Below are 57520 nucleotides of genomic sequence, written 5' to 3' on the forward strand. Positions count from 1 at the left end.
AAAGAAAGTACACTCGACGTCGTAGAAGAGAGCAGATCCGTTTTTCGCCGCCCGCCTCACCGCGTGAAGGCCGCATTTTTACAGGAGTTCCCATGTCCGATTCCATCGAAGGCACCGTCGCCGCGGCGACCGGCCTGCAAAACTGGAACATGATGCAGGAAAAAGACAACCTGCTGCTGCGCAAGGTCCTGGACGGCCAGGCCAACACCATCCTCAGCCTGGTCAACTCGGTGCCCTCGGTCCCGCAACTGGCAAACGGCGGCATGGTGGGCACGCTGCTGCACACGACCGCCTGACGAAAGCTTTTCTCCGTGGATTGGGGCCTGGGTTTCCAGGCCCTTTTTCGTGGGTGGTTGGGGTGGCTCGATCATTGCACAGACTGCTTTCGGCCAGGAACAGTCAGATGTACTGGACATGGTGGCGAGGATTGATGCCAACCTTCGTCCGCGTTAATCGCAACCAAATCAGACCACCATGATCAAGGGAACTTCGGACATGATGTAAACAACCCACCCATTTTTTCGTAGCAGGCCCATTCCAGCTCCATCTGGCAGACGTCTGTTTACAGGTAGTGTTATCCACACCTGGTATATTTGAACGAACCAGCAGATGCCGGCTTACAGGCAGACCCTACGGATACTGCAGCTCCAGCACAATATCAGCCTTCTAGTACAACTAACCGTCGCGCCCTTAAATACAGAGCAACTTAATGAACACACTCACAAAACTTGAATTACCGAAGCGTTGGGAATTGCTGGAACAAAGAGCGCAGGCAGCCGGGCTTGACGCTGGTCTCTTTGTTGAGCGAGTCGATAGTGCGGCAGATCGCATCGATTACCTTCTGCAACGCGTGAAAACCGGCGGTGGAGGTCTATTTGAAGTGTTCTATGGCCTGTCCGGCAGTGGCAAGACAACTTTTCTCAAAACACTCCCCAAACAGTTTCAGCAGATTCGAGTCTCGTCTTTTCCGAAGGACATGGACTTAAGCACGCTTCCAACGTTCATTCACGATACGTACGTTCCGGGGGACACGAGTGCCCGAGTCATCTTGATCGAGCGCCGAGACAATCCATCGCAGCGAGATATACAGAACCTTAGTGAAACCTTCGCGGAACTGCTCGAGGTATTTCGTGATCCCAAAGGGGCTGCACTTGTCCTCTGGCCCGTTACTCGTGAGCCTTCTGCACATAAAATCGCGGAGGAGGCTTGGACGACCGGACGCGATTCCATGGCCGACACTCGCTCTAGAGGTTTCTATAACTTCACCGGACTCCCAAAAGAGCGCTTCTATGCAGTCGCAGACACCACCACCCGAAATTTAACCGGAGACGGCCTCGAAACCTTTGGCGTCACGCCTGAAGTAGCGAACGATCTATTGGCTGAAGCTCAAACTATTGCAGATTTCTTCAACGCCGTCGATCTCTATGCCGAAATGCAGCGAGAAAAAACCTGGTCGATTCTCAAGACAAAGGTACGGGCTCGCCTTTGGGTTGTACTGCCGGGCGACGTTCCTTCTGCAATCCGCTCTACCGTTTTGTCACTAACTCAGGGTTCGCGAAATAGAGTAGACATTGAGTTGGTGGCAGAGTTTATTGATCAGCCTGACGAGAAGGCACCCATATATGTTGCCGATTGGAAGGCAAGACGTTCCGCGATGGCACACATTCTTAGGGCAATTGACTTGCGGCTATTCGAATTACCGCCGAATGTCTCCCTCGCGGCCGTCCGCGCATATGGTGAGGCCTCCGTCAAGGAAAAGCTTAAACAGCCCGCAGCCAAACTTGAAGATGCTAAGACTGCTATGCGCAATAGCAAACTTTACAAAGAGATTGAAGCGGAACTTGGTATTAACAAAACACCGTTCGCTGGCGCTAGTCGGGACGTAGAGGAAACGTCAAATGAGTATCGTCGGATACAAGCAGTTGCATCCAAAGGCGACAAGTCTTTGAATAAAGCTATCGGACTTCTGCTTTCTGAGTGCCTGAAAGAAGATGCCCCGACAGTCAAGGTTGTGAGCGAAAAGCAATCACTTCCGAACTGCGACCTGAAGCCTGATGTTTGTCTGCACATTAATGACCTAGACTACATCTGCATCGAACCAACATGGCGTTCGACGGATAAGGGCATTCCAGGAGAACTGGACGGCGGGCAAAACACCCTGGCTGCTTCACATATGAAGAAATATCTTCTGGACAAGGCAATGCAGTACATCAAGGCTCTTGGCATTTGAGCAAACTTCGATGCGTAATCGTAAGCCCCCTCTGAGTAGACACCAGCCAGTAGAGTTTCGAAATCTCCCGGAGGATTGCCGTGCGTTATATCAATAACCCAGCATCCACTACCGTCAGCCCGACGCTCCCGCACCCCGACGGGGCCTGTTGGAGGGGCGGGAAGCCGTAGGCCGAGGGCGCACGCGACCTGCGTCCGAGCCGCACCGACCAGGCCCCGTCGGGGTGCGGGGGCGGCGGGCGGGTTAAAAACCCAAATCAAGCAGCGGCACGACGCCGCCCGGAACCCTGATCCTGCTGCCCCGCCCGCAAATAATGCTGCGCCAGTACCGCGCACACCATCAGCTGGATCTGGTGGAAGATCATCAGCGGCAGCAGCACCGGCCCGATGGCGCCCGCGCTGAACAGCACGCCGGCCATCGGCACGCCGGTGGCCATGCTCTTCTTCGAGCCGCAGAATACGATCGTGATCTCGTCCGCCCGGTTGAAGCCCATGCGCCGCGCCGACCACGTATTGAGCACCAGCACCAGCGCCAGCAGCCCGCAGCAGGCCACCACCAGCCAGGCCAGCGACACCGTATCCACCGTCTGCCACAGCCCGCCGATCACCGACTCGCTGAAGGCCGTGTAGACCACCAGCAGGATCGAGCTCTGGTCCACGCTGGTGACGAGCTTGCGGTGACCGTCCATCCAGCGGCCGATCACCGGCCGCATCAGGTGGCCGGCGACGAAAGGCAGGAAGATCTGCACGCTGATGCGGCCGATCGCCTGCAGCAGCGAACTGCCGCCCAGGGCGGACGTGTCCGCGCCCAGAAACAACTGCAGCAGCAGGGGAGTGATGACGATGCCGACGATGCTGGAAGCAGAGGCCGCGCAGACCGCCGCGGGCACGTTGCCGCGCGCGATGGATGTGAAGGCGATGGCCGACTGGACCGTGCCGGGCAGCACCGTCAGGTAGACGATGCCCACGTAGAGCGGCTCGCCCAGCAGCGGCAGAAGAACCGGCCGAAGCACCCACCCCAGGATGGGGAAAATCACGAATGTCCAGATGAAGATCACGCCGTGCAGCCGCCAGTGCGTGGCGCCTGCGATGATGGCCTCGCGGGATAGCTTGGCCCCATGCAGGAAGAACAGCAACGCGATGGCTGCAGCCGTGAGCCGTTCAAAGAACACCGCGCCCTGGCCGTGGGCCGGCAAGACCGTGGCGGCCGTGACGACCGCGATCAGGATCAGGGTGAAACGATCGAACAGCAGACGTAATTTCGACATCATGAAAGTGGGCGCTCCGGCGGTCCGGGGCTCTCGCAGAGAAGGTTAAACTGGCTGGGAAGCCATGTTTGGCGGTAAACAGCTATGAAACATTCTCGAACGGACATGCAAAGCGGCATCCAGGGCGCCGCGGACACCGTCCGGGCCAGCGGCAACCCCGGCAAAAGCCCAGGCAATGCCGCCGTTCCGGGCCGGCGCGGCGGCCTGCGCCGCCTGCCCCGGCCCGTCTACGGCCACATCGACAGCCAGTCGAACATCCTCATCCCGCGCCATCACAAGCACACCTGGGCGCAGCTGTCCTACGCCACCCAGGGCTACCTGCAGGTCTGGACGCCGGACGCCCGCTTCGTTGCCCTGGCGCAGCGCGCGGTCTGGATCCCGGCCGGGGTCACGCACCAGGTGCGGCAATCGTCGCACACCGTCATCCGCAGCCTGTACCTGGACGCCGACGCCCTGGGCCTGGACTGGCCCGCCTGCCGGGTGCTGGCCGTCAGTCCCCTGCTGCACGAACTGATCCGGCGCTTCAGCACCCTGCCCATCGAATACGACCCCGACGGGCCGGACGGCCGCCTCGCCCGGGTGCTGGTGGACCAGCTGGCCGTCAGCCCGGACGCCGGACTGATCCTGCCCTGGCCCACCGACCCGCGCCTGCAATCCGTCTGCCACCAGCTGCAGAGCCATCCCGACAGCGCCCTGGACCTGGGCGCGTTCAGCCGCCGCCTGGGCGTGTCGGACAAGACCCTGACGCGCCTGTTCCAGCGGCAGACGGGGCTGGGATTCCGCCTGTGGCGCCAGCGCGCCCGGCTGGTGCACGCCCTGCCGCTGCTGGAACGCGGCGAGCGCATCACCGACGTGGCGCTGGCCTGCGGCTACGACAGCCTGTCGTCCTTCATCGCGGCCTTTCGCGCGCACACCGGCGTCACGCCCCGGGCGTTCGCCGCCGGCGCGCGGGAAGACGACCCGCCCCTACCCGGCTGAACCGCCGGAACACAGCGACCGGGCAGGATGAGAACCGCCCGGAAGCACGCCCGGCGCAGCCTCAGGCCGACGCATCCAGCTCCCGGATCCGGCCGCGCATCCACCACAGCAGGCCCAGCCCCGGCAGGGCGATCGCCACGGTCAGGACGAAGAAGACCGGCCAGCCGAACGCGGCCACCAGCACTGGCGTCAGCGGCCCGGCCAGATAGGTGCGGCCCACGGCCGAGAGCGCCGACAGCAGCGCGAACTGCGTCGCGGAGAACTGCGCCTGGCACAGGGCCATGAGCAGCGCCACGAAAGCCGCCGTGCCCAGGCCGCCGCACAGGTTTTCGACCGCCACCACCACCGCCATGGAATACAGGTGCGGCGGCGTCACGGCCAGCAGCCAGTAGCCGAGGTTCGAGACCGCCTGCAGCAGGCCGAAGGCCATCAGGGCGCGGTACAGGCCCAGGCGCGTCATCAGCGCGCCGCCGGCCAGCGCGCCGACGATGGTGGCGACCAGGCCGAAGACCTTGTTGACCATGCCGACCTCGGTGACGTCGAAGCCGGCGCCCCGGATCAGGAAGGTGGTGGACAGCGCGCCCGCGAACGCGTCGCCCAGCTTGTAGAGCACGATGAGCAGCAGGATGGCCCAGGCCCCACGCCGGCCGAAGAATTCCTTCAGCGGCTCGGCCACGGCTTCGCGCAGGGTGCGCGGCGGCAGGGCGGCGCGCTCGGGCTCCGGCGCCCACAGGGTCGCCAGGGACGCCAGCGCCATCAATCCGCCCATCAGCATGTACATGGCGCCCCAGCCCAGCCACTGGTCGGCCAGGATCAGCGCCAGGCCGCCGGACACCACCATCGCCAGCCGGTAGCCCATGACCTTCAGCGCCGCGCCCGCGGCGCGCTCGTCCTGGCGCAGCACGTCGGTGCTGTAGGCGTCGAAGGCGATGTCCTGGGTCGCGGACAGGAAGGCCACCCAGACCGCCAGCAGGGCCAGCACCCGCAGTTCCGAGCCGGGGTCGAACAGGCCCATGGCGGCGATCGAGGCCGCCAGCAGCCACTGCGTCAGGAAGACCCAGCCGCGCCGCCGCCCCAGCCAGGGAGGCGCGTAGCGGTCCACCAGCGGCGCCCAGAGGAATTTCAGCGTGTAGGCCGTGCCCGCCAGCGTCAGGAAGCCGATGCTCTGCAGCGAGACCTGCGCCACCGTGGCCCAAGCCTGCAGCGTGCCGGAGGTCAGCGCCAGCGGCAAGCCGCTGGCAAAGCCCAGGACCAGCAGGGGGGCGACGCGCCGGCCGCCGTAGACCCGCCAGCCTTGCGTCGGAGCCCCGGCGCCGGCCACGCCCGTATCCGCGCCCCGCGCCTGCGTCATGCGCGCCCGCCGTCGGGCGATTTGAAGCGGTAGACCGCGAGCTGGCTGCGCCAGCCGCGCAGCCAATGGATTTCCCGCTCGCCGCGGAACGTCGCCAGGTGCGTCACCCGCAGCCCCAGCCGCGCCGCCAGGTCCTGGAAGTCCCGCAGGGTGCACAGGTGGATGTTGGGCGTGTCGTACCACTGGTAGGGCATCTGCTCGTTGACCGGCATGCGCCCGCGCAGGATCGACCAGCCGTGCGGCCAGTAGCCGAAATTGGGGAAGGACACGATGCCGTAATGGGCCACCCGCGCCATTTCCCGCAGGATGTGTTCCGTGTGGTGCATGGACTGCAGGGTCTGCGACAGCACCACCGTGTCGAACTGGCGGTCGTCGAACAGCGCCAGGCCTTCTTCGAGGTTCTGCTGGATCACGCGCACCCCGCGCCGCACCGCCGCGATCATGCGCTCGTCGTCGAGTTCGACCCCGGCGCCGCGCACCTGGCGGGTGCGCTGCAGGTAGTCGAGCAGCCGGCCGTCGCCGCACCCGAGGTCCAGCACGCGGCTGCCCGGCTCGATCCATTCGGCGATCCGCAGCAGGTCGATCCGCAGCGGCGAATCCTTTTCCGCGGCCCCGTCCGGGGCGGCCGATTGCGGCACCGCCGCCTGCAGCGTCGTCATGCCCGCACCTCCGAGGCCGACATCCCCGAGGCCGAAATTTCGGATGCCGACATCACCGATGCCGATGCTCCCGGTGCAGGCGTTCCCGCCGCCAGCACCCCCGTCACGCGGCGGCGCTCGCCCAGGCCCAGGCGGGCGGCGATGCCGTCGTAGTAACCCTGCACCACCGCGTGGTAGCGCCGGTCGCCCAGCAGGAAGGCGTCGTGGCCGTGCGGCGCGTCGATCTCGGCGTAGGTGACTTCGCGCTGGTTCTTCAGCAGGGCGCGGACGATCTCGCGCGAATGCTCGGGGGCGAAGCGCCAGTCGGTGGTGAAGGACACCAGCAGGAAGCGCGCCTGCGCGGCCGCCAGGGCGCGCGCCAGATCGCCGCCGTGCGCGCGCGCCGGATCGAAATAATCCAGGGCGCGGGTCAGCAGCAGGTAGGTGTTGGCGTCGAAATAGCGGGAGAACTTTTCCCCCTGGTGGCGCAGGTAGGACTCGACCTCGAATTCGACGTCGTAGTTGTAGCGGTAGTCGCCCGTGGGGCCGGGCGCGCGCTGCGCGCGGCCGAACTTCGAGGCCATGACCTCGTCGGACTGATAGGTGATGTGGCCCACCATGCGCGCCACCGACAGGCCATTGGCCGGCACCACGCCGTGGGCGTGGTAATCCCCGCCGCGGAAATCCGGATCGGTCAGGATGGCGCGGCGGGCAACTTCGTTGAAGGCGATGTTCTGCGCCGACAGGCGCGCCGTGCTGGCGATCACGATGCAGTCGCCCACCCGTTCCGGGCAGGTGATCGCCCAGCTGAGGGCCTGCATGCCGCCCAGCGAGCCGCCCATCACGGCGGCGAAGCGCTCGATGCCGAAATGGTCGGCCACGCGTGCCTGGGCATGCACCCAGTCTTCGACCGTCAGCAGCGGGAACGACGCCCCCCAGGGGCGGCCGGTGGCGGGATCGATCGTGGCCGGCCCCGTGGAGCCGAAACACGAGCCGAGGTTGTTGATGCCGATGACGAAGAACCGGTCGGTGTCCACCGCCTTGCCGGGGCCGACCATGTTGTCCCACCAGCCGATCCGGTCGGGGCGCTCGGCGTCCATCCCGGCCACGTGGTGCGAGGCGTTCAGGGCGTGGCAGATCAGCACCGCGTTGCTGCGCGCGGCGTTCAACCGGCCGTAGGTTTCCACCGCCAGGGTGTAGGACGGCAGCACCTGGCCGCTGGACAGCGTGAGGGGATCGGAGAAATGCAGGAACTGCGGGGAGACGAAGCCCACGCTGCCTTCCGGCACGGTACGCGGGTCGATGGCGGGGGCGGCCGGCTCGCAGGCGGGCACGGGGGAAACGGCAGTCGTGGTCATGGGACCTCTTTAGCTGGATTTATGGAGCGCCCGCAAGCGGATCAGGCAAATCGGCGCCAATTCGTGTTTCATTCTAGCACCGCGGCCTGCCACGCTGGCAAGCCTGGTCAGCCCTGTCATGCCCGCCGGATCATGTCCGATTGATCATGCCCGACTGATCATGTCCGCCGGATCATGCCCGGCCACCGGTGCCGCGCCAGCGGCGGCGCCGGGCCGCCTGGGACCGCCGTACTCCGCGCCGGGCGGCGTCCGGGGCGTGTTCCCGCACCACGGACCGGCCGGCATCGACCTCAAACCAGCCTCAAACCAGCCTCAAACCGAGCCCGGAAGGGCCTCAAAGCCGCATTGAATCCGCCTCAACAGATTCCAAACCGACCCCAAAACACCCCAAAACCGACCCCAAAACGCGCCCAAAACAGCCTCAAGCCAGGCCAGACTTAAGGCACATCAACGTTTTCCACATTCCCTATTCGACAAACGCGACGATGGTGATACATTTGCTCACGATAACTTTCATTAGGGCATATAAGAAACAAGGGGGGGGCGCGTCACATGAAGCGGCTGACCGAGCGGGAACACGAGTGCCTGTACTGGGCGGCACAGGGCAAGACCAGTTGGGAAATCGGGCGCATCCTGGGCATCAGCGAGCGAACCGCCAACTTCCACATCGCCAACACCTGCGACAAGCTGGACGTGCGCACCCGCCAGGCCGCCATCACCGCGGCAATGCGCCAGGACCTGCTGAGACCGCCCCGTCCGGCCAGCGCAGCGACAGCCAGAAATCATCCACCGGCGCGCGCGCATGGTCATCGGGGCCGGCAATCACCACGGCCTCCAGCCATTCGGTCGTCGTCACCCTGACCTGCGCTTCGACCCGCACGGGGCCTTGCGGCCCCCGCCCCTCGAATGAAAACCGCCGCTCCGGATCGGCGTCCGGGCCGGGCGGCTCCGCGCCGGCGTTGCGGTACAGGGCCTCGACCGCCCAGCGGGCCAGGCGCCGCCGGGCCGGCTCGTCGGCGGCCCAATCGGGCGGCAGGGGCGCCGCCCCCAGCGCGAACAGCACGCCGCCGGCCTGCGCCGAGCGCATCGTCAGATCCAGCGTCCGGCCCTCGAAGGCCACCGGACGCGTCTGCGCCTGCGGCGTATCCGGCAGGACCCCGGCCGCGCCGTCCTGACCGAAAGCCACCGGCCGCCAGTCGAAGGTGGGCGAACAGGCGGCCAGCAAGGCCGCGCAGCAACCGACCACCGCCAGAATCCTGAACACGAGCCCCCCCCCTCGCCGATCGCCCGGTCCCGCGCCGGGCCCCATCGGCCGCATTGTACGTCGCGCGCTCCGGCCCCGCGGCGCGCCATCGAGCCGGCGCGGGCCGCCGCACCGGGACAGGGCAGCGATTCCAGGCGGGATGCCGTACCGGGGCAGGCCTGCGATTCCAGGCGCACCTCCGGACCGGGCCGTCCGGCGATGCAGCTAAAATCCTCCTATTCAGACCAACCCGGTACCCATTCATCATGAGCCTGGCCTCGGAACGGCGCGCCCACCTGGCGGCGCAACCAGAACTGTTGCGCGCCATCCGGCGCGGAATCGAAAAAGAAGGCCTGCGGGTGGACGCATCGGGGAACCTGGCCATGACGCCGCACCCGTCCGCGCTGGGATCGGCACTGACCAACCCCCGCATCACCACCGACTATTCCGAATCCCTGCTGGAACTCATCACCCGCCCCCTGCCCGATGCCGAGTCGCTGATCGGCGAGCTGACCGACATCCACAGCTTCGTCGCCCTGCGCAATCCCGGCGAGCCGATCTGGAACCAGTCCATGCCGGCGCACCTGCCGCCGGAAGCCGACATCCCCGTCGCCTGGTACGGCACGTCCAACACCGGCATGCTCAAGCACGTCTACCGCCTGGGCCTGGCCTGGCGCTACGGCAAGGTCATGCAATGCATCGCCGGCGTGCACTACAACTTCTCGCTGCCCGAGGCCGCCTGGGACCTGCTGGCCGATGGCGACACGCCGCAGGACCGCCGCAACACCGGCTACATGGCCCTGATCCGCAATTTCACGCGCCACGCCTGGCTGCTGATGTATCTGTTCGGGGCCTCGCCCGCCGTGTCGCGCAGTTTCCTGCAGCGCGCCGGCTACGAGACGCGGCTCACGCGGCTCAGCCCGGACACCTACTGCATGCCCTGGGCCACCAGCCTGCGCATGAGCGACCTGGGCTACAAGAGCCCGATCCAGTCCGACCTGCAGCTCTGCTACAACGACCTGGACACCTTCACCGCCCGCATCCACCGCGCCGTCACCACCCCCTGGCCCGCCTACGAGGCCATCGGCACCCACCGCGACGACCGGCGCATCCAGCTCAACACCAACACCCTGCAGATCGAGAACGAATACTATTCCAGCATCCGGCCCAAGCAGACCACGGGCCGCTGCGAACGGCCCAACACCGTGCTGCGCCAGCGCGGCATCCAGTACATCGAGGTGCGCTGCATGGACATCGATCCCTGGGCGCCCGCCGGCATCGCGGTCCAGACCAGCCGCTTCCTGGACGCCTTCCTGCTGTACTGCGCGGTCGAGGAAAGCCCGCTGTTCCCGCCGCCCGGCTTCTGCCAGGAAAGCCAGGACAACTTCGCCCTGGTCGCCCGCGAAGGCCGCCGCCCCGACCTGCTGCTGCAGCGCGACGGCTGTGCCACCAGCCTGCGCGACTGGGCCGAAGAGGCGCTGGACCGCATCGAGCCCTATGCCCGGCTGCTGGATGCGCATTCCGGCGACGGCGGCCACGCCGCCGCCCTGGACCCGCAGCGCGCCAAGGCGCGCGACCCGGACGCCACGCCCTCGGCCCGCCTGCTGGCCGCGCTGCGCGAGGGCGGCCGGGAATTCCACGACTGGACCCTGGCGCAAAGCCAGAGCCATTGGGAATTCCTGCGCGCGCGCGGCCTGCCGGACGACACCCTGGCGGCCTACGACGCGGCCGCCCGGAAATCCATCGCCGACCAGGCCGCCATCGAGGCCGCCGATACGATCTCGTTCGAGGACTACGTGGCGCGCTTCCACGCGGCGCTGGGGCCGGCGCCGGTGTGCTGAGGGGGATTTATGGGCAGTGCCCGTGCCGGGCGGCGCGGCGCGATCACCCGCACTGTGCGGAAGAATGCCGGGCTCATTGCGGCTCCTCCGTGCGCGGCGCCACCGGAACCAAGGCACAGCCGGGCCAGGTGGCCCTCAATGCCTCGCCGAGCATCGAGACCAGACGGATGATGTCGTCACCGGCGGCGTCGTGCAGGGCCTCGGCGACGATCAGCGCACGGCGCGTGTCCGGACGGATGGCGGATGCGCCGCTCTGGCGGTTCGTCCATCGGCGCGCATGCGCGCAACCCGAGGCATGCCGGTCGCTCAAGCGTGTTTTGAACCACTGTGCACCACGCGCTTGCGGCCGTCTTGAACAAAACACCGATTCCGTACTGGTCGTGCGTATGGCGGCCGAACGAATGCGCCGTGTCGGCCGTCGCGGCCTCTATGCCTTTCATGCCGCAGCGGGTGACTTGGAATTGTCCTGGCTTTACCCGGTACCCGGACTCATGCGTGGCGCGCCCGACAGGAATCGAACCTGTATCAGAAGCTTCGGAGACTTCCATTCTATCCATTGAACTACAGGCGCGCAGTGCGCCGGCGGGGAGCCGGCGGGTCCGCCCGGCCAGGGCCCCAAGGAGCCGACGCGAGCGCCCGTGCCATTGCGGCACGGGGACGCCATTGTATCGTGTTTGCGCGTCCGCTGCTGGCCCGGCGGCAACGCACGGCCACACCGGCCGCGAATCGCCCGCGCCCCGGCGCGGTCCCTGCCCGCACGCGGCTTGCTCATACCTGCCGGCTCGCACCATGCAGCCGCACAGGCCAGTCGCTATAATCTTCGGTTGAAGCCTGTAACACGAACGATTATCAGGATCCCATCATGAGCCTCCCCGAACACGCCCACGGACACGAAAGCGCCATCAAGACCCCGCGTCAGCTGCTGATCACCGTCATCCTGGCCTTTCTGATCCCGATCGCGATCATCATCCTGCTGGTCAATCTGGTCGGCACGTCCATCCGCACGGGCGCCGGCTCGGACAGCCAGTCGGAAGAGGCCATCGCGCGGCGCATCCAGCCCGTGGCGGGGTTCAAGCTGGTCGACGCCGACGCGCCCAAGGTCTTCAAGACCGGCGAGCAGGTCTTCCAGTCCACCTGTTCGGCCTGCCACGGCACGGGGGTGGCGGGGGCGCCGAAATTCGGCGACAAGGACGCCTGGGCCAAGTACATCAAGCAGGGCTACGAAGACCTGGTGAAGAACGCCATCCACGGCATCGGCGCCATGCCCCCGAAGGGCGGCAACGCCTCGCTGGACGACTTCGAGGTCGCGCGCGCCGTGGTCTACATGACCAACCATTCGGGCGCCAGCTTCGACGAGCCCAAGGAGCCGGCCGCCGGCGACGCCGCCCAGGCCGAAGCCGCCCCCGCCGCCAAGGCCGAAGCGGCGCCCGCCGCGCCGGCCGCCCCGGCGGAAGCTCCCAAGGCCGCCGAAGCCAAGCCGGCCGAGGCCCAGCCCGCGCCCAAGGCAGAAGCCCAAGCCGATGCCGGCAACGCCGTCGGCAAGAAGCTCTACGAGTCGGTCTGCATCACCTGCCACTCGATCGGCCTGGCCGGCGCGCCCAAGTTCGGCGACAAGGCCTCCTGGGAACCCTTCGTCAAGACGGGCCTGGACACCATGCTGAAGAACGCCATCTCCGGCGTGGGCGCCATGCCCCCGCGCGGCGGCTCGCAAGCCTCCGACGAAGAGCTCAAGGCCGCCATCGAATACATGGTGAACGCCGCGAAGTAAACGTCCCCCGGACGTTCGGCGCCCAGCGCCACCGGCCGCCTCCAGGGCGGCTCCGCGCCCCGGCCGCAGCGCCGGGGTTTTTCATGTTCCAGCCGGCGCGGCGCTCCGGCCCGATCGACCGCACCTACCGCGCCCCGGCTTTCCCCATACCGCAGGCATCACGGGATCGAAACACGCGCACATGCGCGAGTTGCGCGTTCAGCATGAAGGCCGGCCCTGCAGGATTCTTTACGCGTTCGAGCCGGCCGGATGATTCTTCCGCAGCACCGGGCCTGTCGCAGCACCCGTATCTTTGCCGCTCCGATCTCGGTATATCCACTATGTTTTCAAACAATCGTTTGATTTAGAATGGGGCACCACCCGGCGGATCAGCCGGGGTCCGTCCGCCCGCACCGGCGCCGACGGGCGGCGTCACGGCCGCCCCGGCCGGCGGGGCGGCCTCATCCTCACGCGGGAGACACATCCTCATGCCCCACCCCATCGTCACGGCGCTGCACCAATCCATGACGCTGCCCGTCATGGCGGCGCCCATGTTCATCGTCTCGAATCCGGAACTGGTGATCGCCCAGTGCGCCAGCGGCATCATCGGCTCGATGCCGGCGCTCAACGCGCGGCCCCAGGAAAAGCTGGGCGAATGGCTGACGCAGATCGAGACCAGCCTGGCGGCCCTGCGCGCCGCCGATCCGGACCGGCCGATCCCGCCCTACGCCATCAACCACATCATCCACCAGTCCAACGACCGGCTGCAGCACGACCTGGAGGTCTGCGCCGAGCACCGCGTGCCGCTGATCATCACCAGCCTGCGCGCGCCCAACCAGGTGGTGGACGCGATCCACGGCTGGGGCGGCAAGGTCTTCCACGACGTGACCACGCTGCGCCACGCGCAGAAGGCGCTGGACGCGGGCGTCGACGGCCTGATCCTGGTGTGCGCGGGGGCCGGCGGCCACGCGGGCACGCTGTCGCCCTTCGCGCTGCTGGGCGAAGTCCGGCGCATCTTCGACGGCCCGGTCTGCTTGTCGGGCGCCATCAGCCGGGGCCAGGACGTGCTGGCCGCGCGCGCCATGGGCGCGGATTTCGCCTATGTCGGCACGCGCTTCATCGCCAGCGCCGAAGCCAACGCCCAGCCCGAATACAAGCAGATGATCGTCGACACGGCCGCCGCCGACATCGTCTACACCCCCTATTTCACCGGCATCCCGGGCAACTACCTGAAACCCTGCGTGCGCAACATCGGCCTGGATCCCGACAATCTGCCGGCCGCCCACAGCACGAACTTCGGCAGCGACAGCAAGAAGGCCTGGCGCGACATCTGGGGCGCCGGCCAGGGCGTGGGCAACATCGACAGCGTGCTGCCCACCGCGGACATCGTCGCCCGCCTGCGCGACGAATACCGCGAGGCCGCCCAGGCGCTGCGCGACGGCTTCGTCGAGGAGGTGCGCGCATGATCCGCGCCGAGCGCCGGGACGCCGTCCTGGAAATCCTCATCGACCGGCCGGAGCGGCGCAACGCCCTGACCGACGCCATGTACCGCGACATCGAGCGCGCCCTGCGCGAGGCCGACGCGGATGCCGCCTGCGCCGCCGTGATCCTGCACGGCGCGGGCGGGCACTTCACCGCCGGCAACGATCTGGCGGAATTCCAGATGCCGCAGGACAGCCGCGACGTGGGCTCGATCGCGTTCCTGCACGCGCTGGCGTCGGTGGACGTACCGGTGATCGCCGCCGTCCAGGGCCAGGCGGTGGGCGTGGGCGTCACGCTGCTGCAGCACTGCGATTTCGTCTACGCCGCCCCCGACGCGGTGTTCCGCCTGCCTTTCGTGTCCCTGGGCCTGTGCCCGGAAGGCGCCTCCAGCTACCTGCTGCCCCGGCTCGCGGGCGACCGCAGGGCCGCCCAGTGGCTGCTGGGCGCCGACCCCTTCGGCGCCGGGGACGCCCTGGCCGGCCGGCTGCTGACCGCCGTGGCGGACGACCCGCTGGCGCAGGCGCGCGCCTGCGCCCAGGCGCTGGCCGCCCAGCCGGTCCAGGCCGTGCGCGCCAGCAAGCGCCTGCTGCGCGAGCCCCTGCGCGCCGAGGTCCACCGCGTCCTGGACGCCGAGGCGGCCGTGTTCTTCGAGCGCCTGAAATCGCCCGAGGCCCAGGCGGCCTTCCAGAAGTTCTTCGCACGGAAGGGATGAGCCCGGACACACAATAGTCCCCTGCGGACTATTGTGTGCCTGGCGAATCGGAGCGGCCTGCAGGCCGCGACGTGGAGGGATGCCCCAATCCCGGACGACCCTCTGCGAACCATCATGTGCCGAACGAATCGGGGCGGCCCGCAGGCCGCCCCGTTGTTTTTCGGCAGCGGTTTCGGGCGCTGTTCTCTTATTAGGGTTTTCCCCTATCTTTATCCTAGGGTTTACCCTATACTGACTCCTGTTGAAATCTGAAGCTTCTGAAACAGGAGTCAGTCATGTACGCCACGCAAACCCCGAATCTGCTGTCCGACGCCCTCGAACGCGCCTACAGCCGCTCCCTCCTCGACGCCACGCAGCAGCCGCTGCAACTGGGCAAGGCCATCCGCAGCCTGGGCCGCCTGATCGGCCGCGGCGCCGCCGCCACCGGCCGCTTCCTGGCCAACGTCATCAACGCCCAGGCCGAGGCCCGCGCGCGCGACATGCGCTACAGCCGCACCCCCTGGTAATCAGCGCTTCTTAAGCAAAGCCTTCAGCCGGTCCAGCGTCCGGTCCGGGTCGGTGTCGCCGACCGGACGGGGCGCTTCGGCCTGCAGCCCCATCTCCGCGATGAAGCGCGAGGGCTCGCAGATCACGTCCTCGCGCCCGCGCCGCCGCTTGCGGCACCAGCTGATGCGCAGCGTGCGCTGCGCGCGCGTGATGCCCACGTACATCAGGCGCCGCTCTTCCTCGATGCGGCGCGCCCGGGCCGCGACGGCGGCCTCGCTGACGTCCCCCTCGTCATCGCCGCCCCGGTGCGGCAGCAGCCCTTCCTCGACCCCGATCAGGTAGACGTGGGGGTATTCCAGCCCCTTGGACGCATGCAGCGTGGACAGCTTGACCGCGTCGGGCTCCTCGTCGTCGGCGCGCTCCAGCATGGTGACCAGGGCAACGTGCTGCACCAGCTCCAGCAGGGTCATGTCGTCCTCGTCCGCCTTGCGCTTGAGCCATTCCAGCAGTTCCAGCACATTGGCCCAGCGGGACTGCGCCTGGCGTTCGTCCAGCGTGTCGTACAGGTGGCGCTCGTAGTTCATCGCCGCCAGCAGGTCGTCCAGCACCCGCGCGGCATCGTCGCCGCGCAGGCCATCGACGCCGGTGGCCGCCCCCGCCGCCGGCACGGCATCCGCGTCAAAGGCCGGCGGGTCTGCGTCAAAGGCCGGCGGATCCGGATCGAAGGCCAGCAGGTCGCCCTGGACCGCCGCGCCCGGCAGGGGCGGCACCGCGCCGCCGCGCCGCGCCGCGCGCGCCTGGAAATGGTCCACCAGCCGGACGAAGTCGCGCACGGCCTCGCGCTGGCGAGGCGCCGGCAGGACGGCCTCGGACACGTCGGCGGCCACCGCGTACAGCGACACGCCGCGCCGGGCGGCCTCGGCTCCCAGGGCCTGCAGGGTGCCCTGGCCGATGCCGCGCCGGGGCGTGGTCGCCGCGCGGATGAAGGCGGGGTCCTCGTCCTCGTTGGCGATCAGCCGCAGCCAGGCCAGCACGTCGCGGATCTCGGCCTTGTCGAAGAAGCTCTGCCCGCCCGAGACCGTGTAGGGGATCCGCAGCGTGCGCAGGGCCTGCTCCATCACGCGGGCCTGGTGGTTGCCCCGGTACAGCACGGCGAAGTCCTTCCACTGCGCCTGGCGCTCGAAGCGCGCCGCCGACAGGCGCATGGCGATGGATTCGGCCTCGGCCAGGTCGGAATCCATGGGCGTGACCACGATGGGTTCGCCCGCCCCCAGGTCCGACCACAGGGTCTTGTCGAAGGTCTTGGGATTGTGGCCGATCACCCGGTTGGCCGCCTCCAGGATGGTCTGGACGGAACGGTAGTTCTGCTCCAGCTTGATCAGCCGCAGCGAGGGATAGTCGCGCGCCAGCTGGGCGAGGTTTTCCACCGTGGCGCCGCGCCAGGCGTAGATGGCCTGGTCGTCGTCGCCCACCGCCGTGAACATGGCCCGGTCGCCGCACAGCATGCGCACCAGCTGGTACTGGCAGGCGTTGGTGTCCTGGTATTCGTCCACCAGCAGGTACTGGACCCGCGCCTGCCAGCGCGCGCGCAGGGCCTCGTCGGCCGCCAGCATCCGCGCGGGCAGGCGGATCAGATCGTCGAAATCCACCGACTGGTAGGCCCGCAGGGTCGCCTCGTAGCTGCGGTAGACGCGCACGGCCTCGGCCTCGTCGGGTCCCTGGGCCACCCGCGCCGCGCCGTCCGGGTCCAGCAGGGCGTTCTTCCACAGGGAGATCGTCTGCTGCACGGCCCGCAGGCGGGCGCGGTCGGTCGTGGCCAGCAGTTCCTGGACGATGCCCTGGGCGTCGGTCGCGTCCAGGATCGAGAAGCCGCGCTTCAGGCCCGCGCCGGCGTATTCCTCGCGCAGGAAGCGCAGCCCCAGGGAATGGAAGGTGCCCACCGTCAGTCCGCGCAGCAGCCGCGGATCCACCAGGGTGCGGACCCGCTCGTTCATTTCGCGCGCCGCCTTGTTGGTGAAGGTCAGCGCCACCACGTGGCGGGCCTGGTAGCCGCATTCGCGCAGCAGATAGGCCATTTTCTGGGTGATGACGCGGGTCTTGCCGCTGCCCGCGCCGGCCAGCACCAGGCAGGGGCCGTCCAGGTAGAGCACGGCCTCGCGCTGGCGGGCGTTCAGGCCCTGCGGCAGGGTGGATCCCGGCGGGAGGGCGGCGGACGCGCGCAGCGCGGCCTCGGCCGGCGCGTGCATGCGGGGCGGAACCGGGGCCACGGCCTCAGATCTCCTGGGGATCGATCTCGATCCCCCAGTGCTGGACGGCGCCCCGGGCCAGTTCGTCCAGGCCGGGCAGCAGCGCCCGCAGCAGCCGGTGCAGCGCGCCGCGCCCGTCCGACTCGAACAGCAGCTGGGCGCGCTCGACGCGCGCCACGCGCACGATGCGCAGCGGCACCGGATCGTGGATCCGCACGCCGGCGGCCTCGGGCAGGGCGCGCGCCCGGGCGCGCGCGACCGCCAGGAAATCCAGCGCGTCGCGCACCTGGACCGCCTGCGCCGTCAGCAGCGCCTGGCTGGAAAACGGCGGCAGTCCGAGGTCCCGGCGCTCTTCCAGGGCGTGGGCGGCGAAGCGCGCGTAGTCGTGGCGCAGCAGCGCCTGGTAGACCGTCTGCTCCGGGTAGTCGGTCTGCACGATCACCTGGGCGCCGCCCTCGCGCCGGCCGGCGCGCCCGGCCACCTGCATCAGCTGCGCGAACAGCCGCTCCGGCGCGCGAAAGTCCTGGGAAAACAGCATGGCGTCTGCGTTCAGCACGCCCACCAGCCCCAGGCGCGCGAAATCATGCCCCTTGGACACCATCTGCGTGCCGACCAGGATGTCGGCCTCGCCGGCATGCGCCCGGGCGAACAGGGCCTCGGCGCTGCCCTTGAGGCGGGTGGCGTCGGCATCGATGCGCAGGACGCGCGCGCCGGGAAAGCGCTGCGCGAGGAATTCCTCGACCCGCTGCGTGCCCCGCCCCATGGGCTGGATGTCGGGGTCGCCGCAGTCGGGGCAGGCGCGCGGCACCGGCATGGCGTCGCCGCAGTGGTGGCATTGCAGCACGTGCCGCCCGCCCAGGCGGTGCAGCACCATGTGCGCCGTGCAGCGCCGGCACTGGCTGACCCAGGCGCAGGACGGACAGCGCAGCACCGGCGCGTAACCGCGCCGGTTGATGAACACCAGGCTCTGCCCGCCCCGCGCCAGCCGGTCTTCCAGCGCGTCCAGCAGCTGGGGCGTGAAGCCCTGCTCCAGCCGGGCGCGGCGCGTGTCCACCAGGCGGATTTCCGGCAGCGGCTGGGCCTGCGCGCGCTCCGGCAGCGACAGCAGCCGGTAGTCGCCTTCCTGCGCGTGGCGCCAGGTCTCCAGGGACGGCGTGGCCGAGCCCAGCACCACCGGGACGCCCAGGTCGTGGCCGCGCCACACCGCCAGGTCGCGCGCCGAATAGCGCAGGCCGTCCTGCTGCTTGTAGGACGCATCGTGCTCCTCGTCGACCACGATCAGGCCCAGGCGCGGCAGGGGAGTGAACAGAGCCAGGCGCGTGCCCAGCAGGATGTCGGCCTGGCCGCGCGAGGCCCCCAGCCAGGCGCGCAGGCGGTCGCCCTCGGACAGGCGGCTGTGGATCACCGCCAGCCGGTCGCCCAGGCGGGCGCGCACGCTCTGTTCCAGCTGCGGGGTGAGATTGATTTCCGGCACCAGCAGCAGCGCCTGCCGCCCCGCCGCGATCACCTGCTGCGCCAGGCGCAGGTAGAGTTCGGTCTTGCCGCTGCCCGTCACGCCATGCAGCAGCGCCACGCCGGCGCCGGCCGCCAGCAGTTCCCGCAAGCCGGCCAGGGCGCGGGTCTGGGCCTCGGTCAGGGCCGGGCCCGCGTCGTCCCGTACCGGATCGGCAGCCTGAGGCGCTGCGGCGTCCGCGCCAGCGGCCGTTTCGGCCGCATCCGCCGCATCGGCGGGCACGGCCTGGGCGGCGCCCTTGCGCTTGCGGGCGGCGCGCGAGGCTCCGGGGCGCCGGTCGGCGCGGCACACCGGCCCGCCCGCCGAACGCGCACCGGTGTAGGCGGCGGGCCGGCGCAGGGACGGCGGCAGCACCGGCAGCAGCACTTCGCCCAGCGGCCGGTGGTAGTAGTGGGCGGCGAATTCGGCCAGGCGCAGCCAGTCGGCCGGCATGGGCGGCAGGTCGTCCAGTACCGCCTCGATCGGCCGCACCCGGTCGGCCGCCACGCCGGGCGCCTCGCGCACGGCCCAGACCATGCCCACCATGGCGCGGCGGCCGAAGATCACCCGCACGCGCACCCCGGGCGCCACCGGCCGGTCGTGGGAATAATCGAACAGGCCGGGCAGGGGCACGTCCAGCGCCACGGCCAGGTAGACGGTTTCACCCGTCCCGGCGGGCGCCCCGGAGGGCTGCACGGCGGCCGTAACGGTGGCCGGGACCGCGGCGCCGGGACCGCCCGCCTGCCCGGAGCCCCGTCCGGAACCCGCATCCGTCGGGCGTTTCACGGCCACGGCCAGACCGCCGCCGCGCCGTCGCGCCCGGCCTGTGGATAACTTTGTGGAGAATCGCAGCACAATGGGGTCAACACCAAGCCGCCCAAATGGTCAAGTCTCTTTAAGATCTGTAGCAAAGACTAATTAATTCTTTGAAAACAATGGTTTACAGCGCATAGCAAGAATCGGTCTGCAATGATGCTCGTAAACCCTGATGCTGGATTTTTTTGTGCATAAGCACAAAACCTGGAATCCGCCGCAGGCCGCGTCAGGCGGGATTTTCGCCTTCAAACAGGCCGCGGCGCCCCGCTTTCGGGACGCCGCGCGGCGCAAAACCCCGGCTCCCGGGAGCCCGGCGCGGGCCGCGGAAAGAACACGGACGCGGCGAGGGCCCAAGACGACGGAAGCACTCCGGACGGAAGCATCCGGACCGCGCCTTTGGCGTGCCTGCCTCGCAGCCTGCCTGCCAGCCGGACCCGGCGGGCACGAAGAAATCCGCGGGGACTCTCGCGCGTCCCGCCTCAGCCCTCATGATACGCGCGGCTGGCGGCGTGGACCTCGTCCACCAGGACGGACACGGCCTCCGGCGGCGTGTATTGGGAAATCCCGTGGCCCAGGTTGAAGACGTGGCCGCCGGCCCCGACCGTGCCGAAATCGGCCAGCACCCGCCGGACCTCGGTGCGGATCGCCGCATCGCCGCCGAACAGGGTCATGGGGTCCAGGTTGCCCTGCAGGGCGACCCGGTCGCCCACCCGGCGCCGGGCGGCGGCCAGGTTGGCCGTCCAGTCCAGCCCCACGGCGTCGCAGCCGCTGGCGGCGATGTCCTCGATCCATTGCCCCCCGCCCTTGGTGAAGACGATGACGGGCACGCGCCGGCCCTCGTGCTCGCGGATCAGGCCATCGAGCACCTGGCGGGTGTAGGCCAGGGAAAACTGCTGGAACAGGCCGTCGGCCAGCACTCCGCCCCAGCTGTCGAACACCATCACGGCCTGGGCGCCCGCCTGGATCTGGGCGTTCAGATAGGCCTGCACGGCCTGGGCGTTGACCGACAGGATGCGGTGCAGCAGATCGGGCCGGCCGTACAGCAGCGTCTTGATCCGGCGGTAGTCGGAACTGCCCGCGCCTTCCACCATGTAGCAGGCCAGGGTCCAGGGGCTGCCGGAGAACCCGATCAGCGGCACCGCGCCGGCCAGTTCGCGGCGGATCAGCGACACCGCGTCGAACACGTAGCGCAGCCGGTCCAGGTCGGGGACCCGCAGGGCCTCGATGGCGGCCTCGTCGCTCAGGGGGCGCTCGAAGCGCGGCCCTTCGCCCGCGACGAACTGCAGGCCCAGCCCCATGGCGTCGGGCACCGTAAGGATGTCGGAAAACAGGATGGCCGCGTCCAGGTCGAAGCGCCGCAGCGGCTGCAGCGTGACCTCGCAGGCGTATTCCGGATTCTGGGCCAGCCCCATGAAGGATCCGGCCTGCGCCCGGGTCTGGTTGTATTCGGGCAGGTAGCGCCCGGCCTGGCGCATCATCCACAGCGGGGTGTAGGCCACGGGCTGGCGCAGCAGGGCGCGCAGGAAGGTGTCGTTTTTCAGTTCGGGCACAGCGGATCCTAGAAGAGCGGCACGGGATCCGATGAAAGTCCACCACGGATCCGGGAAATCGTCCGTGCGGGGACGCTGCGGGGATTTTACCCGGCCCGGGCGGGCATGCAGTCTCAGCAGCCCGATTCCGGGCCCGAGGTGGGTCCGGGCTGCTTGCCGGGGGGCTCGGCGCAGCCCGCGCGCCCGTCGGTGCGCGGCCCGGCCAGGGCCGGCCAGGCGTGTCCCAGGTAGACCGCGTAGGCGCCCGCCCAGACCGCGCCGGCCGCCAGGATCAGCACGCCGGACCACGGCGCCAGCGCCGGCAGGCCGGCGGCGGCGCGCGCCAGGGCGGCCGCAACCAGGGCGCAGGCCGCCGCGGGCAGCCACGGCCTGCGGTCGAGCCAGCGCCCCGAATGGATGCGCCCCGCCAGGTTCATGATGGCGAAGATCGACAGCCCCATCGCCCCCGCCGTCAGCAGGTGACGGGCCGCCGACACCGGCCAGGCGTCCAGCAGCCAGGCCAGCCCCATGGCGCCGTAGCCCAGGGCGATGAACCAGAAGCAGGCGTACAGCATCAGCGCCCAGCGCGTGAACAGCGGCCGCCCGACGTGCCAGTCGTTCAGCACGTTGAGCACCGCCGCGCTGGCGGCCAGCGCCGTCCAGCCGACCACGGGGCCGTCGCCCAGGCCCGCCTGCGCCGCGCCGCACAGCCCGATGGCGAAGATCGCCAGGTAGCGGCGCGGCGGCCGGGCCAGGTAGCTGTCCGTCGGCGGCGGCGCGCCCGGGCGGCCGGCCTCGATGTAGCCGTTGAGCACGCTCATGGAGACCCGGCTGCCCGCGAGCAGGATCAGGATCATCGTCAGGTCGATGGCGCCGTGGATCCAGACGAGCCCGTCGCCGCCCAGGGCGAGCGCGGCGAAGAAGCCGGCCTGGGCGAGCAGCAGGCCGCCCAGGACCCAGGCGAAGCCGAGGTGCGCACGGCGCGGGTCGCGCCACAGCGCCGGCGCCAGGCGCCCCAGCAGGAGCGCCGTGAACAGCAGATTGGGCGCTCCCGCCAGGACGGCGGCCGCGGCGGGCGGCAGCCACTGGCCCAGCACATAGGCCGCCCGGGCCGCCAGCCACAGGAGCGCCAGCGCCGCCAGCGGACGGGGCGCGATGGGGGCGGCGCCGGTGAATTCGGGAATCGCCGTCAGCAGGAACCCCGCCGCGGCCGCCATGCCGAAGCCGAACACCAGCTCGTGCGCATGCCACAGCAGCACGCCGCCCGGCGGCTGCCAGCCCGACGGTCCGGCGCCGCTCAGGAGCAGCAGCCAGACGCCCAGGAAGCCGGCGGCGCTCGCGGCCGTCAGCACGAAGAACGGCCGGAAGCCGCAGAACCACAGGGGGTGGGAATCGGGCTTCATGCCCCGGCCTCCAGGACGGGAGGCCGGGCCGGAGGCACTGGGGGCCGGGCCGGCGCCAGCCCGAAGCATTCCCGCACCGGCGGAACATCCATCAGCTCGGCCGTGGTCCGGTGGATCCAGGCCTCGTCGCGCGCGCTGCGGGGCCGGTCGACGGCGAATTCGTGCAGCACGCGCCCCGGTCCGCTGCCCATCACGGCGATGCGGTCGGCCAGCCGCACGGCCTCCATCAGGTCGTGCGTGATCATCAGCACCGCGCTGCCGCCTCGCTCCACCTGCTCGCGCAGCACCGCGTAGAGTTCCAGCTTCAGGCCCACGTCCAGCGCGGAGAACGGCTCGTCGAGCAGCAGCAGTTCGGGCGCCACCGCCAGCGCGCGGCCCAGCGCCACGCGGCTCTGCATGCCGCCGGACAGCTCGTGGGGATACTTGTGCCCGTCCTCGGCGGACAGGCCCAGGCGCGCCGCCCAGTCCAGGGCCTGGCGGCGCCGCGCCGCCGCCGGCACGCGCTGCGCCTTCAGCCCCAGGGCGATGTTGTCCAGGGCGTTCTTCCAGGGCATCAGCCGGGGCTGCTGGAACATGCAGCCGATCCTGCCGAACGTCGAGCGGACCCGCCCTTCGTAGGGGTCGAGCAGGCCGGCGACGATGTGCAGCAGCGTGCTCTTGCCGCAGCCCGAGGGGCCGACCAGCGCCAGCGTCTCGCCCGCCTTCAGGTCCAGGCTCACGTCCGACAGCACGGTCGTCAGGCCGTAGCGGTGGCCCAGGCGGCGGATGCTCAGGGCGTTCATGGCGCGTCCGCCGCGCGCCAGCGCTCGATCGTGCGCTTGAGCGGCTCCAGCAGCAGGTATTCGATGGCCAGCAGCAGCCCCAGGACCGCCACGATCCAGCCCATCGAACCGGCCATGTCCAGCTGCGCGCGCGAGACCGCCAGCGCGGCGCCCGCGCCGTCCGAGGCCGCCAGCAGTTCGGCCATCACCACCACCTTCCAGGAAATCCCCAAGGCCGTGATCCAGGCCGGCAGCAGGTACGACACCACGTGCGGCAGGTGCACGTCGAACAGCGTCGTCCACCAGGGCAGCCGGTAGACCCGCGCCACGTCCGTGAGCTGGCCGTCCAGCGTGCGCGCGCCCTGCATCGCGCCGGCGAAGACGATGGGGAAACAGGCCACGGCCACCGTGAATACCGGCGTGGCGTCGCCCATGCCGAACCACAGCATGGCCAGCACCAGCCAGGCGATGGGCGGCATGCCCAGCAGCAGCGTCACCAGCGGGCGGGACAGCAGCGCCGCCGTCACGGAGCGCCCCGCCAGCATGCCGAGCACGCTGCCGGCGAGCACCGCCGCGCCCAGGCCCGTCAGCGTGCGGCGGGCCGAGATCCACAGCTCCGGCGCGGCCAGGCCCGAGGCCAGCATGTCGCCCAGCCGCTCGAAGGTGGCCAGCGGCCCGGGCAGGATCAGCGGCCCGTAGTACTGGCCGCCCCATTCCCAGAGCGCGCAGAACAGCAGCAGGCTCGCCACCGCGCCCCAGCCGCTCCACAGATAGGCCAGGGCCGCGCCCGCGCCGTCGGCCAGCCGCCGCGGCACGGCGGCCAATCCTTCGGCGGATGCGTCCGGCCGCGCGGCCGCATCCAGCGGACCTCTAGGCGTAGAAGCCATCGTCGGGCAGCCGTCCGCCGACCAGCGCGGGCTGTCCGTCCAGCAGGCAGCGGAAGAAATAGTCCAGTTCGGGCCGGGCCTCGCGCGCGTCCACCGCGCGTTCGCGCGCCTGCGCGATCGAGTCGGCCACCGCCTCGGGCGTCAGCATGGGAATGTGCCGCGCCACGGCTTCGCCGCATTCCTGCGGATGCGCCAGGCACCAGGCGAGCGAATCGGCATAGCCGCGCCGCAGCCGGTCGGCCAGGCGCGCATCCGCGTGCAGCGGCCCGACGGCCGCCAGGCCGGCCTGAGGGATGCGCGGCTCGCGTTCCAGGATGCGGCCCCAGGCCTGCGACAGGTCCACGCCGCGATACAGCGTGGGCGCCACGATCGACACCGGGAAGGAATCGCTCTTGCGCAGCGCCATCGACACCGCCGGCTCGGGCAGCAGCGCGTGGTCCACCCGCCGGGTCAGCAGCAGCTGGATGGCGTCGAAGGGCGTGGGCACGTGGCGCAGCGAGAAGTCCCGTTTCGGATCCAGCCCCAGGCGGGTCGCCAGCAGGCCGAACAGGATGTCGGGCATGTCCGCCCGGAAGGGCATGGCGATTTCCTGGCCGCGGAAGTCTTCCAGCGTCCGGCGCGACGCGTCGCGCGTCACCAGCCACAGCATCCCCCAGGTGGAGACGTTCAGCAGGCGCAGCGGCACGCCCTGGTTGTACAGGTTGGCGGCCACGTTGGAGGGCATGGCCATGAAATCCGCGCCGTCGCGCACCGCCCAGGCGCGCAGCTGGTCCGGGTTCTGCCACAGCTGGAAGCGCGCGCCGGGCGCCACGTCGTTCAGGGCGCCGGAATCGACCAGATGGACCAGGGGGTAGGAGACGGTGGCGGGCGGCCCCGACAGCACCAGCGGCCGGTCCAGCGGCGCCGCGGACGCATCGGCCGCCTGCTGCGCGCGCGCCGGCGCGGCCGACAGCAGGCCCAGGGCGGGCGCCAGGCCCAGCAGGGCACGGCGCCGCGCGCCGCGAACGGACAGGCCGCCGGAAGGCGGGACGGAGGTCAGGGGAGAACGGGAAGACATATGCGGCAGCCGGAATCGATCCTCTGGATTGTGGACATGGAAGCCGGCAAACGCAAATGATAATTATCAAGCTCCAGCCTGATTCGGATCGTCCCGAGGATCGCCCGAAGGATCGGCGCGGGGCGGATCGAACGCGGCGAGCTTCTTCAACGCGGAATCCAGGCAGCGCCGCTCCGCCGCCGACAGCGACTGCTCCAGGCCGGTTTCAAACATTTCCACCTGGGCTTCCGCCCGAGCCAGCAGATGGCGCCCCGCATCGGTCAGGTGCAGTTCCTGCAGGCGGCGGTCCTCCGCGCTGGGCAGGCGCGCCAGGACCCCGCGCTGCACCAGCCGATCGACCACGGCCACCAGATTGGGGGGGGAGACATCCAGCGCGGAACCCAGCTGGCGCAGATAGACGCCGGGATTGGCGCCCACCAGCACCAGCACGGAAAATTCGGTGGCGCTGAGCTCCAGGACGGACAGGCGGCGCAGGAAGATCTTGTGGACCTGCACTTTTGCCCGTGTGAGGCGAAACCCCAGAAAACGCGTCAGGCGCGACTGATCGATTTCCGAATGCGAAACGGGGGACACGGCGCGAGTGGGGAGGGGGGCATGGATGACGGTTGAGCATAGCACAGCCCCCCGCGCGCGCCGGGCCGCCCGCGGATCAGAACTGATGGCGCAGCCCCGCCATGAGGCCCGTCTGGCCTTGGCCCACCCCGGGCGATGCGGGCACGGCGCTCCCGCCGGAAACGCTGTAGGCCACCCGCGAACCATTGAACACATGGCCGGCCAGCGCATACACGGCGGTGCGCCGGCTGAAGCTGTAGGTGGCGCGCACGGACAGAAGCTGGGCATCGGCGCCGGAGCGATCGGCATCCAGATAGGTGTAGGTGGCGTCCAGCGTCACCGCCCGCGTCAGCGGGTGGCTCACCGCGGCGTAGTACTGGTTGCTGCGGTAGGTCTCGCCCACCGCTTCGAGCTCGCGGCGGATGACGCCTGCGCCCAGCCGCGTCCCGCCGACCATCACGTAGCCCGTCAGATAGGTATGGTCGTCCCGGCTGCCGTCGCCGATCGTCAGGCCGGCGGGCTGGCCGAAGAAGCCCGAACCCTTCACCCCCTTGAGCCGGTCGTGCGCCAGCGCCACGCCCCATCGCCGGTTGTCGTATTTGACCAGGGCCGAATAGGCGGCGCACGCGCTGCCGTGCTGCGGTCCGCAGTTCGACGGGGCGCTGCCGTCGCGGGCATTGGAGTAGGCCGCGCCCAGCGTCCAGGCGCCGAACGTCCCGCGATAGGTGAAGGCGTTGTCCAGGCGCTGGTTGGGCAGGTAGGCGTCCAGGGAGCCCAGGCCGTACACGGCGGGGCCCATCAGATCGGACCCCATCATCGCGTACAGGCCCATGGCGTACTGCCGGCCCAGCGCCAGCGTGCCCCAGTCGCCGCTCAGCCCGAGATAGGCCTGGCGGCCGAAACTGCGCCCGCTCTGCATGAAACTGCCCGTCCCCAGGGCCATGCCCGTCTCCAGGACGAACACCGCCTTCAAGCCGCCGCCCAGGTCCTCCTCGCCCTTGAACCCCAGGCGCGACGGCATGTGCCCCGCCGTGACCGCCGGCATGCGCGTGAGCGTCCCGCCCTCGGCGATGTGGTCGAGATATTCGATGCCGGTGTCGGCCACGCCGTAGATCTGCATGCTGTCCTGCGCGGACACGGCGGCCGCGCCCAGGAGCGCGCCGGTGGCCAGTGCCCATCGAACCTCTTGATGCATCATGGATGTCTCCTTTGTATTTCAGGATCGCGGGCCGCCTGGATGCGGCGCAGCCAGTGCTCGGCATCCAGAAGCCCGTAGCGGAAGAAATGGCGGGCGCTCTCGCGCTTGTCCTCGAACGCAGCCGTGGCGACCCGCGCGGCGCGGCACCAGGCGAAGGCCAGGGCCACCGTCCCCACCAGGCGCAGGTAGTCCTCCGCGGCCCGCGCGGGAAGGCCGGGATCGATCGCGGCATCCGCGGCGAGGGCCCGCGTGGCGTCGTCCAGCCGTTCGCACCACGCCTGCAGCGCCTCGGCCAGGGGGCGCGCAGGGGCGCTGGCGCGCGCGGCCGCGGCTTCCGCGCGCAGGACCTCCAGCAGGGGCTCCAGGCCCGCCCCGGGCGCCAGCACCTTGCGCCGCAGGAGATCCATCGCCTGGATCTGGTTGGTGCCTTCGTAGATCATGGCGACCCGGCTGTCGCGCACGATCTGCTCGATCCGGTATTCGCGCACGTAGCCATAGCCGCCGAACACCTGCAGGGCCTCGCTGGCCAGGGAGAAGCCCCGTTCGGTGAAAAAGGACTTGATCACCGGCGTCAGCAGGGCCGCCAGGTCGCGGGCGCGCGCCCGCCCGGCCGCGTCGGGCGCATGCGCCGCCTGGTCGAGCAGATGGCCGGCCCAGTAGCCCAGCGCCCGCATGCCTTCCGTCCAGACCCGCAGGTCCGCGAGCATGCGGCCCACCGGCGCATGGAAGCCCGCCGCGCCGGCCGGCCCGCGGGCGCCTTCGGCGCGCGGCAGCGCCCGCGCCTCCAGGCGTTCCCGCGCATGGTCCAGCGCCAGCCGATAGGCCATCTCGGCATGCCCGAGCCCCTGCAGGCCCACATGCAGGCGCGCCGAATTCATCATGACGAACATGGCCGCCAGGCCGCGATGCGGCTCGCCGACGAGCCAGCCGCGGGCATCCTCGAACCGCAAGGTGCAGGTGGCGCTGCCCTTGATGCCCATCTTGCTTTCGATGCCGTCGCAATGGACGGCGTTGGGCTCCCATCCGCCCTCGTCCCGCGGGATCCGCTTGGGCACCAGGAACAGCGAAAGCCCCTTGGTGCCGGACGGCGCGTCGGGCAGGCGCGCCAGCACCAGGTGCACGATGTTCTCGGTCAGGTCGTGGTCGCCGCCCGAGATGAATATCTTGCTGCCCTCGATGCGATGGCTGCCGTCTTCGCAGGCGCGCGCCCGCGTGCGCAGCAGCCCCAGGTCGCTGCCGGCCTGCGGCTCGGTCAGGCACATGGTGGCCAGCCAGTCTCCGCGCACCAGATGCGGCAGATAGGTCTCGCGGATCCATTGCGGCGCATGGGCGCGCAGGCACAGGCAGGCGCCTCGCAGGAGGCCCGGATACATCGCCCAGGCATGATTGCTCGAAACGATCATCTCGTTGAGCACGGCATCCAGCAGCTCCGGCAAGCCCTGGCCGCCGTCGGCCGGATCGCACGCCAGCGCGGGCCAGCCCGCCTCGACGTAGGCCCGGTAGGCCGCGGCGAAACCATCCGGCGTGCGCACCGCTGCGCCGTCGAACGCGCAGCCCTGCAGATCGCCGCTGCCGTTGAGCGGCGCGAGCACGTCGCCGCAGAACTGGCCGGCCGCCTCGCAGATCATGCGCGCAGTCGGGGCGTCGAGCGATTCGTAGGCGGGCATGCGCTTCCAGTCCGAAGGGGCGTCCAGCCACTGCTCCAGGACGAAGCCGATGTCGCGCAGCGGCGCCTCGTAGCGGGGACGGCCGGCGCTCATGCGGCCTCCGGCGCGGTCGCTTCCAGCCTGGCCATCAGCTTGCGGTAGGGAATGATGGCGGCCGCCAGGCAGACGGCCCCCAGCGCGGCCGCCAGCGCGCAGACCAGGCCCAGAGACAGGCCCACCTTCATTTCGTCATGGAAGACGAAGTCGGTGAAGAAGGCCACCAGGAACGGACCGCATCCCAGGCCGATGAGATTGACCAGCAGCAGGTAGATGGAAGTCACCTGGCCGCGCAGCTGATTGGGCGTGACGGCCTGCAGGATGGGTGGCGCCAGCGCCACCGGCATGCCCAGGAAGAACGTCGTCAGCGCCACGGCGGCCAGCGCGACGGTGGGCGAATCCGTGAACGCCAGCAGCAGGCCGGCCGGGATCAGCACCAGGGTGGCGGCCAGGGAGATGACCACGGAGCCCACCAGCCTGCCGCTGCGGGTCAGCCAATCCGCCAGGAATCCGCTGATCAGCATGCCGCCGATGCCGCACGTCAGGATGATCAGGCCATAGGCCGGCCCGATCTCGCCGGGCGTCCAGCCCCACTGGCGGATGAAGGTCGCGGGCAGCCAGGCGGTGATCCCGAAAGTCACCATGGCCGTCACGCCCGGGGCCAGCAGCAGCGGCACGTAGACGCCCGGGTGCTGGAGCACGTAGGCCAGGCTCGGCGCGGGTTCCGCGGGATCGCTGCGGGGCAGGGCGGCGCGCCCGTCCTTCAGGGCCGCGAGGCCCCGCCGGATCGGCTCGCGCACGGTGGCGATCAGGATCAGCGCCGGAATGCCCGGCAGCGCCACGTAGATGAACGCCGCCTGCCAGGGCTTGAACACGCCCAGCAGGGGAATCGCCACCTGGCCGGCCTGGCTGGCCGCCTGGATCACCACGCCGCCGACGATGAACGCCATCGCCGAGCCGATATACACCCCGGAGGTATAGATGCTCATGGCGCGGCCGCGCCCTTCGGGGGGGAAATAGTCGGCCAGCATGGAATAGGCCGCGGGCGACAGGGCCGCCTCGCCCACGCCCACCAGCATGCGGACGAGGAACAGCGTGGCGAATCCCGTGACGTAGCCGCCCGCGCCGGTGGCCAGGACCCAGAGCACCATGCCGATGGCGATGAGATTGCGGCGGTTCCAGCGATCGGCCACGCGGCCCAGGAAAATGCCCATCAGGGCATAGAAGATGGCGAAGGCGAACCCATGCACGATGCTGAAGGCCCAGTCGGCCAGATGCAGGTCCTGCTTGATGGGCTGCACCAGCAGCCCCAGGATCTGGCGGTCGACGAACGACAGCGTGTAGGCGAACAGCAGGACGAAAGTGACGTAATAGGCGTAGCCCAGGCGAGGCGAAGCCTCCGGCGCGACCGCGCCGAAAGTGGCGGATTGACTCATGACGTTTTCCTGTATCTGAGATGGCGCGGTCAGGCGTGCCGGGGTTCGGCCAGCATGAGGGCGTCGAGCGCCACGACGCCCTGCCCTTCGGGATGGACCACGACCGGGTTCAGGTCGATCTCGCGCAGGGCGGGCGTGCCGCGCACGATCCGTCCCAGCCGGCCGATCAGCGCGGCCAGCGCGGCCGTGTCCAGCGCGGGGGCTCCCCTGAATCCATGGAACAGCGCGGCGCTCTTGAGCTGGTCGAGCTCGGCCAGGATGCCGGCTTCGGACAGATCGGCGTCGAGCAGGCGCATGTCCCGGACGACCTCGGCGGTCACGCCGCCGATCCCGGCGAGGAGCACCGGCCCCCAGTGCGGATCGATCCGGGCGCCGACGATCATCTCCAGCCCCCGCCGGCCCATGGCCTCGACCAGGATGCCCTCCAGCACGATGGAGGGATCGTGCCGCCGGACGTCGGCCACCATGCGCTCCCAGGCCTCGCGCAGCCCCTGTTCGTCCGCGACGCCCAGGATCACCCCGCCCGCGTCGCTCTTGTGGCTGAGCCGTTCGGACTGGGCCTTCAGCGCCACCGGATAGCCCAGCGCGCGGGCGGCGTCGGCCGCCTCCTGCACGCTGGCGGCGAACCGGCCGGGCGCGAATGCGATGCCCGCGGCGCCCAGCAGCGCCTTGGATTCGTATTCCGGGATCACCGTGCGATGCGCCGGCAGTTCCAGCGCCACCGGCGCCTCCGTGGCGCGATCGAAACGGCGGGAGGAAAACTCGATCAGGCGCCGCACCGCGCGAAAGACCCGCTCGGTGCTGGGAAAATAGGGGATGCCCAGCGCCCGCATCTCGGCGATGAAGGATGCGGGCACCTCGGCGCCTTCGTCCAGCCCCGCCACGATGACCGGCTTGGCCGGCTTGCATTCGCGCACGGCGCGCAGCACCGCCGGTATCTTGATGCCGCTGGTGACCGGATCGCCCTGGATCAGGCCCACCACGATGGTGGAAAAACGGTCGTCGCCGAACAGCGCCGCCAGGACGCGGCAATAGAGATCGGGCTCCACCAGCCCCTGCGCGGTCAGGTCCAGCGGATTGCTGACAGCCACGAAGGCCGGCATGGCCTCGCGCAGCGCCGGCGCGTCGTCCTCGCCGATCGGCGGCAGCGCGATGCCCAGGTCCTCGGCCAGATCCAGGCACAGCGCCTTGAAGGCGCCGGACTCGCCCACGACGGCGGTGCCCGGCGAAGGCAGCTGCGGGCAGCGCACGGCGATCTCGGCAATGTCGCCCAGCTCTTCCAGCGTCTCGGCGAAGATCACGCCGGCGCGGCCCAGCTTGAGGCGCATGACGGCATGGTCGCCCGCCAGGGCGCCGGTATGGGTGGCCGCCGATTCGCGCGCGGCGCTGCTGCGCCCCGGATGCAGCAGCACCACGTGCTTGCCCAGGGCGCGCGCGCGTTCGACGGCGGCGAGCATGCGCCGCGGATGGCGGAACTGCTCGACGATCATCGCGATGACGCGGGTATCCGGATCGTCGAGCAGAAACTCCACGTAGTCCTCGGCATGGCTGGCCGCCTCGTTGCCGGTCGATATCGCATAGGACAGCGGCAGGCGGCGGCTGGAGAGCGTGGTGCACAGCACCGTCATCATCGCGCCGCTCTGCGACACCACGCCGATGGACGGCCCGCGCCGCGCCGGCGCCGGCCCCATATCGACCTCCACGAAGGTCAGGGGCACGCGATCGACGTAGTTGATGCAGCCCAGGCAATTCGGGCCTTCGACCACCATGCCGTGCGCACGGGCGATTTCGGCGATCTCGCGCTGCCGCGCCTGGCCCTCCGGGCCGGCTTCGGCGAAACCGGCGGAAAAGATCACCGCCGCGCCGACGCCGCGCGCCGCCAGGCCGCGGATCGCCTCGTTGACGGCGGGCTGCGGAATCGCCAGCACGGCCACGTCCACACCGTAGGGCAGCCGGTCCACCGAAGGCAGGCAGGGATGCCCGCCGATCTCGGCCCGCCTGGGATTGATCAGGTGAATGTCGCCCGCAAACCCGTTGCGCTCCAGGTTGCCCAGCAGCGAAGCGCCGAGCGACCCGCGCGTCGCCGAGGCCCCGACGATCGCCACCGACCGGGGCCTGAGCATGCGCTCTATATCAGCCGTCTCCTGGACGGCTTCCTTTGCCATTGTCACGCTTGTCTCCCATTGATTGTATTTTTGTGCCGCGGCTCAGGCGCTCTTCTGCCTGGAAAGATCGTATGCGCCCAGGCCCGGCTTGTAGGTCTTTTCGTCCAGGAACTGGCGCAGGCCTTCCTTGCGGCCCTCGCCATCGAAGCTGTTGGCCGCTTCCTGCGCGCGCACGAGGAAATCCTCGGCATTGTCGTAGGTCATTTCGCGCACGCGGCGGATCGCGTCCTTGGTCGCCTTCAGGGCCACCGGATTTTTCTTGAGCAGGCTTTCCGCCACTTCCGTCACCCGCGCCCGCAGGCGGTCGGCCGGCATGGATTCGTTCACCAGGCCCCACTCGGCGGCCGTCCTGCCGTCGATGTTCTCGCCCAGCATGGCGTGGTACATCGCGCGGCGGAAGCTCAGCAGCTCCGCCGCCACCTTCGAGGCGCCGCCGCCGGGCAGGATGCCCCAGTTGATCTCGGACAGGCCGAACCGGGCCTCGTCGGCCGCGAAGGCCAGGTCGCAGGCGAACAGCGGGCCGTAGCCGCCGCCGAAGCACCAGCCGTTGATCATGGCGATCGTGGGCTTCTGGTACCACCGCAGCCGGCGCCACCAGCCATAGCTTTCCCGCTGCGCCTGGCGGGTGCCGGCCAGTCCCCGGGCCTCGGTCTCCCGGAAGTATTCGTTCAGATCCATCCCGGCGGTCCAGGCCGTGCCTTCGCCCGTGAGCACCAGCACGCCCACGTCATCGCGGAATTCCAGTTCGTCCAGCACGCGCATCATCTGGCGATTCAGGGCGGGGCTCATGGCATTGCGCTTCTCCGGGCGGTTGAACTTCACCCAGGCGACGCGGCCTTCCACGGTGCAGGCCACGGTCTGTTCTTCGGTACGAGCGGCGGTCATCGTCATTTCCTCTGTGAATGAATGTCTGTGAATGAAGGGGTACGGATGGGTATGGATCGGGGTATGGGAATCGGTCCCGGGCTTTCCACGCTGCGGAACCCGCCTTCCGGCAGCCACCGCGTGAAACCCCTATTGCCAGCGATTTTCGTTATGATAGATAATCATTATTGATCATAACAATATAGGGGTTTCCCTGACTGCCGCTTTCTTCCCAGAGGCTTTCTCCCACCCATTCCAACGGAGGCTTTCCATGCACACCCTTTCCCTGCTGATCGGCGACCAGCGCCGCCCCGCAAGCACCGGCGCGACCTTCGAGCGCCGCAACCCCCTGGACGGCGCCGTGGCCACGGTCGCGCCGGCCGCCACGCCGGCCGATGCCGTCGCCGCCGTCGAAGCGGCGCACCGCGCATTCGCGTCCTGGTCCCGCCTGGGGCCCGCCGCCCGCCGCGAACACCTGCTCGAAGCCGCGGAAGCGCTCGCCGCGCGGGAAGCGGATTTCATCGCAGCCATGGCGGCCGAAACCGGCGCCTCCGCCTCATGGGCCGGCTTCAACGTGCAGCTCGGCGCCGGCATGCTGCGCGAAGCCGCCGCGCTGACGACACGGATCGGCGGCGAAATCATCCCTTCCGACGTGCCCGGAAACCTGGCCATGGCCGTGCGCCAGCCCGCGGGCGTGGTGCTGGGCATGGCGCCGTGGAACGCTCCGGTGATCCTGGGCGTGCGCGCGATCGCCACGCCGCTGGCCTGCGGCAACACGGTCGTCCTGAAAGGCTCGGAACTGTGCCCCGGCACCCACGGCCTCATCGTCGAGGCCTTGCGCGAAGCCGGCCTGCCCGCCGGCACGGTCAATTTCGTGACCAACCATCCCGACGAAGCGGGCGCGGTGGTGGAAGCCATGATCGCCCACCCGGCCGTGCGCCGCGTCAATTTCACCGGGTCCACCCGCGTGGGCGCCCTCATCGGCCAGACCTGCGCCCGGCACCTGAAGCCGGCAGTCCTGGAACTGGGCGGCAAGGCGCCGTTCCTGGTCCTGGACGATGCCGATCTCGATGCCGCCGCCGCGGGATGCGTCTTCGGCGCCTTCGCCAATTCGGGCCAGATCTGCATGTCCACCGAGCGCATCATCGTGGACGAAGCCGTTGCCGAGGCATTCCTGTCCAGGCTCGTGGCCCGCACCGCCGCGCTGCCGCTGGGCGATCCCCGCAAGGAGCCCGCGATCCTGGGATCGGTGGTGGACATGGCGACCGTGCGCCGCGTCAACGAACTGATCGACGACGCGCTGGCGAAAGGCGCGCAGCTGCTGTGCGGCGGCAAGGCCGCGAACACCCTGATGCCGGCCACGCTGATCGATCGCGTCACCCCGGAGATGCGCATCTTCCGCGAAGAGACCTTCGCGCCGGTCAAAGCCATCGTCCGGGTGCGCGGCGAGGAAGAAGCCATCGCCGTCGCCAACGACAATGAATTCGGCCTGTCGGCGGCCGTCTACACCCGCGATGCGGCGCGCGGCTGGCGCGTGGCCGCCCGGATCGAGTCCGGCATCTGCCACATCAACGGACCGACGGTGCACGACGAGGCCCAGATGCCGTTCGGCGGCGTGAAGCGGTCTGGCTACGGCCATTTCGGCGGCAGGGCGGGCATCGATGCGTTCACCGACATCCGCTGGATCACCCTGCAGACCGAGCCGCGGCATCTTCCCTTCTGAAAGGCCTGCCGTGCGGAGGGGCCTTCCGCGCCGAGGAGCCTTCCACGCCGAGGGGCCTTCCGCGCCGAGGGGCCTTCCGCGCCGAGGGGCCTTCCGCGCCGAGGGGCCTTCCGCGCCGGCGGCCCTTCTGCGGAAAACGGGGGCGGGCGGCAATGCCGGGCGGCGTCCGGGCCGGTGTCGCGGTCCGCGTCTCAGTCCGCGTCTCAGTCCGCATCCGAGGCTGGCGCGCGCCGGTAGGGCGCGGGGTCGATGTCGTGCTTGCGCATCAGGGCCCAGAACGCGCGGCGGTGTTTCTGGGCCATGCGCGCCGCCAGGGTGATGTTGCCCGCGTGCCGGCCCAGGGCCGCGCGGATGTAGGCGCGCTCGAACCGGGCGACGACCTGGCATTTGGCGGCGCGGAAGGATTCGCGCGAGGTGGCCCGCTGCATGGCCACGGCCACCGCGTAGGCTTCGAGTTCGTTGCCGGAGCGGTCCAGGATCGTATTGCAGAACGCGATCTCGGACTCGGTGATCGGGGGCTCCGGCGCGCCGGCCACCGGTGCGCGCGCACGCAGCGGCGCGGGCCCGGAGCCCGAGCCGAAGCCGGAACCAGAGCCGGATCCCGGCAGGCCCGCGCCGTAGGCCGGCCCGTGTTCCGCGATGCAGGCGGGGGGCAGGCGATTCAGGGCGTGGTCCAGCCGGGCGCGCAGTTCCTCGGGACAAAAGGGCGGCCGCACGAAATCGGCCACGCCCAGCGCCATCAGATCGCCCACCGCCTGCGCCCGCAGCGCCACCGCGTAGACCAGCAGCACGGCCGGCAATCGGCCCGCCAGGGCGGCCAGCGCCGTGCGCCAGTCGCGGATCGAGGATTCGTCCACGTACAGCAGGCCGGCATCGTAGCGGCCCCGCGCCATGGCCGGATCGGCCAGGGCGTCCCTGGCCGTGCCGTGCACGTGCGGCGAGGTATGCAGCACCAGCCGCCCTCCCAGGTGCGGGCCGCGCAAGGCGCCCGCCCAGTCTTCCCTGCCCGGCGCCAGAATCGCGCAATCCAGTCGTTCCCGCATCTCGCCTCTCCCGTTCGTGTGGAGACGACAGGATAGGAAAACGGCCGTCACGCGGACAGTCGCAAAACTACGTCAGTAGTTTCCCTGATTCGCTGCCCTGATCCGTTTTCCCGACGTGCCGGCGATCCGGGCGCGATTCCGGAGCGCGGGCGCGGCGCCTGGCACAATCGAAGGGTGGCCATCGAGATCTGGCGACCAGAAGCGGAAATTTCCCCACAATTTCCTCAAATTGACAAACAAACGTTTGTTTTACAAAATCCCAGGCAGGGTGCCACCGCGTTCGAGCGTCCGAAGCACCCGGGAAAAACGAGATCCGACCCATCGAGGAGCCCCATGAGACATCCCGCACTGACCGCCATGGCGTTGTCCGTCGCCCTGGCCTTGCCCGCCTTGCCCGCCGCGGCGCAGTCTTACAGCAATGTTTACTTTTTCGGCGACAGCCTGTCGGACGTCGGCGCCTTCGGCGGCCTGAGCGGCCTGCCGTCCAACGCCCGCTGGACCACCAACTACGGCGCCAACTGGACGGACGGCCTGGCCGCCCGCCTCGGCTTCGTCTCGCGCCCCAACAATCCCGCCAACCCCCATGTCGCGCCCGGCGGCAACAACTACGCCCAGGGCGACGCCGAGGCGAACCCGGCCGCCAGCGCGCGGCAGCCGGCCGATCCGGCGGGCGCCCCCACCAGCGAAGCCATCGCCGTCACCCATCTGCAAGGGCAGCTGGGCACGTATCTGGCGCAACACGGCCAGGTCGACGCCAACGCCCTGTATTCCGTCTGGATCGGCGGCAACGACGTCATCACGGCCGTCGGCCGCGGCGCGGGAGTGACGAGCTACCTGACGGCATCGGCCACCAGCACGGTCGGCGCCGTCGCCGCCCTGAAAGGGGCGGGCGCGCAGACCATCCTGCTGCCCAACCTGCCCGACGTCGGCGCCGCGCCCCTGGCCGTCTTCGCATCCATCCGGACCGCCGTGCCCCCCGCCGGCCTCGCCACCGCCTGGGGCGCGGCCTGGGCCCGCCTGGCCGCCGCGAATGGCGCCTACGATCCCGCTGCCGTCGCCCAGGCGCTGGCGGCGGCCGATGCCGCCGCGGGCCTGCCAGCCGGCACGCTTGCGGGCGTCTACGCCCTCGTCCGGCCCGGCCTGGAGCAGGCATCGTCCGGCTACAACCAGCTCGTGGACATCGGCCTGAACGCCACCGGGCAAACCCACGGCATCATCCGCGCGGACATCGGCGGCCTGTTCCGGGAGATCCTGGCGGACCCGGCCCCCTACGGATTCACGAACGTCGTGGGTGCCGCCTGCCCGTTCAACGCCCTGTATTGCAGCGACCCCACCGGCGCGACGGCCGGCTACGTTTTTACCGACCAGCTGCATCCGACGCCGGGCGCCCACGCCCTCATCGCCGATTACGTCGCCGGCCTGCTGCAGGCGCCCTACTTCGCCGGCGGCCTGCCCGAGGCCGGCCTGGGCAATGCGCGCCAATTGAGCGCCGGCCTGGGCAGCCGCCTGGCGGCCCTGCGCGCGCAGCCCCGTCCCACCGGCACCGCCAGCCTGTTCGTCCAGGGCGGCTTCGACGGCACCCGAACCGAATTCGGACCCACCGGCCTGGACAACCACGGACAGCTCTACACCCTGGGCATCGATCTGCAGGCGTCCGAAGCCTTTGCCGTCGGCCTGGCCGTGTCGCGCCAGGCGGGCGACACGGATCTGAGCTACCGCGGAACGCCCGGCAGCGTGAAGGACCGCAGCACGCTCCTGAGCGCCTATGCCAGCTATGCCCCCGGCGCCCTGTGGATCGACGGGACGATCCACGCCGGCAGCGGCAAGCTGCACACCCGCCGCCAGGTCGTCCTGGGCCCGCGAACCCTGACGCTGGAAGGCAGCCCGAACCAGCGCCAATACGGCCTGGGCCTGCATGGCGGCTACGATGCGGCGTTCGGCAGCGTCCGGACCGGACCGGTGATCGGCCTGGACTACGCCCGCGTGAAGGTCTCCCATTTCACGGAGGAAGGAGACAGCAGCAGCCGCATGCATTTCTCGGACCAACGGCTCGAATCCCTGATCGGGCGCCTGGGATGGCAGGCGCGCATGGACATCGCGGGCCGCTACGTTCCCTATGTGAAAGCGGCGTTCGCCCACGAATTCAAGCGGGACGAGCGCACCGTCACCAGCGGCGTCGCCTCCACGATGGGAAGCTGGACGACCCGCCTGCAGGCCCCCGACGACAACTGGATGGAATGGACGGCCGGCGTCACGGCCAGCCTGAGCAAATCCGCCGCCCTCTATGGGCAGGTGACGGCCACGACGGGGCGCGACGGCGGCAACCAGGCGGCGGGGAACATCGGCCTGGCCATCTCGTTCTGAAGCCCCGTTCTGAAGCCTGCCGGGCCGGAGCGGCCGCGCCGATTTCGGCGGCCCGCCGCTCCGATTTCGGCGGTCCGCCGCTCCGGCTCCGGAACGAGCACTCCCTTTTCGGTCTCATGGTTTACCCTTAGCCGGGCCTTTTTCCTCTATCGGCAGGAAGTTTTCCTGTTTACCCAGGAATTTTAGGCGTTTCACCTAAAACCACGGTGTTAGCATTCCCGCAATTTCTGCATTGAGGGGTGTTTTAACCATGGAATTCCTGAACGAGCTCGTCAACCAGATCAACGGCCTGGTATGGGGGCCGCCGATGCTGGTTCTCATCCTGGGAACGGGTTTCTTTCTGATGATGATCCTGAAGCTGATGCCGCTGCGGCGCATCGGTACCGGCTTCGCCATGATCTGGCGCGGCCGCCACCGGGGCGACACCGCCACCGGCGAGATCAGCCCGTTCGAGGCGCTGATGACGTGCCTGGCCGCCACCGTCGGCACCGGCAACATCGCCGGAGTGGCGACCGCCATCGCCGTCGGCGGCCCGGGCGCCCTGTTCTGGATGTGGTGCACGGCCCTGGTCGGCATGGCCACCAAGTATTGCGAAGTGGTGCTGGCCGTCCATTTCCGCGAAAAGGACGACCGCGGCGAGCACGCGGGCGGCCCCATGTACGCCATCAAGAACGGCCTGGGCCGCAAATGGCTGTGGCTGGGCGTGGCGTTCGCGGTGTTCGGCGGCTTCGCCGGATTCGGCATCGGCAACATGGTCCAGGTCAACAGCATGGCCCAGGCCCTGGAATCGTCCTTCGCCATCCCGCTGTGGGTGACCGGCGTGGTCACCATGGTCCTGATCGGACTGGTGATCCTGGGCGGCATCAAGCGCATCGGCGCGGTCGCCGCATCCCTGGTGCCCTTCATGTGCGTGGCCTACGTGCTGGCCGGCCTGGTGGTGCTGGCCGTCAACGCCGAGCGCATCCCCGAATCCCTGGACCTGATCTTCACGCACGCTTTCTCGCCCATCGCCGCCACCGGCGGCTTCGCGGGCGCCGCCGTCATGGCCGCCATCCGCTACGGCGTGGCGCGCGGGATCTTTTCCAACGAGGCCGGCCTGGGGTCGGCCGGGATCGCCCAGGCGGCCGGCACCACCACCAATGCCGTGCAATCGGGCCTGATCGGCATGATGGGCACTTTCATCGACACCATCATCATCTGCAGCATCACCGGCCTGGCCATCGTGTGCTCCGGCGTCTGGAGCAGCGGCGCCAGCGGCGCGGCCCTGTCGGCCAGCGCCTTCGAGGTTTCCATGCCGGGCATCGGCGGCACCATCCTGACCCTGTCGCTGGTGGTGTTCGCCTTCACCACCATCCTGGGCTGGAGCTACTACGGCGAGAAGTGCTGGGAATTCCTGCTGGGCACGAAATCGACCCTGCCCTACCGCATCGTCTGGGTCCTGGTGATTCCGTTCGGCGCCATCAGCCAGCTGGACTTCGCCTGGCTGCTGGCCGACACGCTGAACGGCCTGATGGCGCTGCCCAACCTGATCTCGCTGATCCTGCTCAGCCCGCTGGTGGTGAAGCTGACGCGGGAATATTTCCAGAGCCCGGGCCGCGCGGAATGAGCCGATCGCACACGCAAGCGGACCCGCATCCCCCTTGGACGACCTCTCTATCAACGCGCTGCTCTCTCTTCTGCGCGACCTGGAATCCGATCGGGTAGAACGAAAGGAATCTTTCAGGGGCGACGTCCCGAAAAAAGTCCGGCAAGCCGCGTGCGCTTTTGCGAACGACCTGCCCGGCCACAACGCTCCTGGCGTCCTGTTCATTGGCGCCCGGGACGATGGCACGGCCAGCGGCCTGGACATCAGCGACCGGCTTTTGCTCGCCCTGGCGGACATGAAAACGGATGGCAACATCCTGCCGCTTCCCGTGCTGCCAGTCGAAAAGCGCATCCTGGACGCCAAGAAGGATTTCCAGAAACTGGCCGACCGCATCATGCGGCAAATGACCCGTCAGGACCCCTCGGAAGCCTGACGCACTGAAGCCTGCTGCCCCGCCACGTGGCAGCGGTAGACGTGCTGGGGCGCGCCGGGCCGGGCCAGCAGCGCCTGGGGCCGCTCGCAGCCGGCCGTCGCCCAGGGGCAGCGGCCGCGAAAGAAGCAGCCCTGCGGCAGGACGACGTTGCCGGGCAGTTCGGCCGGGGCCGCGGGGGCGTCCTCGGGCCAGGGCCGGTCCAGGCGCGGCACGGCGTCGAGCAGCTCGCGCGTGTAGGGATGGCGCGGGGATTCCAGCACGTCGGCGGCCGGGCCCTGCTCGACCACCTGGCCCAGGTACATCACCGCCACCCGGTCGCACAGGTAGCGCACGACCGACACGTTGTGCGAAATCAGCACGTAGGTCAGGCCGTGCGCGCGGCGCAGTTCCCGCAGCAGATTCAGGATCTGCGCCTGGACGGACACGTCCAGCGCGGAGGTGGGCTCGTCGAGCACGATGACGTCCGGCTCCGTCGCCAGCGCCCGGGCGATGGCGATCCGCTGGCGCTGCCCCCCGGAAAACTCGTGGACGTAGCGGTCGAGCTGCTCGGGCCGCAGGCCCACCCGCAGGGCCAGGGCATCGGCCCGCGCGCGCAGGGCGGCCTTGTCCATGCGGCCGCACCGGACCGCACCGTTCCGGCCCCGCGGCCCGGCGGCCGGCGGCGCTCCCCCGTCCCGCGGCCATGCCGCGGCCCCTCGGCGGCCCGCGGCCACCAGCGGCTCGATGATCACTTTCCAGGCGGGCAGGCGCGGATCCAGCGAGGACTGCGGATCCTGGAACACGATCTGGACGTCGGTCCGGCGGCCGTCGGCCCGCGGCAGGCGCCGCAGCTCACCCCCGGTGGGCCGCAGCAGGCCCATCAGCACGGCCGCCAGCGTGCTCTTGCCGCAGCCGGACTCGCCGACGATGCCGAAGGCCTCGCCGCGCCGCACCTGCAGGCTGACGCCGTTCAGGGCGTGGGCATGGCGCACCGCCCGCCCGCGCCAGTCGCGGGCGAGGGGGAAGCGCACGTGGATCTCGCGGGCGTCGAGCACCGGCGCCCCCGGCACGGTGCCCGGTGCTGCGTCCGCCACGCCCGCCGAGGGGATTTCAGCCCCATTCGCTCCATCGATCGGCATCATGCGTCTCCCGCGGCCCGCGCGGCCGGGTCCGGGTCTGGGTCCAGGGGGTGCCAGCAGGCCACCCGGCGCTCCTGCGCGTCGGCCACGGGCCGCAGTTCGGGCCGCTGGCGACAGGCCGCGTCGGCGTAGGCGCAGCGATCGAAGAACACGCAGCCCTGCGGCGGCTGGCGCATGTCCGGCACCCGGCCCGGGATCGAGGCCAGGTCGGCGCCGGGCGCGGCGCGCTCCGGCAGGCCGTCGAGCAGGCCGCGCGTGTAGGGATGGCGCGGCGCGCGCAGCACCCGGGCGGTCGGCCCCTGCTCGACCACCGTGCCGGCGTACATGACGTACACGCGGTCGCAGAACTGCGACACCACCGCCATGTCGTGGGTGATGAACAGGATCGCGGCGCCGCGCTCGCGCGCCCGGTGGCGCAGCAGCTGCAGCACCTGGCGCTGCACGGTCACGTCCAGCGCGGTGGTGGGCTCGTCGGCGATCAGCAGCGCCGGATCGCAGGAAAACGCCATCGCGGCCATCACCCGCTGGCGCATGCCGCCGGACAGCTCGAAGGGATAGGCGCGCAGCGTCCGGGCCGGGTCGGGGATCATCATGTCGCGCAGCAGCGCGGCGGCGCGCTCCAGGGCCTCGCGCCGGCCCAGGCGATGGTGCGCGCGCAGCACGCCGGTCAATTGATCGCCGATGCGCCGGGTCGGGTTCAGCGCGGTCATGGGCTCCTGGAAGATCATCGCCGCGCGGCGTCCGCGCCATTGCCGCATGCGCGCTTCGGACGCGGCCAGCACGTCCTCGCCGCACAGCCGCAGGCTGCCGCCGGTGACGCGATAAGCGCCCGGGGGCAGCAGCCGCAGCGCCGCCATGGCGGTGACCGACTTGCCCGAGCCCGACTCGCCCACCACGCCGACGATCTCGCCCGGCATGACGCGCAGGCTGACGCCGCCCAGCGCCCGGACCGCGCCGCCGAAGACGGGGAACTCCAGCGACAGGCCGCGGATGTCCAGGACGGGTTCGGCCGCGGCGCCGCCGTCGGGGTTCCCACGATCCAGGACGCCCGCCGGCCGGCCCGGGCCGGGGCGCCGGGCGCCGGACGGATCAGGCCGGCCCGCGCTCATTTCGCCCTCGACTTCGGGTCCAGCAGGTCGCGCACGCCGTCTCCCACCAGGTTGCAGGCCAGCGCCGTCACCAAGATCGCGCAGCCGGGCGTGACGGTGTACCACCACTGGTCCAGCAGGAAATTGCGGCCCGTCGCCACCATGGCGCCCCATTCGGCGGTGGGCTGCTGCGCGCCCAGGCCGATGAAGCCCAGCGCGGCCGCCATCAGGATCGCCCCGCCGATGTCCAGCGTGGCCTGCACCACGATGGGCGAGGCGGCGTTGCGCACCACGTGCCAGCGCACCACGTGGCGCCGCGTCGCGCCGAAGGTCCAGGCCGCCTGCACATAGGCCATCTCGCGGATGCCCAGCGTCTGGCCGCGCGCCAGGCGCACGTAGAACGGGATGCGCACCAGGGTGATCGCCAGCATGGCGTTGAACAGGCTGGGGCCCAGCGCCGCCGCCAGCGCCATGATCAGCACCAGCGAGGGCACCGACAGCACCACGTCCATGGCGCGCATGACCAGGCCGTCGAAGCGGCCGCCCACGATCCCGGAGAAGCAGCCGATCACGGCGCCGGCCATGCTGGCGCAGCCGGCGACGAACAGCCCCACCCCGATGGACTGGCGCCCGCCGTAGAGCACGCGGCTGAAGATGTCGCGGCCGACCTCGTCGGTGCCGAACCAGTGCGCCGCCGACGGCGCCGCCAGCCGGTGCACCAGGTCGATGCGCTCGGGATCGTAGGGCGCCACCCAGTCGGCCAGGAGCACGGCCAGGCCCACCGCCGCGAGGATCGCCAGCCCCAGCAGCATCAGCGGGCTGCGGCGCAACTGGTACAGCAGGTAGCTCATCCGACCTCCCGGATGCGCGGATCGAGGCGCCGGTACAGCAGGTCCACCAGCAGGTTCAGGATCACGTAGGCGAAGGACACCACCACGGCGAAGCCCATCACCGCCGGGAAATCCAGCGCCTGGATCGAGTCCACCACATAGGCGCCCATGCCCGGCCAGCCGAACACGGTTTCCGTCAGCACCGCCCCGTACAGCAGGTCGCCCAGGGCCAGGCCGAGCACGGTCACGGACGGGATCAGCGCATTGGGCAGGGCGTGGCGCACCACCACGGTCCAGGCGTCCAGGCCGTAGGCGCGGGCGGTGCGCACGTAGTCCTCGCCCAGCTGCTCCAGCATGGAGGAGCGTACCTGCCGCGCCACCACGCCCAGGTGCACGAAGCCCAGCGTCAGGGCCGGCAGGATCATGTGCTCCAGCGCGCTGCGCCAGACCACCCAGTCGCCCGCCAGCGCCGCGTCGATCAGGTACAGGCCGGTGATGCCGGGCGGGGGCGACAGGCCCTGGTCGATGCGCCCGCCCCCCGGCAGCCAGCCGAGCTCGCCGTAGAACACCACGATCAGGCCCAGGCCGAGCCAGAAGGCCGGGGTGGAGATGCCCGTGACGGCCAGCGTGCGGGCGAGGTGGTCGATGAAGCGGTTGCGGTACACCGCCGACAGCACGCCCAGCGGGATGCCCAGCAGCGTCGCCAGCAGCAGGGCGACCAGGGCGAGTTCGAGCGTGGCGGGAAAGAAGGCGGCGATGTCCTGCAGCACCGGCCGGTGCGTGCGGATCGAGGTGCCGAGATCGCCCTGCAGCAGCTGCCCCATGTAGCGCAGGTACTGCTGCGGCAGGGGCAGGTCCAGGCCCAGCTGCGCGCGGATGTGGGCGACGATTTCCGGCGTGGCGCGGTCGCCCGCCACCAGGCGGGCCGGGTCGCCGGGCACCAGGTGGGAAATAGCGAAGGTGATCAGGGACACCCCGATCACCACCCAGACCAGGCTGGCCAGCCGGCGGCGCACCACGGACAGCCAGGACGTGTTCATGCGCTGCCCTCGTCCGCCGGGGCGCGCCGCGCCGCCCGGCGCCGCCCGCGGCCGGCCCGCGGGACCCTTCCACGCCGTTCGCCCATGCCTACTTCGTCATGTCGGCGACGTTGAACACCCGCTCCAGCATGGGGTTGAAGACGAAGCCCTTGACGTTCGCCCCCAGCCCGGCCTGGTAGTTCTTCTGGTACAGGTAGGCGTAGGCGGCGTCCTTCACGACCTGTTCCTGGACCTGCCGGTAGAGCGCCACGCGCTTGTCCTGGTCGCTGAGCGTGGCGGCCTCGCGCAGCCACTGGTCCACCTGCGGGTTGGAATAGAAGGACCGGTTGCCCGCCAGGCCCTTCTTGTCCGAATCGAACCAGTAGCTGGTGAACATGTAGGGATCGGCGAAGTCCGGGCTCCAGTTGCCGATGGAGATGTCGAAATTGCCCTGGCCCAGATTTTCGCGCAGGGTGGCGTTGGCCAGTTTTTCGAGCTTGACCGGCACGCCGACGGCGGTGAGGTTGGCCTGCACCGTCAGGGCGATGGGCTCCCAGGCGGGGTCCTGGGTGGAATAGCGCAGCAGCAGCGGCGACTTCACCCCGCCGGCCTTTTCCACCAGCGCCCTGGCCGCCGCCGCGTCCTGCTTCGGCAGGGGCAGATCGGCGTCATGGCCCCACATGCCTTCGGGGATCGGGCCGCGCATCTGCTTGGCCTGGCCCATCATGATGCCGTCCACGATGCCCTGGTAGTCCAGCGCGGCCACCACGGCGCGGCGCAGGTCCGCGTTCTGCAGCGGCCCCTTGGCGTTGTTCAGGTACAGGTAGGTCACCCGCAGCGACGGGAATTCCGCCACGCGCACGGCCTTGTCCTTCTTCAGGGCCTGGAGCTGGTCCACCGGCAGTTCCTCGGCCACGTCCAGGTCGCCCTTCTGCAGCTGCAGGCGGCGCGCGGAAGATTCCGGCACGATCTTCACCACGAACTTGTCCAGCGCGGGCTTCTTCGAGCCGGCGTAATGCGGATTGCGCTCCAGCACCAGCGACTGGCCCTTCTGCCAGGACACCAGCTGGTAGGGGCCGGAGCCCGCCGTGTGGCCCGACAGCCAGGCGTCGGCGTCGTCGCGCTGCATGGCCTTGGGATTGACGATGGACGCGCCGTTGTTGGCGAGCGTGTAGAGGAACGGCGCGAAGGGCTTCTGCAGCGTGAAGCGCACGGTGCGCGCGTCCACGGCGTCGATCTTCATGTCGGCGGGGAAGGCTTCCGAGGGCCCCTGCTTCTTCGCCAGCAGCCGCTCGAAGGACAGCTTCACCGCCTGGGCGTCCACGGGCGCGCCGTCGGCGAATTGCTGGCCGTCGCGCAAGGTGAACGTCCAGACCAGGCTGTCCGGCGAGGCCGACCAGCTGGCCGCCAGATCGCCCTCGACCTCGGTCGAGCCCTGGCCGTCGACCTGCTTGTAGCGCATCAGGCGCTGGTAGGCCGGATAGGTGACGGTCCAGTCGTTGTTGTCGATCGTGATGGCCGGGTCCAGCGTCTGGGGATCGGCCGGCTTGCCGATCACCAGCGTATCGGCCGGCGTCGCCGCGAGCGCCCCGCCCGCCAGGAGACAGGCTCCCGCGCCCATCGCCGCCGCCATCAGGGCGCGGCGGATTCCCGTTTGAATCGTGGATTGCATATCGCCTCCGTCCAATGAACATCCCGTCGGCGGGACGCCTGGACCCCCACGGGGCCGCGCCCGCCCGTGCGGCCGGTCCGCGCGGGACCGGCCCATCGCTCAGTCCGAGACGACCCGGACCATCCCGCTTTCCGGCAGTAACGCATATTCCCGCGCGTCGGGCAATTCGTAGTGCCACCACTCCGTCGGGATCGAGCGGAAACCGGCCTGCAGCATGATGCCCAGCAGCAGGTGGCGGTTGCGCTGCACGGCGGGGGGCAGGTCGTCGCGGTCGTGGTGCGACTGGTCGCGCATGTCGTCGAAATCCGTGCCCATGTCCAGGGGCGCGCCGCCGGCGTCCAGCAGGCCCACGTCCACCGCCACGCCGCGCGTGTGGTTCGACCCCTGGGCCGCGTCGGCCACGTAGCGCGGATCGGGCAGCATCCGCCAGAACACCGCCTGGGCCGCCGCCGGGCGGTAGGCGTCGTAGACGAGCAGGCCCAGGCCCGCCCGCCGCGCCGCGCGCGCCGCACGGAGCAGGCAGTCCGCCGCGGCCGGCCGCAGGGCGCAGCGGGCGCCGGGCGCGTAGACCGGCCGGCCGGTCAGGTTGCCTGCCGTGGCGTAGGCGAGCGCGATGCGCAGGCCGTCGGCCGGAGGGATTTCGATCAGGTCCGCCATGCGTGTCCCTGTCCATCCGGGCCGGCGCGGGATCCGCCGCGCCGGGCGATGAGCCGGACGATGAAGAATGAGGAATGGGAGGGACATTCTACCGGCATTCCGGCCCGCGCCGGCGTGGGATGGGCGCGGCCCGGGCCCTTCGGTAAAATGCCGCCATGACGCCCAAGACCGACACGCGCAGCAGGCTCGCCGACCGCAAGCAGCGGGAGGCCGAGCAGCGTCGCAAGGAAATCATCAAGGTGGTGCGCAAGCTCGCCAAAAAGGGCGGCTCCGGCGACATCACCCTGCGCAAGGTCGCCGAGCAGGCGGGGTTTTCCACGACCGTCGTCTATTCCCTGTTCAAGGACAAGGCCACCCTGATCACGCAGGCCATGGACGACCACCTGCTGGACCTGGCCCACGCCATGCGGACCGCGACCGCGGGCCTGGCCGATCCGCTGGAGCGCATCCGGGCCTGCGGCCAGGCCTACGTCCGGTACGGGATGCGCTATCCGGACCAGTACGTCATGGTCTTCATGGAACGCCGCCCGCACGCCCCGGTCGACCGGGCCCGCGTCGAGCACGGCAACATCGAGCAGGACCCCTACGCCTTCGCGCATCACCTGTTCGCCGGCCTGGCGGCCAGCGGCGCGGTGCGGGGGGATCCCGCCAGCGTGCTGCTGATGACGCAGATCTTCTGGGAAGCGCTGCACGGGCTGGTGTCCCTGCGGCTGGTCCTGGGAGAGGACGATCCCTGGCTGCAGCGGGCCGACATCGAGACCCACCTGCAGCATTCCCTGGACGTCGTGCTCGCCGGCATCCTGCACCGCTACGCGGCATAGCGGCGGCGCGCTTCCGCTTTTCCCCTGCCTCCGACGCTCCTTTCCGCCCTCCGACGCTCCCTTCCGCCCTTCGTCGATTCCATTCGGGGTTTACCCTCATAAAAACGCATTCTATTTAAAAAAACATTGTTTTTTTAAATTCCAATCGTTATTCTCCTGCTCACCGCAAGCACGACAAGACTCGCCCGGAACGGCTCGAACGGCTCGGACCAAAACGGCTTGAATGGCCTGAACGACCCGAACGATCCCGACCCGAGCATCGCGGCACGACGCCGCGAACGAATGGAGACACCACTTGATGCGTACCACCGCCGCAGCGCTTTGCGCGGCCGGCCTGCTGCTGGCCGCCTGCAGCGATCCCCGTCCGGACGCCGCCGCCCTGGAGCGCGCCGAAGCCCTGCGCCCGGCCGATCCCGCGCTGGCCGCGCGCTACGAGCGTTCCTGCATCGCCTGCCATGCCCAGGCGGCGAGCGGCGCGCCGCTGACCGGCTTCGCCCCCCACTGGACGCCGCGCCTGCGCGCGGGCATGGACGCGCTCGTCGATCACGCCGAACACGGCTACCAGGCCATGCCCGCGCGCGGCCTGTGCCAGGACTGCACGCGCGGCGACCTGCGCGCCCTCACCGAATTCATGAGTCAAACCCCCTCGGAGGCATCGTGACGTCCCCGCTTTCCCGCAGAACGATCCTGAAGTCCGGCGCCGCCGTCCTGGCCGGCGCCGCCGCCCCGCGCGTGTTCGCCACCGGCCGGCCCGGCGCGGCGGCGGACGCGTCCCCCGGCCCCTCCGGGGCGTCCGCCGCCCGCGCCGCACCCGCCCCCGCGACCGCCCCGGCGGGAACCGCCGCCGGAACCGCCGCGCCGCGCGCCCAATGGCGGAACTGGTCCGGGCTGCACGCCTGCACGCCGCGCGCCATCGCCACGCCCGGCACCGAGGCGGAAATCGCCACGCTCCTGTCCAGCCCGGGCGGCGCCCTGCGCTGCGTCGGCGCCGGGCATTCCTTCACGGCCCTGGTGCCGACCGACGACATCCTCCTGTCCCTGGACCGCTTCTCGGGCCTGGTGAGCCACGATGCCGCCGCCTCGACCGCCACGCTGCGCGCCGGCACCCGCCTCGCCCAGGTCTCCCGCCTGCTGGACGAGCAGGGCCTGGCGCTGCGCAACCTGCCCGACGTCAACGTGCAGTCCTTCGCCGGCAGCATCAGCACCGGCACGCACGGCACCGGCGCCGGCCTGCAGGCGCTGCATGCCGACGTGACCGCCCTGCGCCTGGTGACGCCGGACGGGCGGGCGCTGATCTGCGACGCCGGCCGGCCCGACCTGCTGGCCGCCGCCCGCGTCTCGCTCGGCTGCCTGGGCGTCGTCACGGAAATCACCACCCGTGTCGTGCCCGCCTACGACCTCGAACGGCACGTGCGGCTGCTGCCCATCGCCGACCTGCTCGACCAGGCCGACGGCCTCGCCCGGACGCACCGCAACTTCGAGATGTTCTACCTGCCCTTCACGGGCCATGCCGCCGCCATCACGCACGACCTCTACACCGGCGGCGAGGTGCTCATGCCCGACTCGGACGACGAGGAGACCCTGGCCGACCTGCGCCGCCTGCGGGACTGGATGGGCTGGTTCCCGTCCGGACGGCGCCGGCTCGCCGGCTGGCTGATCGGCGGCATGGAGGATGCGCGGGCGCGCAACCGCTCCTGGAAGCTGCTGTCCACCTCCCGGCCCAGCAAGTTCAACGAAACCGAATACCACGTCCCCCGGGAACAAGGCATCGCCTGCCTGCGGGACGTCATCCAGGCGCTCGAACGGCGCAACGAAGCCTATTTCCCCCTGGAATTCCGCTACGTCAAGGGCGACGACGCCTGGCTCAGCCCCTTCCATGGGCGCGACTGCTGCTCCATCGCCGTCCATGCGGCGCACGGCGAGGCGCACGACTATCTGCTCGCGGAAATCGGACCGATCCTCAGGCGCCACGGCGGCCGGCCCCACTGGGGCAAGCTGCACGACCTGCGCGCCGCCGAGCTGGCTCCGCTGTATCCGCACTGGCGCGACTTCCTGGAAGTCCGGCGCGAACTGGATCCCCGCGGCCGCCTGCTCAATCCCTATCTGCGCACGCTCCTGGGAGTGGCCTGAGATGCGCAGCCCCGGACGCCGCCGCCTTCTCCTGTCCGCGGGCGCCCTCGCCCTGGGCGGCGCCGCCGCCCTGCGCCCCCGGGACCGCGGCCTGGCCCACGATCCCTATTTCTCGCGCCTGACGGACGCGCTGCGCCAGGCGGGCATCGCCGTGCCCACCCTCATCATCGACCGGGAGCGCATGCTGGAAAACGCCGGCCGCCTGCGCAGCGACCTGCGGGGCCGGCTCGACCTGCGGCTCGTGGCCAAATCCCTGCCCTCGCTGCCCCTGCTCCAGGACCTGGCGCACGCCACCGGCAGCCAGGGGCTCATGAGCTTCAGCCTGCCCCACCTGCAGCACCTGGCGGCCCATCTGCCCGACGAACGCCAGCTGCTGGGCAAGCCCCTGCCCGCCGATGCCGCCGCCCGCTTCCTGCGCGAGGCGCGGGCGCGCGACCGCCGGCCGCCGCGCGTCCAGTGGCTGATCGACACGCCGGAACGGCTGCTCCAGTACCGGGCACTGTCCCAGGGCCTGGACCTGCCCCTGGACATCAACCTGGAAATCGACGTGGGCCTGCATCGGGGCGGCATCGACGACCCCCGCGGCCTGCAGCGGATCATCGACATCCTGCGGGACTCGCCGCGCCTGCGCTGGTCCGGCCTGATGGGCTACGACGCCCACGTCGCCAAGCTGCCCGACGTCGCCGGCCTGCGCGCCCAGGCCGACCGCCACGCCAAGCAGCGCTACGCGGATTTTCTCGATCGGATGCTGCGCGCCTTCCCCGCGACCGATCCGCGCGGCCTGACGCTGAACACCGGCGGCTCCCTGACCTACCGCAATCACGACGGCCAGGGCGCCGCCCGGGAAGTCGCCGTGGGATCGGCGCTGCTCAAGCCCTCGGACTTCGACACCGAACCGCTCGCCGGCTACCGGCCCGCCGTCTTCATCGCCACGCCCGTGCTCAAGGCCGCCCCGTTCCGGCCGCCCCAGGGCGTGGAGTGGCTGGGCCCCGTGCTGCGCGCCTGGGATCCGAACAGCCGCCAGGCCTACATGATCTACGGCGGTCACTGGATGGCCGATCCGGTGTCTCCGCCGGGCATCGAGGCCAACGCCCTGTACGGCCCATCCTCCAACCAGCAGGTCCTGACCGGATCCGGACGCCAGGCGCTGGGCCCGGACGATTTCATCTTCTTTCGGCCGCGCCAGTCCGAGGCGCTGCTGCTGCAGTTCGGCGACATCGCCGTCGTCGAGGACGGCCGCGTCGCCGCCGCCTGGGCCCCGCTGCTCGCCACCGCATGACAACCGCATGACAACCGCATGACAACCGCATGACATCGATCAGAACAGAAGGAGACGCCCCATGATCCACCCGAAGATGCTGCTCATCGGCCTGGCCGCCTCGCAGGCGGCCCTGTCCGCGGCCATGGCCGCCGCACCCGCCGACGCCTACGGCCTATGGCGCTCGGCCGACGACGCCGCCGTGATCCGCTTCCAGGAATGCCCGGACGCGGCCGGTTCGCTGTGCGGCGTCATCGTCTGGGACAAAGATGCCGGCACGCCCCAGGACGCCTGCGGCGCCACCATCGCCCGCCTGAAAGCCTTCGCCGGCGAGGCCTGGCGCGACGGCTGGACCCGCGACCCGCGCAACGGCAAGACCTACCGGGCCATCGTGCGCACCGACGGCGACACCCTGCTGCTGCGCGGCTACATCGGCACGGAAGTCCTGGGAGAAACCGAACGCATGAGCCGCACCGGCGCCCTGCCCGAGGGCTGCCCGCGCTAGGCGCCGGGCAAGGCCGCCCCTCAACCGACTGAAAACCAGGAGGAGACATCCATGAACAAGACCAAGACCAAGAACAAGGCCGAGATCGGGACCCGGATCGAGACCAGAACCGCCGGAACCAGAACCGCCGGAACCAAGATCAGGACCAGGACCAGGACCGCCGCAGCCAGGGCCACCGCGACCGGGACCGCCGCCCTCGCGGCGCTCGCCCTCGCCTGCGCGTCCGGCGGCGCCCGCGCGGCGGCCATCGATCCCGTGGAACCCGTGTTCCAGTCGTATTCCATCGACATCGAGGCCAAGATCCTGTCGGACCGCAAGACGCGCGGGGTGTCCGACTCGTTCAACAACCCCGGCGCCGAACTCACGATCGAAGCCGCCCACGAAACCGGCCTGCTGGGCTATCTGCAGTTCGGCACGGTGAGCACCGACGTCTTCCCCGAAGGCAACGGCACCGCTCTCACCGGCGCCCTGGGCTACCGCTGGGGCAATCCGGACGCCTGGCATTTCGGCCTGGCCCTGGCCCAGGAATGGTTTCCCGGCGCGCGCGCCACCGGAGTGCCCACCGGCATGGACTGGGCCACGGGAGAACCCACCGGTCTGGCCGATACGCGCTTCGACACCCGCTACGCGGTCTTCGAGTTCGGCTACGGCGCGCTGCGCGGCCGCTACCTGTACGTGCTGAGCAAGGACTTCCGGGGCAACAACACGGCCGTGGTCTGCGGCTCCGCCTACCTGCCCGGCGTCCTGGCGGGCGGCGATCCCGGCAAGGCCATGGAATGCTACGAAGGCGGCTTCCGGCGATCCGGCGGCTCGCACCTGATCGACCTGGACTACACCTACCCGCTGGGGCCGCGCACCCACCTCAAGGCCCACCTCGGCTACCAGAAGGTCCGCAACTTCCGCGGGCTGGACGGCTTCGACTACAGCCTGGGCATCGTCCATACGGAATGGGGGCTGGACTTCGGCCTGGAAGTCGCCGGCGCCAGGCTCAGGAACCGCGACCTGGCCGTCGTCACCAGCGCGTCCGGAGAAAAGCGCCGCACGGACCGGACCGCGCTCGTCGCCACGATCGCCAAGCGATTCTGATTTCCGCCGGCCCGCCGCGCATCCGTGTATGGTAGGCCAGCGCCCCACCCCGGAGTTTCCGATGAACGCCGACACCCCCGCCCCGCCATCCTCCCAGCCGCCGATCGCCGCGCTGGAGGCGGCCTTCCTGCGCCAGAAGGCGGCATACGCCGCCGATCCACTGCCCCCGGCGCGGCAGCGCCGGCAGTGGCTCGACGCCCTGCGCGCGCTGCTCAGGCGCGAACAGGGGGCGCTGGCCGCCGCGATCGCCCGGGACTTCGGCAACCGTTCGGTCGATGAAACCCTGCTGGCCGAGGTCATGCCCTGCCTGCACGGCATCCGCCACGCCCGCCGGCACCTGGGCCGATGGATGAAGCCCGAGCGCCGCCGCGTCGGCCTGGCTTTCCAGCCGGCCGCGGCGCGGGTGATGTACCAGCCGCTGGGCGTGATCGGCATCATCGCGCCGTGGAACTATCCGCTGTACCTGGCCGTCGGCCCCCTGATCGGCGCCCTGGCGGCCGGCAACCGGGCGATGATCAAGACGAGCGAATACACGCCGGCCACTGCGCAACTGCTGAAGGACCTGCTGGCGCGGATCTTCCCCGAGGACCTGGTCTACGTCGCACAGGGCGGCGCCGACGTGGGAGCGGCCTTCTCGGGCCTGGCCTTCGATCACCTGCTGTTCACCGGCAGCACCGGGGTCGGGCGCCGCGTCATGCGCGCCGCCGCCGAAAACCTGACCCCGGTGACACTGGAGCTGGGCGGCAAATCGCCCGCCCTGGTCTCCGCCGATGTGCCGCTGGAGGACGCGGCCGAACGGATCGCCTTCGGCAAGACCCTGAACGCCGGCCAGACCTGCGTGGCGCCCGACTATGCGCTGGTGCCGCGCCCGCGGCTGGACGCCTTCGTCCAGGCCTATCGCCGCGCCGTCCTGCGGCTCCTGCCGACCCTGGCGGACAACCCGGACTACACCGCCATCATCGACGAGCGCCAGTTCGGCCGCCTGCGCGAGTGCCTGCGCGACGCCGCAGACAAGGGCGCCACGGTCCTGCCCCTGTACGAGCAGGGCCAGGGCCGCCGCCTGCCGCACACGCTCGTGCTGGACGCGGACGACGGCATGCGCCTGATGCAGGAGGAAATCTTCGGGCCCATCCTGCCCGTCGTGCCCTACGACCGCCTGGAGGACGCCCTGGCCTACATCAACCAGCGGCCGCGCCCGCTGGCCCTGTACTACTTCGGCTACGACCGGGCCGAACAGCGCCGCGTGCTCGCCCGGACGCATTCCGGCGGCGCCTGCCTGAACGACACGCTGCTGCACGTCGCCCAGGACGACCTGCCCTTCGGCGGCATCGGGCCGTCGGGCATGGGCCACTACCACGGCCGCGAGGGCTTTCTCGCCTTCAGCCAGGCCAAGGGCGTCTTCATCCGGCAGCGGTTCAACGCCACGCGCCTGATCTACCCGCCCTACGGCCGCTGGATCCAGCGGCTGGTCTATCGGCTGTTCGTCCGCTGAGGACGGCGGGACCGCCGAGGCCGCTGGCGCTTTCGCTCACACCGGCGCGTGCGGCTCCCGCCGATCATTCAATCCTGAAGCATGAGCGGCACCCCCGCACCATCGCGGCCGCTCCTCCGCATCCCATGGTGCATGGCGGCACCGCATCGGCGCAGGGCGTCCCTCGCGGACCGCCCCGCCGGCGACCCAGCCGGCCCGCCTGGCTGGCGCACCCTCCCTCCCCGCGCATGCCGGCGCCCCGCCCCGCCGTCCGGGCCTCGTGCGCGCAGCGCGAGCCTTCCCGGCCGCGTTCCGAAAAGTTGGCACATGAATTGCTTGATCCTCGATGAAGACCTTTCATCGACCGGGAGAGCACCATGTACGACGACACCATCGACGGCTTCGTGAAGGCCGGCAACGCCAAGCTCGCGCTGCTGCGCCGCGCGCCCCTCGGCTTTTTCGTGGGCTGCATGCTGGCGGGCGCCTACATCGGCCTGGGCATCATCCTGATCCTCACCCTGGGCAGCCACGCGCCGCCGGACCTGCGCCCGCTCGTCATGGGCGCCGCCTTCGGCATCGCGCTGATCCTCGTCGTCATCGCCGGCGCGGAACTGTTCACCGGGCACACCCTGGTCATGGCGCTGCGCCGCTACCGGGACCAGGGGAGCTGGGCCGAGGCGGCCTCGGTCCTGGGCGTGAGCTGGGTCGGCAACCTGTGCGGCGCCGCCGTGCTGGCGGGCCTGTTCGCCCTGGGCGGGGGCGGCGGGCTGCTGGACGACCCGCGCGGCCTGCTGATGGACGCCGCCGCGCACAAGATGAACGGCGCCGCCGCCAGCCTGTTCGCCCGCGCCGTGCTGTGCAACTGGCTGGTGTGCCTGGCGGTCTGGATGTCCGCCCGCGTGTCCTCGGACAGCGCCCGCTGCATCGTCATTTCCTGGTGCCTGCTGGCCTTCGTCGCCAGCGGCTACGAGCACAGCGTGGCGAACATGACGCTGTTGCTGCTGGCCCTGATCGGCCATCACCCCGACACCGTGAGCCTGGGCGGCATGGCCTGGAACCTGGCGTGGGTGACGCTGGGGAACATCGTCGGCGGCGCCGTCTTCGTGGCCGGCGCCTACCGGGCGGCCTCCCCCGCGCCAGTGGCCGTACCACCGCCCACGCCATTGCCCGCGTCATTGGCCGGCCACGCCCTTGCGCCGGCGTCGCCGCCCGGCGCAAGGGCCGGCCGCGAGACTGGCACGCAACCGATCCTGGACGCGCCCGCCGCGCGGCCCTGAGCCCCGGCCCTGAGCCCCGACCCACCACCGGATTTTCCTGGAGCGAATCATGAATCCCCACGACCTTCCCGCCTCCGCCGCGGGCCCGCACGCCGCGCCGCGCCTGGTCGTCATCGGCCACGGCATGGTCGGCCACCGCCTGCTGGAAGAACTGGCGCGCGAAGCGCACGGCTACGCCATCACCGTGCTCTGCGGCGAACCGCGCCTGGCCTACGACCGGGTGCGGCTCAGCCAGTGCTTCGATGGCGCGAAGGCGCAGGACCTGGCGCTGGCCGACGAGAATTTCCTCCGCGAACACGGCATCACCGTGCTGCGCGGCACGCGGGCCGCCTGGATCGACCGCAAGCGGCGCCGCGTCCACGTGTCGGACGAGCGGTTCCACCCCTACGACAAGCTGGTCATCGCCACGGGCTCCAATCCCTTCATTCCACCCATCGAGGGCGCGGACCGGCCCGGCTGCCTGCCCTACCGCACGCTGGAGGACGTGGAGGCCATCCGCGCCTGCGCCGCCGGCAGCCGGCGCGGCGTGGTCATCGGCGGCGGCCTGCTGGGGCTGGAAGCCGCCCGCGCCCTGCGCGGCCTGGACCTGGAGACCCACGTCGTCGAGTTTTCCGCCCACCTGATGGCGGCGCAGCTGGACGAGCCCGGCGGACGCCTGCTGCGCACGAAGATCGAGGCCCTGGGCATCCACGTGCACACCGCGAAGATGACCTCGGCCATCGGCGGCGGCCTGCGCGCGCGCCACCGCCTGCGATTCTCGGACGGCGATTTCCTGGAAACCGACATGGTGGTCTTTTCCGCCGGCATCCGCCCCTGCGACCGCCTGGCGCACAACTGCGGCCTGGTGATCGGCGCGCGCGGCGGCGTCGTGATCGACGAACACTGCCGCAGCTCCGACCCCGCCGTCTACGCCATCGGCGAAGTCGCCAGCTGGCGGGACGGCACGTTCGGCCTGGTGGCGCCCGGCTACGAGATGGCGCGGGTCTGCGCCGCGCACCTGCTGGGCCGGGACACGCCCGTCTTCCAGGGCTCCCTGCCCGGCACCAAGCTCAAGCTGCTGGGCGTGGACGTCGGCTCCATCGGCGACGCCCACGGCCGCGCCTCCGACAGCGTCAGCTGCGTGTTCGAGGACACGCTGGCCGGCACGTACCGCAAGCTGGTCATGGACCCGAAGGGCAAGCGCCTGCGGGGCGCCGTGCTGGTGGGCGACACCGGGGCCTTCGACCTGCTGGATCAGTATTTCAGCAACGGCCTGGACCTGCCCGCGCAGCCCGCCACGCTGATCGCGCCGCAGGCCGGCGCCGCGCCGGCGCTGGGCGTGGACGCGCTGCCCGACACGGCGCAGATCTGTTCCTGCAACCAGGTCAGCAAGGGCGCCCTGTGCGGCGCTATCGCCGAGGGCTGCACGACCCTGGGCGAGCTGAAGGCGCGCACCCGCGCCGGCACCACCTGCGGCGGCTGCGTGCCCCTGGTCAAGCAGGTGCTGGACGGCGAACTGCGGCGCCGCGGCATCGCCGTGGACCGCAGCCTGTGCGAACACTTCCGCCACAGCCGGCAGGAGCTCTACCACCTCGTCCGCGTCAACGGCATCCGCGACTTCGGGACCCTGATCGCCCGCCACGGCACCGGCCGCGGCTGCGACATCTGCAAGCCCGTGGCGGCGTCGATCTTCGCCTCGTGCTGGAACGAATACGTGCTGTCGCCCAGGCACGCGCCCCTGCAGGACAGCAACGACGCCTACCTGGGCAATCTGCAGAAGGACGGCACCTACTCGGTGGTGCCGCGCATCCCGGGCGGGGAAATCACGCCCGACAGGCTGATCGTCATCGGCGAGGTCGCCCGCAAATACGGCCTGTACACCAAGATCACCGGCGGCCAGCGCATCGACCTGTTCGGCGCGCGGCTGGAACAGCTGCCGGCGATCTGGCGCGAACTGGTCGACGCCGGCTTCGAGTCCGGCCACGCCTACGGCAAGGCCCTGCGCACGGCCAAGTCCTG

At 70.2% G+C, this 57520-nt stretch carries 47 protein-coding genes, 1 tRNA gene, 2 pseudogenes and 1 riboswitch (1 of these 51 only partly in view); of the genes and pseudogenes, 23 read left to right on the plus strand and 27 right to left on the minus strand.

Features of this window, described 5'->3' with window-relative positions; all coding sequences use genetic code 11:
* Positions 1–92 precede the first annotated feature (92 nt).
* On the plus strand, positions 93–296 hold the full coding sequence (locus tag HNR28_RS13585) for a putative motility protein (protein WP_151024587.1): 204 nt from the start codon (positions 93–95) through the stop codon (positions 294–296).
* Positions 297–709: 413 nt separating this feature from the next.
* Positions 710–2230 carry a hypothetical protein gene (locus HNR28_RS13590; protein ID WP_151024588.1) on the plus strand — a complete coding sequence of 507 codons (1521 nt, stop codon included), beginning with the start codon at positions 710–712 and terminating at the stop codon, positions 2228–2230.
* Between the two features lie 256 nt (positions 2231–2486).
* On the opposite strand, the gene HNR28_RS13595 is transcribed toward HNR28_RS13590, so the two are convergent.
* Entirely contained in the window at positions 2487–3497 is a 1011-nt protein-coding gene (locus tag HNR28_RS13595; protein WP_151024597.1) for a bile acid:sodium symporter family protein, read from the minus strand.
* A gap of 84 nt (positions 3498–3581) precedes the next feature.
* On the opposite strand from HNR28_RS13595, the gene HNR28_RS13600 reads away from it, so the two are divergent.
* Positions 3582–4475, plus strand: a complete 894-nt coding sequence (locus HNR28_RS13600) for an AraC family transcriptional regulator (RefSeq protein ID WP_244978301.1) — start codon at positions 3582–3584, stop codon at positions 4473–4475.
* 61 nt (positions 4476–4536) lie between these two features.
* Here the strand turns inward: HNR28_RS13600 and HNR28_RS13605 are convergent, their stop codons facing one another.
* The 3 genes from HNR28_RS13605 to metX all read right to left on the minus strand — a co-directional run bounded on the left by HNR28_RS13605 (position 4537) and on the right by metX (position 7822).
* Positions 4537–5826 carry a muropeptide transporter gene (locus tag HNR28_RS13605; protein WP_151024589.1) on the minus strand — a complete coding sequence of 430 codons (1290 nt, stop codon included), beginning with the start codon at positions 5824–5826 and terminating at the stop codon, positions 4537–4539.
* On the minus strand, positions 5823–6485 hold the full coding sequence (metW, locus tag HNR28_RS13610) for a methionine biosynthesis protein MetW (RefSeq protein WP_151024590.1): 663 nt from the start codon (positions 6483–6485) through the stop codon (positions 5823–5825). Before metW ends, HNR28_RS13605 begins: the two co-directional genes overlap by 4 nt.
* Entirely contained in the window at positions 6482–7822 is a 1341-nt protein-coding gene (gene metX / locus HNR28_RS13615; protein ID WP_151024591.1) for a homoserine O-succinyltransferase MetX, read from the minus strand. The genes metW and metX overlap by 4 nt, the downstream gene beginning before the upstream one ends.
* Positions 7811–7889: riboswitch (SAM riboswitch) on the minus strand. It overlaps the preceding gene by 12 nt.
* A 485-nt stretch (positions 7890–8374) precedes the next feature.
* Here metX and HNR28_RS18825 point away from each other — a divergent pair.
* Positions 8375–8485: pseudogene (locus HNR28_RS18825) on the plus strand (helix-turn-helix domain-containing protein); the annotation flags it as partial.
* Positions 8486–8537: 52 nt separating this feature from the next.
* On the opposite strand, the gene HNR28_RS18830 reads toward HNR28_RS18825, so the two are convergent.
* Positions 8538–9086: a hypothetical protein gene (locus tag HNR28_RS18830; protein WP_244978310.1), complete on the minus strand. Its 549-nt coding sequence runs from the start codon at positions 9084–9086 to the stop codon at positions 8538–8540.
* Between the two features lie 242 nt (positions 9087–9328).
* Between HNR28_RS18830 and gshA the strand changes: the two genes are divergently transcribed.
* A complete protein-coding gene (gshA, locus tag HNR28_RS13625; protein ID WP_409360344.1) occupies positions 9329–10906 on the plus strand; it encodes a glutamate--cysteine ligase in 1578 nt (525 codons plus the stop codon).
* A 73-nt stretch (positions 10907–10979) separates the two neighbouring features.
* On the opposite strand, the gene HNR28_RS13630 is transcribed toward gshA, so the two are convergent.
* Together HNR28_RS13630 and HNR28_RS13635 are read right to left on the minus strand one after the other, a co-directional pair.
* Entirely contained in the window at positions 10980–11216 is a 237-nt protein-coding gene (locus HNR28_RS13630) for a hypothetical protein (RefSeq protein ID WP_151024594.1), read from the minus strand.
* A gap of 186 nt (positions 11217–11402) precedes the next feature.
* Positions 11403–11477 (minus strand) — tRNA-Arg (locus tag HNR28_RS13635).
* Positions 11478–11765: 288 nt separating this feature from the next.
* On the opposite strand from HNR28_RS13635, the gene HNR28_RS13640 reads away from it, so the two are divergent.
* The 5 genes and pseudogenes from HNR28_RS13640 (at position 11766) to HNR28_RS13655 (ending at position 15353) form a co-directional block, all read left to right on the plus strand.
* Entirely contained in the window at positions 11766–12674 is a 909-nt protein-coding gene (locus tag HNR28_RS13640) for a c-type cytochrome (RefSeq protein ID WP_409360345.1), read from the plus strand.
* 127 nt (positions 12675–12801) lie between these two features.
* A pseudogene (locus HNR28_RS18560) lies at positions 12802–12918 on the plus strand (type II toxin-antitoxin system RelE/ParE family toxin); the annotation flags it as partial.
* Positions 12919–13141: 223 nt separating this feature from the next.
* Positions 13142–14119 carry an NAD(P)H-dependent flavin oxidoreductase gene (locus HNR28_RS13645; protein ID WP_043685178.1) on the plus strand — a complete coding sequence of 326 codons (978 nt, stop codon included), beginning with the start codon at positions 13142–13144 and terminating at the stop codon, positions 14117–14119.
* Complete coding sequence (locus HNR28_RS13650; protein WP_184142958.1) at positions 14116–14847, plus strand: enoyl-CoA hydratase-related protein; 732 nt, start codon at positions 14116–14118, stop codon at positions 14845–14847. The genes HNR28_RS13645 and HNR28_RS13650 overlap by 4 nt, the downstream gene beginning before the upstream one ends.
* 275 nt (positions 14848–15122) lie before the next feature.
* Entirely contained in the window at positions 15123–15353 is a 231-nt protein-coding gene (locus HNR28_RS13655; RefSeq protein WP_043685183.1) for a hypothetical protein, read from the plus strand.
* Here HNR28_RS13655 and HNR28_RS13660 read toward each other — a convergent pair whose 3' ends face one another.
* The 13 genes from HNR28_RS13660 to HNR28_RS13720 form a co-directional block, all read right to left on the minus strand.
* Entirely contained in the window at positions 15354–17579 is a 2226-nt protein-coding gene (locus tag HNR28_RS13660) for a UvrD-helicase domain-containing protein (RefSeq protein WP_151025541.1), read from the minus strand.
* A gap of 25 nt (positions 17580–17604) precedes the next feature.
* Positions 17605–19767 carry a primosomal protein N' gene (locus HNR28_RS13665; RefSeq protein WP_322789942.1) on the minus strand — a complete coding sequence of 721 codons (2163 nt, stop codon included), beginning with the start codon at positions 19765–19767 and terminating at the stop codon, positions 17605–17607.
* 599 nt (positions 19768–20366) lie between these two features.
* A complete protein-coding gene (hemE, locus tag HNR28_RS13670) occupies positions 20367–21437 on the minus strand; it encodes a uroporphyrinogen decarboxylase (RefSeq protein ID WP_151025639.1) in 1071 nt (356 codons plus the stop codon).
* A 113-nt stretch (positions 21438–21550) separates the two neighbouring features.
* A complete protein-coding gene (locus tag HNR28_RS13675; protein ID WP_184142961.1) occupies positions 21551–22819 on the minus strand; it encodes an NnrS family protein in 1269 nt (422 codons plus the stop codon).
* Positions 22816–23601 (minus strand): ABC transporter ATP-binding protein, encoded by a 786-nt coding sequence (locus tag HNR28_RS13680; protein WP_151024537.1) that lies wholly within the window; start codon positions 23599–23601, stop codon positions 22816–22818. Before HNR28_RS13680 ends, HNR28_RS13675 begins: the two co-directional genes overlap by 4 nt.
* The gene (locus tag HNR28_RS13685) at positions 23598–24395 is read right to left on the minus strand and encodes an ABC transporter permease (RefSeq protein WP_249043891.1); all 798 of its coding nucleotides are present in this window, start codon (positions 24393–24395) and stop codon (positions 23598–23600) included. Before HNR28_RS13685 ends, HNR28_RS13680 begins: the two co-directional genes overlap by 4 nt.
* A gap of 55 nt (positions 24396–24450) precedes the next feature.
* Entirely contained in the window at positions 24451–25524 is a 1074-nt protein-coding gene (locus HNR28_RS13690; RefSeq protein WP_211369302.1) for an ABC transporter substrate-binding protein, read from the minus strand.
* 66 nt (positions 25525–25590) lie between these two features.
* On the minus strand, positions 25591–26019 hold the full coding sequence (locus HNR28_RS13695; protein ID WP_249043892.1) for a MarR family winged helix-turn-helix transcriptional regulator: 429 nt from the start codon (positions 26017–26019) through the stop codon (positions 25591–25593).
* A 154-nt stretch (positions 26020–26173) separates the two neighbouring features.
* Positions 26174–27274, minus strand: a complete 1101-nt coding sequence (locus HNR28_RS13700) for a porin (RefSeq protein ID WP_244978302.1) — start codon at positions 27272–27274, stop codon at positions 26174–26176.
* Positions 27271–29034: an acyl-CoA dehydrogenase gene (locus HNR28_RS13705; protein WP_151024539.1), complete on the minus strand. Its 1764-nt coding sequence runs from the start codon at positions 29032–29034 to the stop codon at positions 27271–27273. The genes HNR28_RS13700 and HNR28_RS13705 overlap by 4 nt, the downstream gene beginning before the upstream one ends.
* The gene (locus HNR28_RS13710) at positions 29031–30413 is read right to left on the minus strand and encodes a spinster family MFS transporter (protein ID WP_151024540.1); all 1383 of its coding nucleotides are present in this window, start codon (positions 30411–30413) and stop codon (positions 29031–29033) included. Before HNR28_RS13710 ends, HNR28_RS13705 begins: the two co-directional genes overlap by 4 nt.
* A 29-nt stretch (positions 30414–30442) precedes the next feature.
* Positions 30443–32578, minus strand: coding sequence for an acetate--CoA ligase family protein (locus HNR28_RS13715; protein ID WP_151024556.1), 2136 nt, complete (start codon positions 32576–32578; stop codon positions 30443–30445).
* A 42-nt stretch (positions 32579–32620) separates the two neighbouring features.
* Positions 32621–33463 (minus strand): p-hydroxycinnamoyl CoA hydratase/lyase, encoded by an 843-nt coding sequence (locus HNR28_RS13720; protein WP_151024541.1) that lies wholly within the window; start codon positions 33461–33463, stop codon positions 32621–32623.
* 250 nt (positions 33464–33713) lie between these two features.
* On the opposite strand from HNR28_RS13720, the gene HNR28_RS13725 reads away from it, so the two are divergent.
* Entirely contained in the window at positions 33714–35165 is a 1452-nt protein-coding gene (locus HNR28_RS13725; RefSeq protein ID WP_151024542.1) for an aldehyde dehydrogenase, read from the plus strand.
* A gap of 203 nt (positions 35166–35368) precedes the next feature.
* Here the strand turns inward: HNR28_RS13725 and HNR28_RS13730 are convergent, their stop codons facing one another.
* Positions 35369–36208, minus strand: a complete 840-nt coding sequence (locus HNR28_RS13730) for a helix-turn-helix domain-containing protein (RefSeq protein ID WP_151024543.1) — start codon at positions 36206–36208, stop codon at positions 35369–35371.
* A 333-nt stretch (positions 36209–36541) separates the two neighbouring features.
* Here HNR28_RS13730 and HNR28_RS13735 point away from each other — a divergent pair, with 333 nt between their 5' ends.
* The 3 genes from HNR28_RS13735 (at position 36542) to HNR28_RS13745 (ending at position 40590) form a co-directional block, all read left to right on the plus strand.
* Entirely contained in the window at positions 36542–38572 is a 2031-nt protein-coding gene (locus tag HNR28_RS13735) for an autotransporter outer membrane beta-barrel domain-containing protein (RefSeq protein WP_151024544.1), read from the plus strand.
* Between the two features lie 250 nt (positions 38573–38822).
* Complete coding sequence (locus tag HNR28_RS13740; RefSeq protein ID WP_151024545.1) at positions 38823–40178, plus strand: alanine/glycine:cation symporter family protein; 1356 nt, start codon at positions 38823–38825, stop codon at positions 40176–40178.
* A gap of 34 nt (positions 40179–40212) precedes the next feature.
* Positions 40213–40590: an AlbA family DNA-binding domain-containing protein gene (locus tag HNR28_RS13745; protein ID WP_151024546.1), complete on the plus strand. Its 378-nt coding sequence runs from the start codon at positions 40213–40215 to the stop codon at positions 40588–40590.
* Here the strand turns inward: HNR28_RS13745 and HNR28_RS13750 are convergent.
* The 6 genes from HNR28_RS13750 to ddpX all read right to left on the minus strand — a co-directional run bounded on the left by HNR28_RS13750 (position 40569) and on the right by ddpX (position 46974).
* A complete protein-coding gene (locus HNR28_RS13750; protein WP_244978303.1) occupies positions 40569–41711 on the minus strand; it encodes an oligopeptide/dipeptide ABC transporter ATP-binding protein in 1143 nt (380 codons plus the stop codon). The two genes, HNR28_RS13745 and HNR28_RS13750, sit on opposite strands and share 22 nt — an antisense overlap.
* Positions 41708–42817, minus strand: coding sequence for an ABC transporter ATP-binding protein (locus tag HNR28_RS13755; RefSeq protein ID WP_151024547.1), 1110 nt, complete (start codon positions 42815–42817; stop codon positions 41708–41710). Before HNR28_RS13755 ends, HNR28_RS13750 begins: the two co-directional genes overlap by 4 nt.
* Positions 42814–43647, minus strand: a complete 834-nt coding sequence (ddpC, locus tag HNR28_RS13760; protein ID WP_151024548.1) for a D,D-dipeptide ABC transporter permease — start codon at positions 43645–43647, stop codon at positions 42814–42816. Before ddpC ends, HNR28_RS13755 begins: the two co-directional genes overlap by 4 nt.
* Positions 43644–44666 (minus strand): ABC transporter permease, encoded by a 1023-nt coding sequence (locus HNR28_RS13765; RefSeq protein ID WP_043685230.1) that lies wholly within the window; start codon positions 44664–44666, stop codon positions 43644–43646. Before HNR28_RS13765 ends, ddpC begins: the two co-directional genes overlap by 4 nt.
* Before the next feature lie 88 nt (positions 44667–44754).
* Entirely contained in the window at positions 44755–46317 is a 1563-nt protein-coding gene (locus HNR28_RS13770) for an ABC transporter substrate-binding protein (protein WP_151024549.1), read from the minus strand.
* 99 nt (positions 46318–46416) lie between these two features.
* Positions 46417–46974, minus strand: coding sequence for a D-alanyl-D-alanine dipeptidase (ddpX, locus tag HNR28_RS13775; RefSeq protein ID WP_151024550.1), 558 nt, complete (start codon positions 46972–46974; stop codon positions 46417–46419).
* Positions 46975–47129: 155 nt separating this feature from the next.
* On the opposite strand from ddpX, the gene HNR28_RS13780 reads away from it, so the two are divergent.
* From HNR28_RS13780 to nirB, 9 genes are all read left to right on the plus strand, one after another.
* A complete protein-coding gene (locus HNR28_RS13780) occupies positions 47130–47795 on the plus strand; it encodes a TetR/AcrR family transcriptional regulator (protein ID WP_151024551.1) in 666 nt (221 codons plus the stop codon).
* Positions 47796–48093: 298 nt separating this feature from the next.
* Positions 48094–48456 (plus strand): c-type cytochrome, encoded by a 363-nt coding sequence (locus HNR28_RS13785; RefSeq protein WP_244978309.1) that lies wholly within the window; start codon positions 48094–48096, stop codon positions 48454–48456.
* On the plus strand, positions 48453–49925 hold the full coding sequence (locus HNR28_RS13790) for a D-arabinono-1,4-lactone oxidase (RefSeq protein WP_221291690.1): 1473 nt from the start codon (positions 48453–48455) through the stop codon (positions 49923–49925). The genes HNR28_RS13785 and HNR28_RS13790 overlap by 4 nt, the downstream gene beginning before the upstream one ends.
* Before the next feature lies 1 nt (position 49926).
* Positions 49927–51204, plus strand: a complete 1278-nt coding sequence (locus HNR28_RS13795; protein ID WP_151024851.1) for an alanine racemase — start codon at positions 49927–49929, stop codon at positions 51202–51204.
* A 61-nt stretch (positions 51205–51265) separates the two neighbouring features.
* On the plus strand, positions 51266–51688 hold the full coding sequence (locus HNR28_RS13800) for a DUF2147 domain-containing protein (RefSeq protein ID WP_244978304.1): 423 nt from the start codon (positions 51266–51268) through the stop codon (positions 51686–51688).
* A gap of 51 nt (positions 51689–51739) precedes the next feature.
* Positions 51740–52774 carry a TorF family putative porin gene (locus HNR28_RS13805; RefSeq protein WP_151024852.1) on the plus strand — a complete coding sequence of 345 codons (1035 nt, stop codon included), beginning with the start codon at positions 51740–51742 and terminating at the stop codon, positions 52772–52774.
* 61 nt (positions 52775–52835) lie between these two features.
* On the plus strand, positions 52836–54266 hold the full coding sequence (locus HNR28_RS13810; RefSeq protein ID WP_151024853.1) for a coniferyl aldehyde dehydrogenase: 1431 nt from the start codon (positions 52836–52838) through the stop codon (positions 54264–54266).
* Between the two features lie 356 nt (positions 54267–54622).
* On the plus strand, positions 54623–55522 hold the full coding sequence (locus HNR28_RS13815) for a formate/nitrite transporter family protein (RefSeq protein WP_151024854.1): 900 nt from the start codon (positions 54623–54625) through the stop codon (positions 55520–55522).
* Between the two features lie 49 nt (positions 55523–55571).
* On the plus strand, positions 55572–57520 hold the 5' portion of the coding sequence (nirB, locus tag HNR28_RS13820; protein WP_151024855.1) for a nitrite reductase large subunit NirB. Its footprint extends 616 nt past the window's final position; 1949 of the gene's 2565 nt are visible here — the first part of the coding sequence; it begins with the start codon at positions 55572–55574; its stop codon lies beyond the right edge, outside the window.

The organism is Castellaniella defragrans (genome assembly GCF_014203015.1).
GTDB lineage: Bacteria > Pseudomonadota > Gammaproteobacteria > Burkholderiales > Burkholderiaceae_B > Castellaniella > Castellaniella defragrans.

What these genes read in the sequence shown, in the direction of transcription:
- HNR28_RS13645 (WP_043685178.1), top strand. Translation starts at nt 13,142, where the DNA reads ATGCCCCACCCCATCGTCACGGCGCTGCACCAATCCATGACGCTGCCC.
- HNR28_RS13715 (WP_151024556.1), bottom strand. Translation starts at nt 32,578, where the DNA reads ATGGCAAAGGAAGCCGTCCAGGAGACGGCTGATATAGAGCGCATGCTC.
- HNR28_RS13750 (WP_244978303.1), bottom strand. Translation starts at nt 41,711, where the DNA reads ATGATGCCGATCGATGGAGCGAATGGGGCTGAAATCCCCTCGGCGGGC.
- HNR28_RS13650 (WP_184142958.1), top strand. Translation starts at nt 14,116, where the DNA reads ATGATCCGCGCCGAGCGCCGGGACGCCGTCCTGGAAATCCTCATCGAC.
- HNR28_RS13705 (WP_151024539.1), bottom strand. Translation starts at nt 29,034, where the DNA reads ATGAGCGCCGGCCGTCCCCGCTACGAGGCGCCGCTGCGCGACATCGGC.
- HNR28_RS13725 (WP_151024542.1), top strand. Translation starts at nt 33,714, where the DNA reads ATGCACACCCTTTCCCTGCTGATCGGCGACCAGCGCCGCCCCGCAAGC.
- metW (WP_151024590.1), bottom strand. Translation starts at nt 6,485, where the DNA reads ATGACGACGCTGCAGGCGGCGGTGCCGCAATCGGCCGCCCCGGACGGG.
- HNR28_RS13655 (WP_043685183.1), top strand. Translation starts at nt 15,123, where the DNA reads ATGTACGCCACGCAAACCCCGAATCTGCTGTCCGACGCCCTCGAACGC.
- ddpC (WP_151024548.1), bottom strand. Translation starts at nt 43,647, where the DNA reads ATGAGCTACCTGCTGTACCAGTTGCGCCGCAGCCCGCTGATGCTGCTG.
- HNR28_RS13700 (WP_244978302.1), bottom strand. Translation starts at nt 27,274, where the DNA reads ATGATGCATCAAGAGGTTCGATGGGCACTGGCCACCGGCGCGCTCCTG.
- HNR28_RS13765 (WP_043685230.1), bottom strand. Translation starts at nt 44,666, where the DNA reads ATGAACACGTCCTGGCTGTCCGTGGTGCGCCGCCGGCTGGCCAGCCTG.
- HNR28_RS13600 (WP_244978301.1), top strand. Translation starts at nt 3,582, where the DNA reads ATGAAACATTCTCGAACGGACATGCAAAGCGGCATCCAGGGCGCCGCG.
- HNR28_RS13660 (WP_151025541.1), bottom strand. Translation starts at nt 17,579, where the DNA reads ATGCACGCGCCGGCCGAGGCCGCGCTGCGCGCGTCCGCCGCCCTCCCG.
- HNR28_RS13815 (WP_151024854.1), top strand. Translation starts at nt 54,623, where the DNA reads ATGTACGACGACACCATCGACGGCTTCGTGAAGGCCGGCAACGCCAAG.
- HNR28_RS13730 (WP_151024543.1), bottom strand. Translation starts at nt 36,208, where the DNA reads ATGCGGGAACGACTGGATTGCGCGATTCTGGCGCCGGGCAGGGAAGAC.
- HNR28_RS13780 (WP_151024551.1), top strand. Translation starts at nt 47,130, where the DNA reads ATGACGCCCAAGACCGACACGCGCAGCAGGCTCGCCGACCGCAAGCAG.
- HNR28_RS13675 (WP_184142961.1), bottom strand. Translation starts at nt 22,819, where the DNA reads ATGAAGCCCGATTCCCACCCCCTGTGGTTCTGCGGCTTCCGGCCGTTC.
- ddpX (WP_151024550.1), bottom strand. Translation starts at nt 46,974, where the DNA reads ATGGCGGACCTGATCGAAATCCCTCCGGCCGACGGCCTGCGCATCGCG.
- metX (WP_151024591.1), bottom strand. Translation starts at nt 7,822, where the DNA reads ATGACCACGACTGCCGTTTCCCCCGTGCCCGCCTGCGAGCCGGCCGCC.
- HNR28_RS13595 (WP_151024597.1), bottom strand. Translation starts at nt 3,497, where the DNA reads ATGTCGAAATTACGTCTGCTGTTCGATCGTTTCACCCTGATCCTGATC.
- HNR28_RS13590 (WP_151024588.1), top strand. Translation starts at nt 710, where the DNA reads ATGAACACACTCACAAAACTTGAATTACCGAAGCGTTGGGAATTGCTG.
- HNR28_RS13605 (WP_151024589.1), bottom strand. Translation starts at nt 5,826, where the DNA reads ATGACGCAGGCGCGGGGCGCGGATACGGGCGTGGCCGGCGCCGGGGCT.
- HNR28_RS13720 (WP_151024541.1), bottom strand. Translation starts at nt 33,463, where the DNA reads ATGACCGCCGCTCGTACCGAAGAACAGACCGTGGCCTGCACCGTGGAA.
- HNR28_RS13690 (WP_211369302.1), bottom strand. Translation starts at nt 25,524, where the DNA reads ATGTCTTCCCGTTCTCCCCTGACCTCCGTCCCGCCTTCCGGCGGCCTG.
- HNR28_RS13740 (WP_151024545.1), top strand. Translation starts at nt 38,823, where the DNA reads ATGGAATTCCTGAACGAGCTCGTCAACCAGATCAACGGCCTGGTATGG.
- HNR28_RS13585 (WP_151024587.1), top strand. Translation starts at nt 93, where the DNA reads ATGTCCGATTCCATCGAAGGCACCGTCGCCGCGGCGACCGGCCTGCAA.
- HNR28_RS13770 (WP_151024549.1), bottom strand. Translation starts at nt 46,317, where the DNA reads ATGCAATCCACGATTCAAACGGGAATCCGCCGCGCCCTGATGGCGGCG.
- HNR28_RS13755 (WP_151024547.1), bottom strand. Translation starts at nt 42,817, where the DNA reads ATGAGCGCGGGCCGGCCTGATCCGTCCGGCGCCCGGCGCCCCGGCCCG.
- HNR28_RS13810 (WP_151024853.1), top strand. Translation starts at nt 52,836, where the DNA reads ATGAACGCCGACACCCCCGCCCCGCCATCCTCCCAGCCGCCGATCGCC.
- HNR28_RS13785 (WP_244978309.1), top strand. Translation starts at nt 48,094, where the DNA reads ATGCGTACCACCGCCGCAGCGCTTTGCGCGGCCGGCCTGCTGCTGGCC.
- HNR28_RS13800 (WP_244978304.1), top strand. Translation starts at nt 51,266, where the DNA reads ATGATCCACCCGAAGATGCTGCTCATCGGCCTGGCCGCCTCGCAGGCG.
- HNR28_RS13805 (WP_151024852.1), top strand. Translation starts at nt 51,740, where the DNA reads ATGAACAAGACCAAGACCAAGAACAAGGCCGAGATCGGGACCCGGATC.
- HNR28_RS13795 (WP_151024851.1), top strand. Translation starts at nt 49,927, where the DNA reads ATGCGCAGCCCCGGACGCCGCCGCCTTCTCCTGTCCGCGGGCGCCCTC.
- HNR28_RS13680 (WP_151024537.1), bottom strand. Translation starts at nt 23,601, where the DNA reads ATGAACGCCCTGAGCATCCGCCGCCTGGGCCACCGCTACGGCCTGACG.
- HNR28_RS13735 (WP_151024544.1), top strand. Translation starts at nt 36,542, where the DNA reads ATGAGACATCCCGCACTGACCGCCATGGCGTTGTCCGTCGCCCTGGCC.
- HNR28_RS13710 (WP_151024540.1), bottom strand. Translation starts at nt 30,413, where the DNA reads ATGAGTCAATCCGCCACTTTCGGCGCGGTCGCGCCGGAGGCTTCGCCT.